Below are 57,671 nucleotides of genomic sequence, written 5' to 3'. Positions count from 1 at the left end.
CGACAACTACTGGCACACCGGCCAGCCGGGCCCGGCAGGCCCCTGCTCGGAGATCTACTACGACCGGGGCCCTGCCTACGGCGTCGAGGGCGGTCCCATCGCCGACGAAAACCGCTACGTTGAAATCTGGAACCTGGTGTTTATGCAGTACCAGATCGACAACGTCCGCTCCAAGGACGACTTCGACGTCGTCGGCGAGCTCCCCAAAAAGAACATCGATACCGGCCTCGGCATGGAGCGCCTCGCGATGATCCTGCAGGGCGTCGAGAATATGTACGAGACCGACCAGGTCCGGCCTGTGATCGACAAGGCTGCCGAGCTGTCGGGCCGGGAGTACACCTCGGCCGAAACACCTGAGGATCCGCACCACACGGACGACGTCCGCATGCGCGTTGTCGGTGACCACATCCGTTCGGCCCTTATGCTGATCGCCGACGGCGTGACCCCGTCCAACGAGGGCCGCGGCTACGTCCTGCGCCGCCTGATCCGCCGCGCCGTGCGTTCCATGCGCCTGCTCGGCGTCGAAAAGGCCTGCCTGCCGGATCTGCTCCCCGCCTCACGCGATGCCATGAAGGGCGTCTACCCCATCGTGGCGACGGACTTTGATCGCATCAGCCGGATCGCCTATGCCGAAGAGCGGGCCTTCCTGCGCACCATCGCTTCAGGTACCGCCCGCCTCGAAGACGCCGTCGCGGAGTCCAAGGCCGCCGGCACGTCGCTGTCCGGTGCAGATGCCTTCGCCCTGCACGACACCTACGGCTTCCCGATCGACCTCACCCTGGAGATGGCGGAAGAAGCCGGACTCAAGGTCGACGAGCCGGAATTCCGCCGCCTGATGCTCGAACAGCGCCAGCGTGCCCAGGCGGACGCCAAGGGCAAGAAGGGCGGCCACGCCGATCTCAGCGCCTTCCAGGAGCTGCTGGCCCAGGGCGAGACTGTCTTCACCGGATACACCGACCTGGATGGCGAGTCCCGGGTCCGGGGCATCCTCAGCCGCGGACAGAACGTGGGGCATGCTGCCACCGGCGACGAGATTGAACTCGTCCTGGCGGAGACCCCGTTCTACGCTGAGGCGGGCGGCCAGTCGGCTGACACCGGCCTCATCACCGGTGACGGATTCGTGGTCGAGGTCCTGGACGTCCAACGCCCCATCAAGGGACTGAGCGTCCACAAGGCAATCGTCCGCGAAGGCGAGATCGGCTCCGACTCACTGGTCCGCGCAGCCGTGGACCGCGAGCGGCGCCACGCCGCCGAGCAGGCCCACACCGGCACGCACATCGTCCATGCCGCCCTGCACCAGATCCTCGGCCCCGAAGCCACCCAGCGCGGTTCCTACAACAAGGCCGGCTACCTGCGCTTCGACTTCGCCTGGGGCGAAGGCCTGAGCACCGCCACGCGTTCGGAAATCGAGGAAGTCTCCAACCTCGCCATCCGCAACAACTTCCGCGTGGACACGAAGGTCATGGGCCTGGCAGAGGCCAAGGCGCTGGGCGCCATGGCGCTCTTCGGCGAAAACTACGGCAGCGAAGTCCGTGTTGTGGAGATCGACGGCGCGTGGTCCCGGGAACTCTGCGGCGGCACGCACGTAGCCAACACGTCCCTGATCGGCAGCCTGTCGCTGCTCGGCGAGCAGTCAGTCGGTTCAGGAAACCGCCGTGTGGAGGCGTTCGTGGGCATGGATGCTTTCCGCCACCTGGCCGCCGAGCGCGCCCTGGTGACTGAACTGACCGAGATGCTCAAAGTGCCTTCCGGTCAGCTCGCCGACAGAATCGCCAGCACGCTGAACAAGCTCAAGGCCACGGAGAAGGAACTCGACCGCCTGCGCAAGGAACAGATCGCCGCGGCGGCCGGAAACCTCGTGGGCACAGCCCGGGACGCAGCCGGCGTCCAGGTCATCGCACACGACGCCGGCCAGATCGGCGGCGCTGACGACATCCGCAACCTTGCCCTCGACCTGCGCAACCGCCTCGGTTCGGCAGCATCCACCGTGGCAGTGGCCGGTGTCAGCAATGACCGGCCCATGATCCTGGTGGCCACCAACGAGGCAGCCCGGGAAGCCGGCGTGAAGGCCGGGGCCCTGGTCCGGCTCGCGGCCGGAATCCTCGGCGGCGGCGGCGGCGGCAAGGACGACGTCGCCCAAGGTGGCGGCACGGACGCCGCCAAGGTCGCACCGGCGCTGGCCGCCGTTGTGGACGCCATCTCCCGGCGCTAGGGAACCCGTGACAGAATCCGCTGGCGCCGCCGTCTACCCCCAGGGCATCAAATTGGGGGTAGACGTCGGCACCGTCCGCGTGGGCGTTGCCCTCTGCGACCGGGACGAAATCCTGGCCACTCCGCACAAGACCCTGGAACGCAACGTCAAGAAGAATTCCGACGTCCGTGTCATCGCGTCCCTCGCTGGGGAACTGGGCGCCGTCCAGGTCTTCGTGGGGCTGCCACGCACTATGAAGGGCGAGGAACACGCCTCTGCCAGGATGGCCACCGACTACGCCGAACTGCTGGTCGCGGAGTTCGTTGCCCGGGGAATGGATGTTCCGGTCAACCTGGTCGACGAGCGCCTGAGCAGTGTCACGGCGCACCGTAACCTGCACGAAGCTGGCATGAGCAGCCGGAACCACCGTAAAGTGGTGGATCAGGTCGCGGCGGCAGGCATCCTCCAGCACGCCATCGACATGCAAAAAGCCAGGGGAACGGACGTTGGCAGCCGCGTGACTGCGCCGCCCCGTACTCGGCCATCCGGAGCAGGTTCGGCAGTCCAGCCCGAGCACGCGGCCCCGGAAGGCACGACCCGATCTCAGAACACGGAAGGCTACAGTGAGCCCGTCCAATAACGACGACGCCTCAGGCGCCACGAGCAACGATGGCGCCAGGCCGCTGACCCGAAAAGAGCTCCGCGCCCTGGAGAAGCACACGGGAAGCAGCGATGTGGTTCCCGAGCAGGCCTACGAAACGGGGCAGGATGCGCCCGCACCAGCCACGGCTCCTGTTCCCGAAGCTGCACCCGCTCCGGCGCCTGCCCCCGTTCCGGTCCAAGCGGCCGTACTGGTTCAGGCGCCTGAACCGGATCCGGAGCCGCAGCCGGCTGTCCCCACAGTCCCGGAAACGCCGCCTTCCATCCAGGACGCCGGTCCGGCCGCAGACCACCAGCCGGACGAAGCCCAGGTTCAGGAATACCACCCCGAAGACCAGCACTTTTATGAAGCGCACGACGCCGGGCTCCACTATCTGGACGAAGAACACCACGATGCAGGCCACCATGATGATCACCATGCCGATGACCACTACCCTGATGATCACCACCCCGACACCGGCCTGTTCGCCGGCGCAGCCGCGGTTTCCGTAGTGGCGAAGCCCTCCAAGAAGGTGCGGCGCCGGCGCCGCCTCCTGGCCCTGTTCCTGACCCTTGTGGTCTTCGTGGCAGCGATCGCCGTGGGTGCGCAGTTCCTGAAGCCCCTGCTTGGAAACGACAAAGCGGCCGACTACCCCGGTCCCGGCACGGGCGAAGTCATTGTTTCGGTCCAGCCCGGTGAAGGTACCCGCTCCGTGGCCACCAAACTGGAGAGCGGGAAAGTAGTGGCCAACGCTGACACTTTCCTGCAGGCTTTTGCTTCTTCCGGCGGGACGCTGTCGCCGGGCGACTACACGTTCAAGATGGAGATGAAGAACTCCGACGCCGTCAGCATCCTGCTTGGCACCGACAAGAGCAAGGTCATCTACTTCGCCTTGAATGCCGGTCTCAGGATCGGAGAGTCGCTGCAGGCCATCTCCCAGGGCTCCGGTGTGTCGTTGCAGCAGCTGAAGGAACTCAGCGACGCTCCCGCGCAGTTCGGCCTTCCAGCCAACGCCAAAAACCTTGAGGGCTTCCTCGCTCCGGGGGAGTACCGCTTCCCGCTCGGCACACCGGCGAAGGAGATCCTCCAGTCTCTGGTCAAGGGAACCACCGACGAACTGGTGGCACAGGGCATCTCCGATCCGGCGAAGCAGTACGAAGCCGTGATTGTGGCGAGCATTGTGCAGGCTGAGGGCGGACAGGCTGAGTACGGTGACGTTGCCGGTGCCATCTACAACCGGCTCAAGCCGAATGACCAGACCTACGGCTACCTGCAGGTGGATTCGGCCGTGACGTACGGGCTGGGCACCAAGAGCTTCAACTTCACCGATGAAGAGCGCCAGGACAAATCCAACCTGTACAACACCTACGCCAACCCGGGCCTGCCGCCGGGCCCCATCGGCTCCCCGGGCAAGACGGCCATCGACGCGGCGGCGAAGCCCAAAACCAACGACTACCTGTACTGGGTAACCATCAACCTGGACACGAAGGAGACAAAGTTCTCCAAGACGCTCGACGAACACAACGTCTACGTCAACCAGTACAACACCTGGTGCCAGGCCAACGTGGGCCGCTGCACATGAGTCTCCGGGCCGCCGTCCTGGGCCATCCGATCAGCCACTCCAAGTCCCCGGCCCTGCACCTGGCGGCCTACGGCAAACTCGGGATGGACATCGGCTACACGGCCCTGGACCTGACCGAGGAGGCTCTGCCCGCCTTTATGGAACAGGTCAGGACGCAGCAGGGCTGGCGTGGACTCTCAGTCACCATGCCCCTGAAATCAGGCATGTTTGCCGAAGTGGACGAAGTCCGCGGCGTGGCACGGACGCTGGGCGTGGTCAACACCGTCGCCTTCGAGGAAGACCTCGGCTCCGTCAGGCGCATCGGCTACAACACCGACGTCGCCGGCATCGTCAACGCTGTCCTTAACGCCGGAGTGGCGGCCAGCCCCGCTGCCGTGGTCCTGGGCGGCGGCGGTACAGCCGCAGCCGCAGTGGCCGCGCTGAAGGATCTGGGCACGCAGCACGCCCAGGTGTTCGTCCGGGATATCTCCCGGGCCGACGAAGCACGCGCCGCCGCGGCCGGAGTAGGCCTTTCCATCGTCGTCCGGCCGCTGACCGAAGCCGCCGTTCCGACCGCAAGTGCCGACGTCGTAATTTCCACGCTCCCGCCGCGCGCAGCGGACGGGCTGGCGGCGGAGATCGCCGCGTTGGGAACCGGAACACCCGGTGTCCTCCTGGACGTGGCCTATGATCCGTGGCCCAGCCAGATTGCGTCGGCGTGGCAGTCCGGCGGCGGTGCGGTGGTGCCCGGGCTCGAAATGTTGTTGTACCAGGCGGTGGAACAGGTACGCCTGTTCACCGGCCGCGGTGACGACGTTAATGCGTCTGTCATAGATGTGATGTGCGACTCAGTCGGCCTTCCCCGACGGGCGTTCTGACCGCCATACGTGGCAGGATGGAAATTATGTTGCGTTGGTTGACTGCCGGTGAATCCCATGGTCCGGCCCTGATGGGAATTATTGAAGGCGTCCCCGCCGGTGTTGAACTCACCAGCGGGCAGATCGCCGATTCATTGGCACGCCGCCGCCTTGGCTACGGCCGGGGCGCCCGGATGAAGTTCGAGCAGGACGTCGTGACCATTCTCGGCGGCGTCCGACATGGCCTGACCCAGGGCGGTCCAGTGGCCGTCCAGGTCGCCAACACCGAATGGCCCAAGTGGGAGCAGATCATGGCTGCCGATCCGGTGGATCCGGAAATCCTGGCCGACCAGGCCCGCAACGCACCGCTGACCCGGCCCCGTCCGGGCCACGCAGACTTCACCGGGATGCAGAAGTACGGGTTCACCGAGGCCCGCCCCGTCCTGGAACGCGCCAGCGCCCGGGAGACCGCCACGCGGGTTGCCATGGGCACCGTGGCGTCCCAGTTCCTCAAGGCGCTCGGCATCGAACTGGTCAGCCATACCGTCTCCATCGCCAGCGTGACCGTGCCCGAGGGCCGTCCGCTGCCCGTTCCGGCCAACGTGATTGCGCTCGACGCCGATCCTTTGCGCTGCTTTGACCGCGAGACCTCCGATGCCATGGTGGCCGAGGTTGACGCTGCCCACAAGGAAGGCGAAACCCTGGGCGGTGTGGTGGAGGTCCTCGCGTACGGACTGCCGCCTGGACTGGGCAGCTATGTCCACTGGGACCGCAGGCTTGATTCGCGCCTCGCCGCCGCCCTGATGGGCATCCAGGCCATCAAGGGCGTGGAAGTCGGCGACGGTTTCCTGACAGCTGCGCGCCGCGGCTCCGCTGCCCACGACGAAATCGTCAAGGACGCGGACGGCAAGATCATCCGGACCAGCAACCGGGCCGGCGGCATTGAAGGCGGCATGAGCATCGGCGACGTCCTGCGCGTGCGAGCGGCCATGAAGCCCATCGCCACGGTGCCCCGCGCCCTTCGCACGGTTGACGTCAGCACGGGGGAGCCTGCCAAGGCGCACCACCAGCGCTCCGACGTCTGTGCCGTGCCGGCTGCCGGCGTGGTGGCCGAGGCGATGGTCGCGCTGGTTCTGGCGGAAGCCGTCACCGAAAAGTTCGGCGGTGACTCCGTGGCGGAGACCGCCCGCAACATCAAGGGTTACCTGGACAACATTCCGGCATCCCTGGACTCGATCGGCCACTAGTGCCTGGGAGCCGTAAGGCCGGTGTGCCTGGCAACCGGCCCATTGTCCTCATCGGACCCATGGCGGTGGGAAAGTCCGCGATCGGCCACGAGCTGGCCAAGCTGCTGGACGTGCCCTTCGTCGATACGGACAACCTGATCGTGGACGCCCATGGCAGCATCGCCTCAATTTTTGCCGGCCGCGGCGAGCACGCGTTCCGGGAGATCGAGGCCCGGACCGTTGCCAGCGCGGTGGAGCATGCAGAAGGGGCGGCCAGCGTGATTTCCTTGGGTGGCGGCGCCGTGCTGGATTCCGGCACGCAACAGCTCCTGGGCCGCTGCACTGTGGTGTACCTCGAATGTGATGAGGAAACCGTGGCCAGCCGCATCGCCCGGAACTCGGCCCGGCCGCTGCTCGCCGGCGATGCCATGGCCCGATGGTCCGCTCTGTTTATTACCAGGAAACCAGTTTACGAACGGCTGGCCGACCTTGTGGTGGATGTCCGCCATGGCTCGGTCAACGAGCTGGGACACCGGCTCGAAGTTGCGCTGCGTGACTACGCGGCCGCCAAACAGGAAGTTGAAAATTGAGCGTCGATTCAACAGTCATCAAGGTCACCGGCGAATCCGCTGGGCAGAATTACGACGTCGTAGTTGGCCGCGGTCTGCTGGGGAACCTTCCGGCGTTGCTGGGGGAGCGGGTCCGGCGTGTGCTGGTCATCCACCCCCGTGCGTTGCGGCTCACCGGTGACACGGTCCGCGATGAGCTGGCTGCAGCGGGTTTCACCTCGCTGACCGCGGAAATCCCGGACGCCGAAGAAGGCAAACACATCCAGGTCGCCGCTTTCTGTTGGCAGGTCCTGGGCCAGAACGATTTCACGCGCTCGGACGCCATCGTGGCAGTGGGCGGCGGGGCCGTCACCGACCTGGCCGGTTTTGTGGCGGCTACCTGGCTCCGCGGCGTGAAGGTCATCCACATGCCCACCAGCCTGCTGGGCATGGTGGATGCTTCCGTGGGTGGCAAGACCGGCATCAACACGGCTGAGGGCAAGAACCTGGTGGGCTCCTTCCACCCCCCGGCCGGAGTGCTGGTGGACCTGGACACCCTTAACACGTTGCCCAGGAACGAAATCATTTCCGGCATGGCTGAAGTCATCAAGTGCGGCTTCATCGCCGATCCGGCCATCCTTGACCTGGTGGAAAAGGACCCGGCGGCGGCCACCGACCCCGGATCGGACGCCCTGCGCGAACTCATCGAACGCGCCATCGCGGTCAAGGCCAAAGTGGTCTCGGAAGACCTCAAGGAATCCGGGCTGCGCGAAATCCTGAACTACGGCCACACCCTGGGCCACGCCATTGAACTCGTGGAGCGTTACTCCTGGCGCCACGGTGCGGCAGTATCGGTGGGCATGATGTTCGCCGCTGAACTTGCCCGCAGCGTTGGCCGGCTCAGCGACGCCGACGCCGACCGCCACCGCAGCATCCTGGAAACACTGGGACTCCCGGTCACGTACCGGCGGGACCGCTGGCAGGGGCTGCTGGACGGCATGCGGCGGGACAAGAAATCACGCGGGGACCTCCTGCGCTTTGTGGTCCTGGACGGCATCGCCAAGCCGGGCATCCTGGATGTCCCGGACACGTCCCTGCTCTTCGCGGCCTACCAGGAAATCGCCTCCTGATGCAGGGCGACGTGGCGGGCACCAGCGACTGGCCCGAGGCTGGCTTCCCCGGAATCCGGATCAACCCGGTCTCCCTGCTGCCGGAGATCGTCAACGAGGACGCCTGCCGCGCGGCCCTGGCGGCGTCCACGGACCCGTCAGACCAGATCTTCGTCCTGATCGTGGAAGGGCACGCTGCGGAGGCGGCCGAACTCCTCGCGGAGGCCCGCTTCAAGGACCCTGAGTCCTTCCGGCTTCGCACGTTCGAGGCCGAGGTGCTGCGTGTCTCCCACCGCACCGACCGCGCCCTTGATTTGTTCAGGCAGTTACTCGCGGAGTTCCAGGGGACCGACCGTGAAGCCCTGGTCCTGCAATACCTGGGCAAGACCCAGTACGCCGCCGGACACACGTCCGCCGCGGTGGAAGCCTTTGCCCGGGCGCTGGATCTGAGGGTTGCGCAATCGGCTGATGCCGCACTGATCTACTCGTCCACCGTGGCGCTTCAGCGGGCCCGCGACGTCCTGGATCTCGCCTGCTGACACGCCTGTCACGTTCTGGGGTGGGTGGCCGGAAGGCCCGGACGCAAGCCGCCCGCGTTTTACCGGTAGAATGGTTCTTGGATTTTTGATAAACACGCGCTGGCGGGCCGTTCGGCTTGCCTGGCCGGCATAGAACGTCTGACAACTGACCAGACAGATAGAAACCAGAGGATACCAGTGGCAACCACTAACGACATCAAGAACGGAACGGTCCTGAAGCTCGAGGGCCAGCTCTGGAACATCATTGAATTCCAGCACGTCAAGCCCGGCAAAGGTGGCGCGTTTGTGCGGACCAAGATGCGGAACGTGATGTCCGGCAAAGTTGTAGACAAGACGTTCAACGCCGGCCTTAAGATCGAGACCGCCACGGTTGACCGCCGGGACTACCAGTACCTGTACCAGGACGGCGCCGACTTCGTGTTTATGGACACCTCGGACTTCGACCAGCTCACCGTCTCCGGCGCCACTGTTGGTGACGCCACCAACTTCATGCTGGAGAACCAGATGGTGAACATCGCCATCCACGAAGGCAACCCGCTCTACATCGAGCTTCCGCCCAGCGTTGTCCTCGAGATCACCTACACCGAGCCTGGCCTGCAGGGCGACCGCTCCTCGGCCGGCACCAAGCCGGCAACGCTGGAAACCGGCTACGAGATCCAGGTTCCGTTGTTCGTCGAGAACAACACCAAGGTCAAGGTCGATACTCGCGACGGCAGCTACCTCGGCCGGGTCAGCGAGTAGTGAGCGCACGCGGTAAGGCCCGTAACAGGGCACTGGATGTCCTCTTCGAGGCCGAGCAGCGCTCGGTTTCCGCCTTCGATGTACTCAGGTCCCGGCGCGAACTGACAGACCAGATCGTGAACCCGTACACCTTGGAAATCGTGGAAGGCGTCGTCTCACAGCAGACCGCCATCGACGAATTCCTTGAGACCTATTCCCAGGGCTGGACCCTGGAACGTATGCCTTCGGTGGACCGCATCATCCTGCGGATCGGCACCTGGGAATTGCTGTACAACGACGATGTTCCCGACGGTGTCGCGGTCAGTGAGGCAGTGGCACTGTCCAAGACGCTCTCAACGGATGAATCGCCGTCGTTCATTAACGGCCTCCTCGGCCGGCTGCAGCAGCTGAAGCCATCCCTCTTGGCCTGAGCTGTTACGGCGCGGGCCAAGAGCCCACGCACGGCGTCGTGACGAGCCCCGGCCAGGTCCACCTGGCTGGGGCTCTTTGCGTCCCAGGAAACGATCGCTGACCGACGCTTCCTATAGGATCTGACTATGCAAAACGCGTCCACAGGCCCCCGCGCCGGCAGCAGCACAGATGACCGGACCGGCCCCCGCAGGACCGGCCGCGCGGTCAGCCGCGAGGTGCTGGCGGACCACGTTTACGCGGAGCTCCTGGCCTCCCTTATGGATGGCAGACTGGCGCCCGGCGCCGTGGTCAGCATTGACGGGACTGCCCGCGAGCTGGACGTTTCTCCCACTCCGGTCCGCGAGGCCCTTGCACGGCTTGAGCACACCGGAATGGTCCGGAGGGTGGCGCTGAAAGGCTACCGCGTGGCTCCCGTTTTTACGCAGGAGGATTTTGCGGAGCTGATGGAGGCGCGGTTGGCAATCGAGCCCGTCAACGCCCGGCTGGCCTGTGAACGCATCAACCAGCATGGCCTGGCCGAGCTCGGGAAGGCCGTCGAGGACCTGAAATCCGCACCTCGGGGACCTTCGTTTGCCGAGTTCAAGGACTACCTCGAGGCGGACGAGCGGTTCCACCAGCTGATTGCGCGGCAAACCGGGAACCAGTTTATGGAGGCCGCATACTCAGCCCTCGGGGGACAGGTCCAACGGTTCCGGCTCTTCGGCGGCGTGGGCATTACGGATGCCGAGCACGCCATCGCGGAACACGAGGCAGTCCTGGCTGCCGTTACCACCGGCGATCCCGATAAAGCAGCCGCAGCCATGGCGGACCACATCCGCAAGGTCCGTTCCCGGGCCATTGCGGACGCCCCGGAAAGCTGATCCCGGCCCGGGCGGGCCACTCAGGGATGTGATCTTGACAACTCTTTTTGGATAGTAGATCCTATAGGAAAGAGGATTACGAAGGAGTAAAGCACCGTGGCTTACACAGCTGAGAATTGGCCCATCACCGCAGCACTGCTGCAGTTTCCGGGAACTGATGCCAAGGGCACGCAGATCAACGACGCCGACGCGTCCAGTTGGGCGGAAGTCCTGACCGAGGTCAAGGAAGCCGGCTTCGCCAACGCTGACCTGACTGACAGCTGGGTCCGTCCCGGCGATCTGAGCAAAGAGCGGCTCGCCGAGTTCAAGCAGACCGCAGAGAATGTGGGCATCGGGATCCCGGTTATTTCCGCCATCCGCCGCAGCGTGATCCACCAGACGGACTGGGACGACAACCTCGACTACAGTCACCGGACCATCGACGCCGCCGCCGAGCTCGGCTGCGAAGTCGTCTCCTTCGGACTGCACCAAGCCATTACCCCGGAGCAGCAGAAGCAGCTGTGGTTCTGGACCGTTGAGGGCTACAAGGACCCGGTGGGGGACCAGGAAGTGTGGGGCAAGGCAGTCTCCCGCATCCGTGAGCTGGGCAAGCACGCAGCAGACGCCGGCGTCCTGCTCTCCCTGGAGATGTACGAGGATACCTACCTCGGCACGGCGGACTCCTCGGTACAGCTGGTGCAGGATATCGGCCTGGCCAATGTTGGGCTCAACCCGGACCTCGGCAACCTGATCCGGCTGCACCGGCCCATCGAGGACTGGCGCGAAATGGTAGCCAAGACCATGCCGTTCTCGAACTACTGGCACATGAAGAACTACATCCGGGACGAGGACGTGGCGCGGGACAGTTACATCACTATGCCCGCCCCGATGGAGAGCGGCCTCATCAACTACCGCGAAGCCTTCAAGGTTGCACTCGCCGCCGGCTACCAGGGCATCATCTGCGCCGAGCACTACGGCGGGGACGGCCTGAGCGTTACTGCACGCAACCAGGAGTACCTCCGCCGCCATGTCCTGCCGAAGCGGGACGGCTACGCCCTGGGCCAGAGCCAGGTGTCACAGGGGCGGCAACAGCCCGCCGCGGAACTGGCAGGAGTCTAGGAAGAGCCATGACGCAGATCTTTGACAATCCCGCTGATTTCGCGGATGAGGCGCTGGACGGCTTTGTCGCTGCCAACCGCGCATACGTTGCCCGTATGGACGGCGGTGTGGTCCGCTCGACTGAGGTGCCCGCCGGCCAGGTTGCACTCGTCGTCGGCGGCGGCTCCGGCCACTACCCGGCCTTCGCTGGTCTGGTTGGGCCGGGGCTGGCAACAGCCTCCGCCTGCGGCAACATGTTCGCTTCACCGGCCGCCGGGCAGATTTACCGCGTGGCCAAAGAGGCAAATGCCGGCGGGGGAGTGCTGCTGAGCTACGGCAACTACGCGGGCGACGTCCTTCACTTCGGCCAGGCGCAGCTGCGCCTGAACGCCGAAGGCATCGAGACCCGCACGGTCACCGTCACGGACGACATCGCCAGTGCACCACTGGACCAGATCGGAAAGCGCCGCGGCATCGCCGGCGACCTCACGGTGTTCAAGATTGCCGGCGCCGCCGCCGAGGCGGGCCTGAGCCTGGACGAGGTGGAACGGCTTGCCATCAAGGCCAATGACCGCACGCGTTCCCTGGGCGTGGCCTTCGACGGCTGCACCCTGCCCGGCGCCGCCGAACCGCTCTTCCACGTGCCCGCAGGCCAGATGTCCCTGGGCCTGGGCATCCACGGGGAACCGGGCATCTCGGAACATCCCATGCCCACGGCGTCCGAACTCGCCGAACTGCTGGTCTCGCGCCTCCTCGCGGACACCCCGGATCACCGCGGAAGCCGCGTGGTGGCCATCGTCAACGGCCTCGGTACCGTCAAGTACGACGAACTTTTCCTCCTGTTCGGCAAGATCGAGAAACTCCTCGTCAACGCCGGACTGACCGTGGTGGAACCGGAATGCGGCGAGTTGGTCACGAGCCTGGACATGTCCGGGTTATCCCTCACGCTGCTCTGGCTGGATGAGGAACTCGAACACTACTGGGCCGCGCCAGCAGACTCACCGGCCTACCGCAAGGGCAACCTGGCTCCGCGTGCCCGCCGCCAGCTGACCGGACCGGAAGACGCCGTGGCCGGCGAAGTGGAAGAAACGACGGCGGCAGCAGCGGACCTGGGCCGGCTGGCAGCCGCCGTGCTGGCCCAAGTGCGGGACGTCGTCGTCGAACACGAAGAGGAACTGGGCAACCTAGACGCCATTGCCGGCGACGGCGACCACGGCATCGGCATGCGCCGCGGCGTGGAGGCCGCAGCCGACGCCGGGGCACAGGCCGCAGCGTCCGGCGCGTCGGTGGGACGCGTGCTTGAAGCAGCCGGTGAAGCCTGGAGCGAACGGGCCGGCGGCACCTCAGGCGCACTGTGGGGATCTGCGGTCATCGCGTCCGGACTTGCCCTGGGCAGCCGGGAAACCTACGCCAATGAGGACGCGATTGCCGCCGTGACCGCATTCGTGGGCGCCATTACTGAACTCGGCAAGGCCGAGCCGGGCGACAAGACCATGGTGGATGCGCTCCTGCCTTTCCGGGAGGCGTTCCTCGGGGAGTTCGACGGCGGCACCACACTGGCCCAGGCCCTCACCGTTGCCGCCTCCGCTGCCAGGGCGGCGGCTGCGAAAACGGCGGAACTGCGCCCGCTCAAGGGCCGCGCCCGTCCGCTGGCCGAAAAGAGCCTCGGGCACCCCGACCCCGGCGCGGTCTCCTTTGGACTGATCGCCGAACGGATTGCCGCATACATCCACTCTGGCCTGGCGGAGCCAAACTTCACGGAGCCAGGGCTGGTCCATTCTGAACTGGCTTACGCGGCCGGAAAAGGAGCAACAGCATGAACACGCACGCAGGTTGGCGCATCGTCATCGGCAACGATGAGGCCGGAGTCGAGTACAAGGAAGCACTGAAGGCGCTGCTCACGGCAGACAGCCGCGTTGCCGCCGTGCTGGACATCGGGGTTGGGGCCAACGATTCCACCGCCTACCCGCACGTTGCGGTCAGTGCCGCCCGCAAGGTGGCGGAAGGCGAGGCGGACCGCGCACTCCTCATCTGCGGAACGGGACTGGGCGTGGCCATCGCGGCCAACAAGGTACCCGGAATCCGGGCCGTGACGGCCCACGACAGCTATTCCGTGGAGCGCTCCGTCCTCAGCAACAACGCCCAGGTCCTCACGCTGGGCCAGCGGGTCATCGGCCTGGAGCTCGCCAAGAAGCTCGTGGGCGAGTGGCTCGAGTACCGCTTTGATGAAAGTTCAGCGTCCGCCGGCAAGGTAGACGCCATCTGCTCTTATGAGCCCGAATACACGAAGGCAGTCTGATCATGACCACAACACCCAACAGCGCACGCAAGATCGCCGTCGTCGGATCGGGCTACATGGGTGGCGGTATTGCCCAGGTCCTGGCACTGGGCGGAGCCCGGGTTGCCCTGGCCGATGTCTCCGCCGAGGTGGCGCAGAACAACTATGAGCGGCTGCTGGCCGAATCGGACCAGTTCGTCGCCGACGGCTTGTTCCCCGAGGGTTCAACCGCCATCCTCAAGCAGAATCTGTGGGCCGCCAAGGACATCGAGGAAGCCGTGGCGGATGCCGACTTCATCGAAGAAGCCGTGCCCGAAGTCATCGCCATCAAGCACCAGACGCTGGCGCGGATCAGCGCCGCTGCCCGGCCGGACGCCGTCATCGGTTCCAACACGTCAACCATCTCCATCGCGGAGCTGTCCGAGCCGGTCGCCAACCCGGAGCGGTTCCTGGGCGTGCACTTCTCGAACCCGTCCCCGTTCATCCCTGGCGTGGAAATCATCCCGCATGCCGGCACGTCGGCCGCCACCATCGGTGCCGTCCGGGAGCTGGTCCATGCCGCCAACAAGCAGACCGCGGTGGTCAAGGACGTCACCGGATTCGTCCTGAACCGCCTGCAGTACGCCCTCTTCCACGAGGCCGCGCAGCTCGTGGAGCAGGGAATCGCTACCGCCGAGGACGTGGACACCCTGGTCCGCACCACCTTCGGCTTCCGCCTGCCGTTCTTCGGTCCGTTCGCCATCGCAGACATGGCCGGCCTGGACGTCTACAACTTCTGCTACAAGTCCCTGCAGAGCGAATTCCCGGAACGTTTCGCCACGCCCAGGATCCTGAGTGACCTGGTGGAGGCAGGCAAACTCGGTACCAAGACCGGCGCGGGCTTCCTCAACGTCCCGGCCGAACGCACCCCGGAACTCATCGCCTACCGCAACAGGGCCTACGTGGCCATGCAGAAGCTCATCGACGAGCTCGGCCCGGCCCCCATCAACTAAGGAGCATTTCCATGGCCACTTTCCCCGCTGAACGCACCGCCATCATCACCGGCGCCGTCTCCGAACGCGGTATCGGCCGCGCCACGGCCGGCTACCTTGCCGCCCAGGGCTGGAACATCGGCATCATCGACCTGGACGACGCCCAGTCCCAGGCCACCGCCAAGGAAATCGCCGCGCAGTACGGCGTGAAGGCCCACGGCGTCGGCGCCAACATCGGCGACGAAGCATCCGTCCGCGCAGCCATCGACTCGATCGAAGCAGAGCTGCCGCAGGTCGTCGCGCTGGCCAACGTGGCCGGCGTCAGCTCACCTGTTCCGTATCTTGAACTGGACGCCGCTGAATGGGACCGCGTTATGAGCATCAACCTCAACGGTGTCCATTACGCCACCCGCCGCGTCGCCGAATCCATGGCGAAGAACCGGATCGGACGCATCGTGAACATCTCTTCCGTCTCCGCGCAACGCGGCGGCGGCACCTTCTCCAAGACGCCTTACTCCGCGGCCAAGGCAGGGGTCATCGGCCTGACCCGCGCCACCGCCCGCGAGCTGGGGGAGTACGACATCACGGTCAACGCCATTTCCCCCGGCCCCGTCGACACGGACATCATGGGCGGCACCCTGAGCCAGGAACGCAAAGACGAACTCACCAAGGACCTCGTGGTCAACCGCGTCGGTTCCACCCGCGACATCGCAGCAGCCATCGCCTTCCTCATCAGTGAGGACGCCGGATACATTTCCGGCCAGACGCTGAACGTGGATGGCGGACTCTACATGCACTAGGAAGGACCACATGGGCTCCTGGACCAAGGAACGCCGAATCTACCTGGCCGTGGGCGTGTTCGCCTGCCTGGTCGGCGCAATACTCATCGCCTTCTCGCTCTAATCGCTCCACCTTCCACTGATTTGCTCACCTGCTTACTCAACGAGGAGTTTGAATGACTGTCACCACTGGAACAACTGCCACCAAGGAGTTACTGGATTCACCGGTCCTCAAATCGGCGATCTCCAAAGCCTCCTTCCGGCTGATGCCGATGCTCGTCATCCTGTACGTCGTGGCGTTCCTTGACCGCACCAACGTGGGCTTCGCCGAGGCAGCACTGGAAGTGGACAGGGGCATCACCGCCGGCGCATATGCCCTGGGCGCCGGCATCTTCTTCATCGGCTACGCATTGTTCGAGATCCCCTCCAACCTGCTGCTGACCAAGTTCGGTGCCAAGATGTGGCTGGCCCGCATCGCCATTACGTGGGGCATCGTCTCCGCCTGCTTCGCTTTCGTCCAGGGCGAGACGTCTTTCATCATCCTGCGCTTCCTGCTCGGTGTGACCGAGGCCGGCCTGTTCCCGGGCGTCATCATGTTCCTGGCGGCCTGGTTCCCCAACAAGGTCCGCGTCAAGATGTTCGCCATCTTCTACCTGGCCCAGCCGTTCTCCCAGATGATGGGCGCCCCGCTGTCGGGGTGGCTCATCAACATCGGCGACCAGGTTCCCGGCGTTGCCGGCTGGCAGGTCATGTTCTTCGTTGAAGGCATGCTGGCGGTACTCGCCGGTATTGCGGCGTACTTCTTCCTCATCAATTCCCCGCAGGACGCGAAATTCCTGGACAAGGACGAGAAAAAGGCGCTTCTGGACGTTATGGCCCTCGAGGACGGGGTCAAGGAAAAGGACGGCCCCCGCGGTGTCCTCGCCGCCATGAAGAACCGCAAGGTCTGGTACTTCACCGCCATCTATTTCTGTCTCCAGATTGCCGTCTACGGCGTGACGTTCTACCTGCCGCAGCAGGTGGCACAGCTCACCGGGCAGAAGGTGGGCATCGAAGTGGGCCTGCTGGCGGCCATCCCATGGTTCTTCGGCATCTTCGCGTGCTACTTCATCGGCAAGGCGGCCAACACCATCGTCCGCCGCCGCGTTTGGGGCACGGGCCTGTTCATCTCCACCGGCCTGTGCATCTTCGGCTCCGCCTGGGCGGGCTCCAGCCACCTGCCGGCGCTGGGCATCATCTTCATCACCCTGGCGGTGTGCAGCTTCCTCTCGATCGGTCCCATCGCATGGTCCTACCCGACGGCGTTCCTCACCGGAACGGCGGCCGCTGCGGGCATCGGCCTGATCAACTCGCTGGGTAACCTGGGCGGATTCGTGGCCCCCATCCTGCGGACCACGGTCAACCAGGTCACCGCATCGGACACCGGCACCATGGGCGTGTACGCCCTGGGTGTCCTTCCGTTCGTGGCGGCGATCATGATGTACGCCACCAAGAGGTTCCGCAACAAGGCCGACGATCTGCTCGACAACAAGTGACCGGACACCATGACTGAATGCAGGAGCGCTGACCAAAGCGGCACCCCGGAGATCCTCTACATCGGCGTCAGCACGAAGATGTACATGGGATACCGGGACTGCCTGGACTGGCTCGCCCGCATACAGCATGAAGTGGACTCCCGTCCGGCCCTTGCGGCCGGGCGGGTGGTCCCGTTTGTGATCCCTTCCTTCCCGGTCCTTCCGGCCGCCAGTGGCGTCATCTCAGGATCACCGCTTCTGCTGGGGGCCCAGAACTGCGGCTGGGCGGACGGCCCGTGGACAGGTGAGGTGTCGCCGTCGCTTCTGGCCGAGCTTGGGGTAAGTCTCGTGGAGATCGGCCATGCCGAACGGCGGCGGCACTTCGGCGAGGACAACACCGTGATCGCCCGGAAAGTCAGGGCAGCCGACGACGCCGGCATCACCCCGCTGCTGTGCGTGGGCGAGGAAACACGCAATGAAAAAAGCGGGACCGGAGCCAGCGGAGCGGCTGCATTTGTCCATCAGCAGATCGACGAGGCGGTCGGCGGTGACTGGGCCCTGGCATCCCGCCTCATGATCGCCTACGAACCGGTCTGGGCCATTGGCGCAACGGAGCCCGCCGACGCAGGCTACGTCGCCGCCGTCGTGCGGTCACTCCGGACGCTGCTGGCCGCCCATTCGCACGAGGCAGGCAGCGCACTGGGGGAGCTGCCGGTCATCTATGGCGGGTCGGCCAAGCCAGGGCTGCTGCCCGCGCTCGACGGCGTCTCCGGGCTTTTCCTGGGCCGTTTCGCCCACGATGCGGCGAACTTCGGCAAAGTCCTCGATGAGGCACTGTCAATGACGGCTTTGCCGGAAGCTCTCCGGGGAACCTGGCCGGAGGAACCGAACAGCGCCCACGTCAGCCCGCGACGGCGGCGCGCAGGGACAGAATCCGCTGCAGCTGCTGCTGCTCCTCCATCTGGTGAAGCCGGACGTCGCGGCCGCTGAGGATGCGCTGCCGGATGAAGGCGAGCTGGGTGGCAGCGTGGAGGAACGCCTTCATCTGCGGGCGGCGGTGGTAGCCGGCCGCCCACTGCAGGGCGGTCCGCCGGCCGCGCGGGGTGGCCAGCAGTTCCACCTCGGCGGGGCTGAACCAGCCAGCCGCGGAGTATTCCATCAGCCGTTGGCGGGTGAGCCGGTTTTCAGCGACGCGGAGGAGGATGATGCCCACAACGGCCAGCACAAAGATGGGCACCTGGATCAGGATGTATTCCGCCAGGAACCCCGCGCCCATGCTGTTCCACCGGTTATGCAGCAGCATCGCCGGGATCAGTCCGATGACAAAGGCCAGCACCGAGGCTCCGGAGTGCCAGCGGCGGGCGGCGAAACCCATGATGAGGCCGGTGGTTCCCGTGAAGATGGCATGGGCGAAGGGTGACATCACGCCGCGGAGGAGGAAGATCTGGGCCAGATCCGTTCCCGGGTTGGCGGATTCAGCGATGGCCCGGCCAAAGTAGAGGATGTTTTCGGTGAACGCGAAGCCGCCGGCGATGGTGAAGGCGAAGACTATGCCGTCCACCGGACCGTCGAAGTGTTTGCGCGCCAGCAGCAGGATCAGCAGCAGGCCCAGGGACTTCGCGAACTCCTCCACTACGGGCGCCTGGACGGTGGCCATAAACGTCTGGAAGTCAGCCACCTCGCTGAACTGGAAGGTCAGGGCAAAGAACGGCTGGATGAGCAGCGTGACCGCGATGGACACCGCCGCGCCCCAGGTGAAGGCGAAGACCAGGAGCCGTTTGGGTTCCGGTTCCCACCGGTCGATCAGATAGACCGCAAGGAGCACCGCGGACAGCGGGATCAGTGACAGCACAAACCCTGCCAGGAACCCGCCCACGCCGGTGTTGGCCACCAAGAACGGCACCACCAGGAACAGGCTCAGGAAGACAAGCGCGGCACCTCCCACCGTGAGTGCCAGGAGGCCTGCGGGCCGCCGGGCAGCCAGGGTTGCCTGCGGAGGCCCCAGCGGCGGCAGCTGAGCCGCGTTGGTCCCGGGCGCCGGGCGGTAGTACTCCGGTTCCACCCGGCCCATCCAGCTGGGGTTGGCCTGCGTAGGGAAAGGATCCGGCGGGCCGGCCGGCCCGCCGGCCTGCCCGGAACCCGGCTGATGAGGGTGCATGGACATACTGGAAGCCTATGACGCCCCTGCCGATGTGGTAATTTTGAAACGCAAATGATCCTTTTTTAATTCCGTCCCGTGAGGCGGGGAAAGGGGAGACGAGAGTTTGACTTCTGTCACAAACGCACCGGTTCCAGCCAGGGTTGTCCTCAACCAGGCGGACATTGACCGTGCACTCACTCGAATCGCCCATGAGATCCTTGAGGCCAACAAAGGGTCAAAGGACCTGGTCCTGCTGGGCATCCCGCGCCGCGGCTACCCGCTGGCCGTCCGCCTCGCACACAAGATTGCGGCCGCGGACCCCACCGTGGACGCCACCGCCATTGTCGGGCAGCTGGACGTCACCATGTTCCGCGATGACCTTTCCCACCAGCCCACCAGGCCGCCGTACCCCACACAGCTCCCGCGCACGGGAATCGATAACAAGGTTGTGGTGCTCATCGATGATGTCCTTTACTCCGGCCGCACCATCCGTGCCGCCCTTGACGCCATCATCGACCTCGGCCGTCCGCGGATCGTCCGGCTCGCTGTGCTGATCGACCGCGGCCACCGTGAGCTGCCCATCCGGGCCGACCACGTGGGCAAGAACCTGCCCACCTCGTCCGCCGAGAAGGTCCGGGTCCGCCTTGAGGAAACCGACACGGCCGCCGACGGTTCCGTAGTCAACGAAGTGGTTATCGAGGGCGGCGCGTGAAACACCTCCTCTCCACTGAAGACCTCAGCCTGGCCAACGCCATCCGCATCCTCGACACCGCCGAGGAAATGGCTGCCGTCGGGGACCGCGAAGTCAAGAAGCTCCCGGCCCTCCGCGGCCGCACCGTGGTGAACCTCTTCTTCGAAGACTCAACCCGCACGCGGATCTCCTTCGAAGCGGCCGCCAAGAGGCTGTCGGCCGATGTCATCAACTTCGCCGCGAAGGGCTCCTCCGTCTCCAAGGGCGAATCCCTCAAGGACACGGCCCAGACGCTGGCAGCCATGGGTGCGGACGCCGTCGTGATCCGCCACTGGGCCTCGGGCGCGCCGCACCGGCTCGCCGCGACGGACTGGATCGACGCCGCCGTCATCAACGCCGGTGACGGCACCCACGAACACCCCACGCAGGCCCTCCTGGATGCCTTCACCATGCGCCGGCACTGGTCCAAGCTGGCTGGCTCCGCCTCGACCGGGGCGGACCTCAAAGGCATGCGCGTAGCCATCGCCGGGGACGTCCTGCACTCCCGCGTGGCCCGTTCCAACGTCTGGCTGCTCCGCACGCTCGGCGCCGAAGTCACCCTCGTGGCGCCACCCACCCTGCTGCCCATCGGCGTCGAACACTGGCCGTGCAAGGTCAGCTACAACATGGACGACACCCTGGCGCAGGGTGTGGACGCTGTGATGATGCTGCGCGTGCAGGGCGAGCGGATGAACGCCTCGTTCTTCCCCTCCACCCGCGAGTACTCGCGCCGCTGGGGCTTCGATGACAACCGGCTCCGGGCCCTGGACAGCCTGGGACTGAAGGACACCATCATCATGCATCCCGGTCCCATGAACCGTGGCCTGGAGATTTCTTCCGCCGCCGCCGATTCGCCCCGTTCCACCGTGCTTGCACAGGTGCGCAACGGCGTCTCGGTCCGGATGGCCACCCTTTATCTGCTGCTCTCCGGGGATACGCGCGAACCAGCCGCCACGGTGGGCGAAGCCCGCACCAACACAGCCCGCACCAATGCAGCGCGTTCAAACGCCGCCCATTCCACCAAGGAGAGCAACTGATGGCAGAGAACAACGGAACCTACCTGATCCGCGGTGCGTCGATCCTGGGCGCCGGTGCCGAGGACCTGCTCATCAGTGACGGCGTCATCGCCGCCCGGGGCGCAGCTGCTGCCGCCCACCAAGACGCGCACGGCGCCACCGTTATCGAGGCTGCCGGCCTGGTGGCACTGCCTGGCATGGTGGACGTGCACACGCACCTGCGCGAACCCGGCCGCGAAGATGCCGAAACCGTTGAAACCGGCACCCGCGCCGCCGCCTTGGGCGGCTTCACCGCGGTCCACGCCATGGCCAACAGCAACCCGGTGGCGGACACGGCCGGTGTGGTGGAACAGGTCCACAGCCTGGGCCGCGCGGCCGGGTGGGTGGATGTCCGTCCTGTCGGCGCCGTGACCGTCGGCCTGGCCGGCGAGCAGCTCGCCGAACTCGGCGCCATGGCCGATTCCCGCGCCCAGGTCCGTATGTTCTCCGACGACGGCCTCTGCGTCCACGATCCCGTGCTGATGCGCCGCGCCCTGGAGTACGTCAAAGCGTTCGACGGCGTGGTGGCCCAGCACGCGCAGGAACCCCGCCTTACCGCCGGGGCCCAGATGAACGAGGGCGCCGTCTCCGCCGTCCTGGGACTCACCGGCTGGCCGGCGGTGGCCGAGGAGAGCATCATCGCCCGAGACGTCCTGCTGGCGCAGCACGTGAACTCCCGCCTGCACGTCTGCCACGTCTCCACCGCCGGCTCCGTGGAGATCATCCGCTGGGCCAAGGAACGCGGCATCAACGTCACCGCCGAAGTCACCCCGCACCACCTCCTGCTCACCGATGACCTGGTCCGCAGCTACAACCCTGTCTACAAGGTCAACCCGCCGCTGCGGACGGATGCAGATGTGCAGGCACTGCGCGCCGGCCTGGCTGACGGCACCATCGACGTGGTGGGCACCGACCACGCCCCGCACCCGAGCGAACACAAGGAATGCGAGTGGGCGCAGGCCGCGATGGGCATGACCGGGCTGGAAACCGCGCTGTCCGTGGTCCAGCACACCATGATCGAAACCGGCCTCATGACCTGGGCCGATTTCGCCCGCGTGACCTCCACCGCGGCGGCGCAGATCGGCCGAGTGGCGGACCAGGGCCGTCCGCTGGAAACCGGCGAACCCGCCAACATCATCCTGGTGGACCCGGCGGCACGCTGGACCGTTGACCCTGCCAAGATGGCAACCATGGGCCGCAACTCCCCGTTCGCCGGCCTGGAGCTGCCGGGCAAGGTGGTGTCCACCTTCTACAAGGGCCACCCCACTGTCCTGGACGGCAAGCTCAACACGCCGTACCGCGAACCGGCTGCGGCAGGCGCCTCCTGATGGACACCAAACTACTCACCGGCCTCATCACGGCCGCGCTCATCGCCGTCGTCCTGCTGATGATCTGGGCAGGCTGGCGTAACCGCCTCAGGCGGCAGGCCGACGTCGGCCGGTTGCCCGACGTGCCAGAGGCGCCCGGGGTGCCGCTCGTCGGGGCCGACGGCCAGTACGTTGCGTCCACCACCGCCGGAGACTGGCTGGACCGCATTGCGGTACACAGGCTTGGCATCCGGACCAACGCCGTTCTCAGCGTGTACCCGCACGGCGTCCTCTTCGACAGAACCGGTGCCCCGGCGCTCTATATCCCGGCCGGCAGCCTCACCGCCGTCCGGCAGGAAAGCGGCATGGCCGGCAAGTTCGTTGAAAAGGACGGGCTCCTGGTCCTCACCTGGGACCTCGGGAGCCACGAACTCGACACGGGCTTCCGGACCCGCCGGGCCGCCGACAAGGACGCCCTCTATGACTCCCTTCAGCAATTGATCGCCGCCGCCCCCCAGGCAGATCCTCAGAGTGGAAAGTAAGACAGTGACAGAAACAGCGACAGCAAAAGCAGAGACCGCGGCACCAGCAGCCCTTTCCACCACAGTTCCCACACCGGCGGTGCTGGTCCTCGAGGACGGCCGTATGTTCCGCGGCACCAGCTACGGCGCGCAGGGCACTGCCCTGGGTGAGGCAGTGTTTGCCACCGGCATGACCGGCTACCAGGAAACCATCACCGACCCCTCCTACGCCCGCCAGCTGGTGGTGCAGACCGCGCCGCACATCGGCAACACTGGTGTGAACAGCGAGGACGCCGAATCCCGGCGCGTCTGGGTGGCCGGCTACATCGTCCGCGACGCCGCCCGCCGCCCCTCCAACTGGCGCTCCGAACGCTCCCTGGACGAGGAACTCATCGAGCAGGGGATCGTCGGCATCCAGGGCGTGGACACCCGTGCCATCACCCGCCACCTGCGCGAGCACAAGACCATGCGCGCCGGCATCTTCTCGGGTGCGTCCGCCAAGGCCACGGACAAGGAACTCCTTGACGCGGTCCTGGCCAGCGCCCCGATGGAAGGCGCCCGCCTGGCCGAGGAAGTCAGCGTCAGCGAGGCTTACGTGGTGGACCCCCAGGACCACGGCTGGGACGGCGAGGCGCGCTTCAGCATTGCCGCGATCGACCTCGGCATCAAGGCCATGACGCCCGTCCGCTTCGCCGAGCGCGGCGTCCGCGTCCATGTCCTGCCGGCAACCTCCACCCTCGAGGACGTCAAGGCCGTCAACCCGGACGGCTTTTTTATGTCCAACGGCCCGGGCGACCCCGCCACAGCCGACGCCCAGGTCAAGCTGCTGCGCTCCGTCCTGGACGAGAAACTGCCGTACTTCGGCATCTGCTTCGGCAACCAGATCCTGGGACGCGCCCTGGGCTTTGGCACCTACAAGCTCCGCTACGGCCACCGCGGCATCAACCAGCCCGTCCTGGACCGCCGGACCGGCAAAGTGGAGATCACATCGCAGAACCACGGCTTCGCCGTGGACGCACCGCTCGACGGCGCCACGCAGGCTCCCGAGGAGCGCTACGGCCGCGTCGAGGTCAGCCACATCAGCCTCAACGACGACGTCGTCGAAGGCCTCGCGTGCCTGGACATCCCCGCCTTCTCGGTGCAGTACCACCCGGAAGCCGCAGCCGGCCCGCACGACGCCGCTTACCTGTTTGACCGTTTCATCGACCTGATGGCCGTCACCAAAACCGGCGCAGAGAAGAACACCACCGATTCCAAGACTGAGGACAAGAAGTAATGCCCAAGAGAACTGACCTTAAGAGCGTCCTGGTCATCGGTTCCGGCCCGATCGTCATCGGCCAGGCCGCGGAGTTCGACTACTCCGGCACCCAGGCACTGCGTGTCCTCAAGGAGGAGGGCCTGCGGGTCATCCTGGTGAACTCGAACCCGGCCACCATCATGACGGACCCCGAGTTCGCCGATGCCACCTACATCGAGCCCATCACCCCCGAGGTGGTGGAGAAGATCATCGCCAAGGAGCGCCCGGACGCGATCCTGCCCACCCTTGGCGGGCAGACCGCGCTGAACACGGCCATCGCGCTGGACAAGAACGGTGTGCTGGCAAAGTACAACGTGGAGCTCATCGGCGCGAACATCGCGGCCATCGAGCTTGGCGAGGACCGCGAAAAGTTCAAGGGCGTGGTGGAACGCTGCGGCGCCGAATCGGCCCGCAGCCACATCATCCACACCATGGACGAGGCGTTCACCGCCGCCGAGGACCTCGGCTACCCGATGGTGGTCCGGCCCTCCTTCACCATGGGCGGCCTGGGCTCCGGCCTGGCGTACAACGAAAACGACTTGCGCCGCATCGTCGGCCAGGGCCTGCAGTACAGCCCCACCAGCGAGGTGCTGCTCGAAGAGAGCATCCTCGGCTGGAAGGAATACGAGCTTGAGATGATGCGCGACAAAAACGACAACGTCGTGGTGGTCTGCTCCATCGAGAACTTCGACCCCGTGGGCGTGCACACCGGCGACTCCATCACCGTGGCACCGGCGCTGACCCTGACGGACCGCGAATACCAGCGGCTGCGCGATATCTCCATCGCCGTCATCCGTGAGGTGGGCGTGGACACCGGCGGCTGCAACATCCAGTTCGCCATCGAGCCGGACACCGGCCGGGTAGTGGTCATCGAGATGAACCCGCGCGTGTCCCGGTCCTCCGCCCTGGCGTCCAAGGCCACGGGCTTCGCCATCGCCAAGATCGCCACCAAGCTCTCCCTCGGCTACACGCTGGACGAGATCCCGAACGACATCACGCAGAAGACCCCGGCGTCGTTTGAGCCCACCCTGGACTACGTGGTGGTCAAGGTTCCGCGCTTCGCCTTCGAGAAGTTCCCGGCCGCTGACGACACCCTCACCACCACCATGAAGTCCGTGGGCGAAGCCATGGCCATGGGCCGCAACTTCACCGAGGCCCTGCAGAAGGCCCTACGCTCCCTGGAGCAGAAGGGTTCGCAGCTGGACTTCAGCTCCGTCCCCGAATGGGAAGTCCCGGAGCTGATCGAGAAGGCCAAGCGGCCCACCACGGAACGCCTGCACCAGGTCCAGCGTGCCCTGCTCGGCGGCGCCACCGTGGAACAGCTGTTCGAAGCCACCAAGATCGACCCCTGGTACCTGGACCAGCTCCAGCTGCTCAACGAGATCTCCCACGAGATCCGCCAGGCCGGAGCCCTGACCGTGGAGATGCTCAAGCGCGCCAAGCGCCACGGCTTCTCGGACGAGCAGATCGGTTCGCTCACGCACAACTCCGAAGCCGTGGTCCGCGGTGTCCGGCAGGCCCTCGGGATCCGCCCGGTCTACAAGACTGTGGACACCTGCGCCGCCGAGTTCGCCGCCTACACCCCGTACCACTACTCGTCCTACGACGAGGAGGACGAGATTGCGCTGCACTCCAAGCCGTCCATCCTGATCCTCGGCTCCGGCCCCAACCGCATCGGCCAGGGCATCGAGTTCGACTACTCCTGCGTCCACGCCTCCATGGCACTGCGCAAGGCCGGCTACGAGACCGTTATGGTCAACTGCAACCCGGAGACCGTCTCCACGGACTACGACGTCTCCACCCGCCTGTACTTCGAGCCGCTGACCCTTGAGGACGTCCTCGAGGTCATCGCCGCCGAGGAACGTACCGGCGGCGTGATGGGTGTCTTTGTTCAGCTCGGTGGGCAGACGCCTCTGAAGCTGGCTCAGCAGCTGGCCGACGCCGGCGTCCCCATCCTGGGCACATCCCCGGAAGCGATCGACCTCGCCGAGCACCGCGGCGAATTCTCCCGCGTGCTCGACAACGCCGGGCTGATCGCCCCGAAGAACGGCACCGCGGTGTCCTTCGACGACGCCAAGAAGATCGCCGACGAGATCGGCTACCCCGTCCTGGTCCGCCCGTCCTACGTGCTCGGCGGCCGCGGCATGGAAATCGTCTACGACGAGCCGAACCTCTCCCGGTACATCGCCAACGCCACGGAAATCACCCCGGACCACCCGGTGCTGATCGACCGGTTCCTGGAGGACGCCGTCGAAATCGACGTCGACGCCCTCTTCGACGGCACCGACATGTACCTGGGCGGCATCATGGAACACATCGAGGAGGCCGGCATCCACTCCGGCGACTCCGCGTGTGTCCTGCCTCCCATCACCCTGGGCAACAACGTGATCGAGCGTGTCCGCACGGCAACCCGCGCCATCGCCGAGGGCGTGGGCGTCCGCGGCCTCATCAACATCCAGTTCGCGCTGGCCTCAGACGTTCTCTACGTGCTCGAAGCCAACCCGCGTGCCTCCCGCACCGTGCCGTTCGTCTCCAAAGCCACGGGCGTCCAGATGGCCAAGGCCGCCGCGCTGATCGGCACCGGCGTCACCATCCACCAGCTCCGGACCGCCTACAAGATGCTGCCGGAAACCGGCGACGGCTCCACACTGCCGCTCGACGCTCCGGTCTCGGTCAAGGAAGCCGTGCTGCCGTTCAGCCGCTTCCGCACCCCGGAAGGCAAGGTAGTGGACTCGCTGCTCGGCCCGGAAATGCGGTCCACCGGCGAAGTCATGGGCATCGACAAGCACTTCGACACCGCCTTCGCCAAGAGCCAGGCAGCCGCCAACAACGCCCTGCCCACTGAGGGCAAGATCTTCGTCTCCGTGGCCAACCGGGACAAGCGGGCGGTCATCATGGCCGTCAAGCGCCTCGCGGACCTCGGCTTTGAGATCGTCTCCACCGGCGGCACCGCCGACGTCCTGCGCCGCAACGGCATCCAGGCCAGCACGGTCCGCAAGGTCGCCGAGGGCAGCAGTGCCGAAGGTGAGGGCACCATCGCGGACCTCGTCATCGCCGGCGAGATCGACATGGTCTTCAACACCCCCTCCGGCGGCGAAGCCCGCAGCGACGGCTACGCCCTGCGTGCCGCCGCGACCTCCATCGGCATCCCCTGCATCACCACGGTGGCCGAGTTCAACGCGGCGGTGCAGGCCATCGAGGCGATGCGCACCTACGAATGGTCGGTGACCAGCCTGCAGGAGCACGCCGCCGCCCTGGTGGCATCCCAGAAGGCAGTTGCGGAGAACGCGGCGGCCGAGTCTGCGGTTTCGCAGAATGCCTGAGGCCGCCTCCACACCATCAGGCCCCGCCCGGGAGTCATTCGGCTCCCGGCTCGGGGCGGCCATGGCGGCCCGCGGGCCGCTGTGCGTGGGCATTGACCCGCACCCGGCTCTCCTGAAGGACTGGGGACTGGCCGACGACGCCGCCGGGCTGAGGCGGTTTTCGCTGACGGTCCTGGAGGCTGTCGGTTCGCTCGCTGCCGCGGTGAAGCCGCAGGTGGCGCTCTACGAGCGCCACGGTTCGGCCGGGATGGCCGTCCTCGAGGAGCTCCTGGCCGCGGCACGGGACGAGTCGGTGCTCACCATCGCCGACGCCAAGCGCGGGGACATCGGCTCCACGATGGCTGCCTACGCGGACGCCTGGCTGCGGGACGGCTCGTCCCTGGCAGCCGACTCCGTGACCCTCAGCCCGTACCTGGGGTTTGAGTCGCTCCGCCCGGCGCTTGACCTGGCTGCGGACAACGGCCGGGGCGTATTTGTCCTGGCGCTGACCTCCAATCCGGAGGGGGCTTCCGTGCAGCATGTGGGCGGAGCCGACTCCGTGGCCCGGCGGATCGTCGAGGCGGCAGCGGCAGAGAACAGCCGTTATGCCGGCAGCCTGGGGTCCGTTGGACTCGTCGTCGGCGCCACCGTGGGGTCAGCGTTAACTGACCTGCACCTGGACCTGCCGGCAGTCCGCGGGCCCATCCTGGCTCCCGGGCTGGGCGCCCAGGGTGCCACACCGGCAGACCTGCGCCTGACCTTCGGTGCCGCGTACCCGCAGGTCCTGGGGACGTCCAGCCGGGATATCCTGGCTGCCGGTCCAGGGACCCAGCGTCTTCGTGATGCTGCGTTGCGCACGCTTGAGGGCCTCCGCGGCGAATAGCGGCCCGAAGCTGGCATCCATTGATTCACCGCCCACCAAGGGGTAGGTTTCAGGACAAGTCCAATGGCGGTCGCCTTGGACTCAGCCGACGAATCCGGGGGTGTCCTCCATGAGCCTGCGACCCTTATCTCCTTCGGAACGCGCGGCGGCCCTGCACAAGGCGGCCGCCGCGCGGGCTGCCAGGGCGGCCGCGAAAGAGCGCCTCAAAAACGGCAAGACGTCAGCAGCGGATCTTATTGGCGCCGCCGCCGCGGATGACGCCCTGGCCCGGATGCGGGTGGTGGAACTGTTGGAGGCGCTGCCGGGCATTGGAAAAGTCAGGGCTGCAGCCATTATGGAGCAGTTGGGCATAGCGGCCTCCCGCCGGCTCCGCGGGCTGGGCATTCACCAGCGCCAGGCGCTGGTAGATTTTATAGACGAGAAATAGGGCGTTCCTAGGGGCGCCCGAACCCAAACTCCGCCGCAAAGGAATACGTGAGCAAGAAACCGGGACTGACAGTCCTCGCTGGTCCGACGGCTGTTGGCAAAGGCACCGTGTCCACCTACATCCGGGATAACTACCCCGAAGTCTGGCTTTCCGTATCGGCCACCACCCGCGCTCCGCGGCCCGGTGAGCAGGATGGCGTCCACTACTTCTTCAAGTCCAAGGAAGAGTTCGAGTCGCTCGTTGCAGCCGGCGAGTTCCTCGAGTGGGCCGTAGTCCACGGCCAGAACACCTACGGCACGCTGCGGAGTTCCGTGGACGAGGCCATCGCCGCCGGCAGGTCCGTCCTGCTGGAGATCGATCTGCAGGGTGCACGCCAGGTCAAGCAGGCCGTTCCTGACGCCCAGTTTGTGTTCCTGGCGCCGCCCAGCTGGGACGAAATGGTCCGCCGACTGGTGGGTCGCGGCACGGAAACTGAGCAGGAGCAGCAGCAGCGGCTGGAAACAGCTAAACTGGAACTTGCCGCTGAACCGGAGTTTAACCACACCGTCATCAATGATGACGTTCGCCGGGCAGCGGACGAGCTTGTTTCACTCATGGGGCTGACCCCGCACCCGCACTAGTAGCCGGTAGCAGCCAGCCCGTTAGAATTTGGAGAATTCGTGTCCACGAACCTTGAAGGCATCATCAACCCGCCGATCGACTCACTGCTTAAGGCAGCTGATTCCAAGTACGGCCTGGTGATCTTCGGTGCCAAGCGTGCACGTCAGATCAACGCTTACTACGCCCAGCTGCACGAGGGCCTGTTCGAGTACGTCGGCCCCCTGGTCGACACGAAGCTGAACGAGAAGTCGCTGTCCATCGCCCTGCGCGAAATCAACGAAGGCAAGCTCGTTTCCACGCCGATCGAAGCCGCAGAGTAACTTCAGACTGCCCTGTTGACGGAGGTCACGTGCGCATAGTCCTCGGAGTCGGGGGAGGGATTGCGGCCTACAAGGTCGCATCGCTCCTCCGGCTTTTTACTGAAGCCGGCCACAATGTCACGGTGATTCCCACTGAGGCAGCCACCCGCTTTGTGGGTGTCGCCACGTGGGAGGCACTGTCCGGGAACCCGGTCAGCAACAGCGTCTTCGACGACGTGCACCAGGTCAACCACGTCAGGCTCGGCCATGAGGCCGACCTCATTGTGGTGGCGCCCGCGACGGCCGATCTTTTGGCTCGCGCGGCCACCGGACAAGCCAATGACCTCCTCACCAACACGCTGCTCATGGCCAGCGGCCCCGTACTCTTTGCCCCCGCCATGCACACGGAGATGTGGCAGCACGCCGCCACCCGCGCCAACGTTGAAACGCTGCGGAGCAGGGGAGTGGCCGTCCTGGAACCGGCCAGCGGCAGGCTCACCGGCGCCGACTCCGGTCCCGGCCGCCTGCCTGAGCCCGAAGCCATCTTCGACGCCGCCATGGCACTCGCCCAGGGCCAGTCCGATTACCAGCTTCCGCTGGCCGGCCGGACCGTCACCGTCAGCGCAGGCGGAACCCGGGAACCGCTGGACCCTGTCCGTTTCCTGGGCAACCGGTCCTCCGGTAAGCAGGGCGTGGCGCTGGCCGTCGCTGCCCGCAACGCGGGCGCCACGGTCCGGCTGGTCGCGGCCCATATGGAGGTTCCGGCGCCGGCAGGGGTCGACGTTGTGACCGTTGAGACCGCGCTGGAGTTGCGCGAGGCCATGCTGGCAGCCGCGGCGGATTCCGACGTCGTGATCATGGCTGCGGCCGTGGCGGACTTCCGCCCCGCGGAGATCTCCGGCACCAAGATCAAAAAACGTGATGACACCGCGGACCCCGTCATTTCCCTGGTCCGGAACCCGGACATCCTCCAGGAACTGGTCGAGGTCCGGGACCACGCTCCCGAAAACCAGGCCAGCCGCCGGAGCCAGCTGATTGTGGGCTTCGCAGCAGAGACCGGTGACGGCCAGGGCGACGTCCTGACCTACGCGGAGGCAAAGCTCAAGCGCAAGGGCTGCGACCTCCTGGTGGTCAATCATGTGGGATCGGACAAGGTTTTTGGCCAGGACAGCAACTCGGTAGTCATCCTTGCCCGCGCCGGCGCCGAACCACAACTGGCCGCCGGAACCAAAACAGAGGTTTCGGCCGCCGTCATCACGCGGGTCGGCTATGAGCTGAACCACGTTTCGCCACGCGCCTGACCGAAAGCCACGCACCGTTTCCTTAGCACGGGGACACACGCCGCCGGACGTCCGATTCCCAACCAGTAAGGTAGTTGAGTGACTTTACCGCTGCACATTCCCCACACCCACGGGGCCACGCCCTCCGCCCTCCGGCTCTTCACGTCCGAGTCGGTCACTGAAGGCCACCCGGACAAGATCTGCGACCAGATCAGTGACGCCATCCTGGATGCACTGCTCGCCGCGGATCCCGAGTCCCGCGTCGCCGTGGAAACCATGGCCACCACCGGCCTGGTCCATGTTGCCGGTGAGGTCACCACCGACGCCTACGTCGAAATCCCGCAGATCGTCCGCGAAACCATCCTCGGCATCGGCTACGATTCCTCGGCCAACGGCTTTGACGGTGCCCGCTGCGGTGTGTCCGTCTCCATCGGACAGCAGTCCAACGACATCGCCGGCGGTGTCTTCAACTCCCTCGAAGCCCGCGAAGGCCGCCAGGAGGACGACTACGACCTCCAGGGTGCCGGCGACCAGGGCCTGATGTTCGGGTACGCGAGCGACGAAACCCCGTCCTACATGCCGGTGCCGATCTGGATCGCGCACCGCCTGTCCGAACGCCTCACCGAGGTACGCAAGTCCGGCGAACTGTCCTACCTCCGCCCCGACGGCAAGACCCAGGTCACCATCGGCTACGACAAGGACGTCCCGGTCTCCGTCGAAACCGTCGTCATCTCCAGCCAGCACGCCGCAGGCACCAGCCTGGACCGGCTGCGCGCGGACCTCGCCGCCTTTGTCATTAAGCCCGTCTTGGCTGCAGCCAACCTGGACATTTCCCGGGCTGCCAACATCCTGAACCCGGCCGGCGAGTTTGTCATCGGCGGGCCCGTCGGTGACGCTGGCCTGACCGGACGCAAGATCATTGTGGACACCTACGGCGGCATGGCCCGCCACGGCGGCGGCGCCTTCTCGGGCAAGGACCCCTCCAAGGTGGACCGTTCCGCTGCCTACGCCATGCGCTGGGTTGCCAAGAACGTCGTGGCGGCCGGACTGGCAAAGCGCGCCGAGATCCAGATTGCCTACGCCATCGGCCAGGCCCGCCCCGTGGGCACGTACGTCGAGACCTTCGGCACCGAGACGGTGGACCCGGCCAGGATCAGCGCCGCCATCGCGGAGATCTTCGACCTCCGCCCGCGTGCCATCATCGATGCCCTGGACCTCAAGCGTCCCATCTACGCGAAGACCGCCGCGCACGGACACTTCGGCCGTGACGATCCCGACTTCACCTGGGAGCGCCTGGACCGGGTGGAGGACCTGAAGGCCTTCTTCAACGCGTAGGCCAGTCCGCCATGGCCTCTGATGAGTCTGTCCCTCCCGGCGCCGTCCAGTTGTCGCTGCTGCAGGGCTTCCCGGCGAAGGCCAGGCCGTCCGGGCCCCCACTGGCCGCGCACCTTCCGGTGGCCAGGGTCCTCGTGGAGACACCGCTGCCGCATCTGGACCGGCCTTTCGACTACAGCGTGCCGGCCGAACTGGACGGGGCCGCACAGGCCGGCGTCCGGGTAAAGGTCAGCTTCAACGGCCAGGACCTGTCCGGGTTCATCATTGAACGGACTGAAGAATCCGACGCCGGCCACACCCTGGTGCCCCTGCAGAAGGTGGTCTCTCCCGTCGTCGTCCTAACGCCGGCTGTCCGGGATCTGGTGTCCGCCGTCGCGGCCCGGTATGCGGGGACCGTCAGTGACGTCCTTCGTGTCGCGGTGCCTCCGCGCATGGCGAGGCTCGAGAAGGACTTCCTCTCGCCCCCCGAAGCAGAGCCTGCGGCACCGGATCTGCTCGCCGACTCCGGGGCCTTGACCGGCCCGGACGTCCCCGCCGGAACTGAAGCAGACTGGACCGGGTACCGCAACGGCCCGGCATTTGTCCGCCACCTGAGGGACGGCGGATCCCCACGGGCGGTCTTCAACCCGCTCCACGGATTCGGCCCGACAGCCTGGCCGCACCTGATGGCAACGGCCGTGGCAGCAGTCCGTGCCTCCGGCCGCGGCGCCGTGGTGGTGGTGCCGGACTACCGGGACCTGGACCAGCTGGAAAAGGCGCTCCTGGCGGTGCTGCCCGCCGACGATATCGCCCGCCTGACATCCGACGACGGGCCCACCCCCCGCTACCGGAACTTCCTACGCCTCCTGGCCGGGTCCGCGCGCGTAGCCATCGGCACGCGCTCAGCAGCGTTTGCCCCGGTCCGGGATCTGGGCCTTGTTGCCTGCTGGGACGACGGCGATGACCTCCACATCGAACAGCGTGCCCCGTACGCCCATGCCCGCGACGTGCTGCTGCTGCGCGCGGACCAGGAAGGCACAGCCTGCCTCATGGCCGGTCATTCCAGGAGCACGGAGCTCCAGCGGCTGGTGGAGGCCGGCTGGGCCATGCCCGTTGAGGCCGATCGGGCGTTCGCACGACAGACCGTGCCCCGGGTACTGAACACGGCGGACAGCTTCGAACAGGAACGCGACCCCCTGGCCCTGGTTGCGCGGCTTCCCGGTGCCGCGTGGCGGGCTGCCAAGGACGGGCTGGAACGTGGGCCCGTCCTGGTGCAGGTGGCCCGCGCCGGCTACGCGCCGTCGCTCGTCTGTGAGACGTGCCGCGAACCCGCCCGCTGCCAGGCCTGCCAGGGTCCCCTTGCACTGGCCGGAGCCACCGGCAGCTCTGCGGTCCCGCAATGCCGCTGGTGTTCCACACCGGCGCCGGAGTGGCAGTGTGCCCATTGCGCGGGGCACAAGCTCCGTAAGGGCGCCACCGGCGTCCTGCGCACAGCCGAAGAGCTGGGCAGGGCATTTCCCGGAAAAACCGTCATTACGTCCTCGGGCGGCAACATCAAGGCCGGCGTTGGCAGCGCCAAGGCCTTGGTGGTGGCCACCGTCGGGGCCGAGCCCGTGGCGGAGGGCGGTTACGCAGCGGCGCTGCTCCTCGACGGTGACTCCCTGCTCCGCCGGGAGAACCTCCGTGCCGGGGAAGACACGGTGCGCCGGTGGTTCAACGCCGCGGCTTTGGTGCGTCCGGCGTCCGACGGCGGACTGGTGGTCATCACCGCGACGGAAAGTGTTGCTGTTGGCGCGTTGCTGCGGTGGGACCCGGCCGGGTACGCCAGGCGCGAGCTGGAACTCCGGATGGAACTCCAGCTGCCGCCGGCGGTCAGGATTGCCTCGGTCACCGGCCCCCGGGCCGCCGTCGTACATTTTTCCGGGACCGTGGAGAAGGAGCTGGCCGCCGCCGGCGTGACGCTGCGGACCGCAGGACCGGCTCCGCTGGTCCTCACCGGTCCAGCGGCCGCGGGGGGAGCCGGGAGTGCTCAGGGGGCCGGGGAGGACGCCCGGACCCTGCTGTTCTTCGCGTACGGGCAGGCAGCCACCGTCACCCGGGTGTTACGTGCAACAAAGGCTGCGGCCGCCGCCAAGAGGGTCACGGAACCGGTCCAGGTCAGGCTGGACGGCGTGGACGTCCTCTAGCGGCTTCCTTTGGCGGCATCTGTCAGCGGCTGCGCCGCGCCATGATGTCGTGGGCCACGTCCACCAGCTGCTGCGCGGATTCGTCCCAGCTGAACTCCTGCGCACGCGCCACGGAACGCCGGGACACCTGTTGCCAGTGGGCGTCGTCCCGCAGTTTCTGCACGGCCGCGGCGAACTCTGCCGGGGATGCGGGATCAACGTAGGTTGCCGCGTCGCCGCCCACCTCGCGGAAAATCGGGATGTCGCTGGCGATGACCGGCGTGCCGAGGGCCATGGCCTCCACCAGCGGAAGACCGTAGCCTTCGGCGCGGGAGAGGCTCACCAGTGCAGTGGCGCGCTTGAGCAGGACGGCGTATTCGTCATCGGTGACCCCGTTGTGGAAGACCACGGTGGCACCCGGCGGCACCATGATCTCCAGCTCGGCCCGGCGCTCGGCGGTGATCCTGCTCAGCAGGTGCAGGGTGAAATCTGGCAGCTCGGACATGCCGGCCACCATTGTTTCAACGTTTTTGTAGGGCATGAACGAGCCCATGTACACCAGCGAATGGTCCGCCCCGGCAGCAGGATCACGCGGTTCCTGGGCGGGCTGCGGGGCGTTGCTGATGATCCGCACGGGCTTTTTGGTGAGCCGGTACTTGGCCATCAGCGCCTCTGTGGTCCGGCTGATGGTGGCCACGGTGTCCGCCCGGTTGAGGAGGACGCGCTGCGGCCAGAACGCCTTGTGGTAGAGCCGCCAGAGCACACGGACGGGTGCCGGCAGGAATCCCGGGGGAGCGGGGTGCTCGTAGTAGATGAGGTCGTGCAGGGTCAGGACCAGGCCGTACTTGCGCCCCCAGCTGCCCATGGTCTGCATGGGGCACACCACAACATCGGCGCCGAGCGGGTTGATACTGCGGGCCACGAACAGCTCCAGCGGGGACAGCGGACTGTTGATCAATGTGTACGGAACATCCGGGAGCAGCGCCAGTTGGCGCGTGTCGCTGATAAGCATGGAAACGTCGGCCACCTTTGCCGTGGCGGCGATGAGGCTGGCCCCGTAACGGCTGATGCCGTCGTGATGATCGGTCCGGGTGAATCGTGCATCGATGACAATCTTCACGCGGGGTGGTCCTTAAGGAAGCTGCGGATGAAGCCGGCGGCGGGGCCGGGCGTTTCGTAGTGGATCAGGTGGCCGACGCCGGGAATGACTTTGAGGTCGCCGTCGGGGAGGAGCGCGGCGAGACGGTGCTGGTCCGGCAGGGTGGCAATCTCGTCTTTTTCGCCGGCGACCAGGAGCACCGGCAGGTTCAGCTTCCCGGCAACCTCGGCCACATGGCCGCTGACCGAGGCCGTGAACGATTCGAGGAGGCTTTCCCGGTTCGCGAAAGCGCTGAAGTAGGCATGGTGCTGGCCGTGGATGAAGCGGCGCAGGTCTGTGTCGGCCGTCTTGGCCATGGCCTCGCTCATGACCCTGACAATCAGCGGACTGCGCAGCAGTGCCAGTCCCAGCGGGCGGGGGAGCCGGGCCGCCAGCCGGTAGTAGAGGACGGCCAACTTGGTCATGATGCCCTTGGGGCCTTCCAGGGCAGGCGCGGCGATGGGATTGATCAGGATCAGCGGTGTGACGGTACCCGGGTGGGTGGCGACAAAATGGGCGGCGACGATTGAGCCGAAGGAGTGCCCCAACAGCACGGTGTCCGGGCCGAGGCCGAGCGCCGCCATAAAGTCGGTGACAAAGGTGCCGTACTGCTCCACCGAATGTTTCCCGGACACAAACGCGGCGGACCTGCCGAACCCCGGCAGGTCCGGCATGATGATGCGCATTTCCGGCAACTGGTCTGCAACCCGGAGCAGACCGTGGTGATCGCCGCGGAAACCATGGATGACCAGGATGGTGCGGGTGTCCGGTGTGGCCTGGATCGGTTCGTAAGTCCAGTACGCCACGGCGCTGCCGTTAATCACGATGTCGGCGGCCCGGGTGCGGGCGGCCAGCCCGGCGCTGAAGAAGGAGGGCGCAGGGGATGGCTGTTGATCGGCGGTTTTCATGACCCTCGGTCCTAGTTGACGTTGTCGGGGTGGGACCCGGTGCGCTGACCGCGGTCAAGCTCGGCAAGGGCTGCCATGTCGCGGTCTGAAAGTTCAAAGCCGAAGACGTCCAGGTTTTCCCGGATCCGGGATTCGGAGCTTGCCTTCGGAATGGCGATGTTCCCCAGCTGGATGTGCCACCGAAGAATGATCTGGGCTGCTGTCCTGCCGTGTTCGGCGGCCAGGGCCAGGACCACGGGATCCAGCAGAACGTGTCCGCGCGCCAGGGGACTCCAGGCTTCCGTCCGGATGCCCAGGGCGTGGTGCTTGTCCCTCAGCTCCGCCTGCTGGAGCCACGGGTGCAGTTCAATCTGGTTCACGGCGGGCACCACTTCGGCGCTCTCGAGCAGCCGGTCCAGGTGCGCGGGCTGGAAGTTGCAGACACCGATGGCGCGGACTTTGCCTTCGCGGTACAACGTTTCGAGGGCGCGGTATGTGTCGGTGAACAGATCCCGCTTGGCGCAGGGCCAGTGGATCAGGTACATGTCCACGTACTCAAGGCCGAGGTTGACCATGGAGGCATCGAAGGCACGGAGGGTTGAGTCGTACCCCTGGTCGTCGTTCCAGACCTTCGTGGTGATAAATACGTCCTCGCGCCGCAGGCCGGGCGAGGACTCACCGGAGCCGCCGCTTCTGCCTTCGGCATCCATGGCGGGGCCGAGCCCCCGCGCCACGCCGGTTTCGTTGCCGTACATCGCTGCCGTGTCGAAGTGGCGGTATCCGGTGCCGAGGGCCGTGGCCACCAGTCCGGATGCTTCCGCTGCCGGAACTTTGTACAGCCCGAATCCCAACTGGTCGATCAGCACACCGTTGTTGAGGCTGAGCCGGGGTGAGGTTTTCATAGCATTGACTTTACCCATTGGGCCAGGCGACACCGCCAAAGCCCACCAGGCGGCGCGCGGTGGCTTCATCCACGATCAGGTCGGTGGCAAGGCCAGCGGAGAGGGCGCCCCGCAGGCCGTTGATCTTGGATGCCCCGGAAATCACGCAGATCCGCCGCCGGACCTGGCGCAGCTGGGCGAGCGCCGGACCCGTGGAGCGTTCGTTCAGGACGATGCCGTCAGAGGATCCGTCACGCCGGAAAAAGACCGTGGCAACGTCACCCACCACATCTGAATGGGCCAGCATCTTGAGATCGTTCTCGTCCAGGTATCCACCCGCGTAGACGTGGCTCGGGTAGTCGGCGTGCACGGATCCAACGCCGAAGATCGCGATGCTCATCCGGGCCTGCAGGTCCAGGATGCGCTGCACACTGCGCTCATTCCACATGGCGGTTTTGGTGGCCGCATGGTCAAAAAACGCGGGAACAGGGAACTGCTCCACGCGTGCGCCGTAGGCACTTCCGAAGCGGCGCATGATGTCACTCGCGTAGGTGATACCGGTGGTGTGCATGTTGCCGGCGCCGTTCAGCTGGACCACAACGGTATCGTGCGTGATCTTGCGCGTGAGGTGCCTGCTGACCGCACTGATCGTTGAACCCCACGCGACGCCGATAATCGCATTGGAGTCCACCAATGGGCCGATGGTGCGGGCTGCCTGAATGGCCACGCGGTCCAGGGTTTCGGCCTCGTTCAACGACTCCAGCACCGGAACAACGTGCACGTCCACGTTGTACTCGCGCCGGATCATGCTTTCGAGTTCGGGGCCCGTATCAAGCGGGTTGCGGATCTGGATCTGGACCAGTCCGGTGTCCCTGGCCGCCGACAGAAGCCTCGAAACAGTGGACCGGGATGTCCGCAATTCCCGGGCGATCGCGTCCATCGTCAGGTCCTGGAGGTAATACATCTGTGCAGCCCGCAGCGCATCTGAGTGCCGGGAAGGTGTCATTCTGATTCCATTCTGCACGTTTGTGCATAGTGCTTGACTCCATTTTCCATTAGTCCAAACAATAGTTGAAGAACGACGGTGCGTCCGGCGGATGCCGGCACGCCAATAACCCAAGGAGCAGTGTTGGGACTCAAAGATTCATTCCGCCACAGCGGAGCCACGCCCGCCCACAGCACCGAGCCGCGCGCATCGGTGCAGGGTCTGCGAAACCGTCCGCACGCCAAGGTATTGGTCATCGGCGGTGGCATCAACGGCGTGGGAACCTTCCGGGACCTCGCCCTGCAGGGAGTGGACGTGGCCCTGGTGGAGCGTGGCGATTACTGCCAGGGTGCCAGCGGTGCGTCCTCCCATATGATTCATGGCGGCATCCGTTACCTGGAAAACGGGGAATTCCGTCTCGTCCGCGAATCCGTGGTGGAACGCAACCGCCTCCTGCGGATCGCACCGCACTACGTGAAGCCCCTCCAGACCACCATCCCGATCTTCAGCACCTTTTCCGGCGTCCTGTCCGCACCGTTGCGGTTCCTCACGCACAAACAGCAGGGCAAGCCCAAGGAGCGCGGCGCCTTCCTGATCAAACTGGGGCTGAGCATGTACGACTCGTTCTCCCGGGACGGCGGCTCCGTGCCGCGCCACCAGTTCCGCGGACGAAAGCGTGCCCTCGCCGAGCTGCCGCAGCTGCACCCGGGCATCAAATACGCAGCCACCTACTTCGACGCGTCGGTCCACAACCCCGAGCGCCTTACGCTCGATGTGCTCCAGGACGGCGAGAAAGCCGGGCAAGCCAGCGGCGGACCGGAAAGCTCAACAGCACGGGCGAGCAACTACCTTGCACTCCATTCGCTCGGCGGGGCTGCCACGCAGTCCGGCACAACAGAGTCAGGCACCACGGTCCAGCTCCGCGACGAACTGACTGGCGAGCTGTTTGATTTCACCGCGGACGTCATTGTGAACACCACCGGCGCCTGGGTGGACCTGACCAACGAAGCCATGGGGGCGGCGTCGGCCTTTATGGGCGGCACGAAGGGATCGCACATAGTTCTGGACCACCCGGGCCTGCTGGAGGCCTGCAAAGGCCGGGAGATCTTCTTTGAGCACACAGACGGCCGGATCGTCCTCATCTATCCCATGGGCGACCGGGTCCTGGTGGGAACCACTGATGTCCTTGCCGACATGTCGAAGGACGCTGTGTGCACGGAGGAGGAGATCGAGTACTTCTTTGACCTGATCGGACACGTCTTCCCGGACATCACCGTGCAGCGTGACCAGATCGTCTACACGTTCTCGGGTGTCCGCCCGCTGCCACGCCACGACGCCACGCAGCCGGGCTTTGTGTCCCGTGACTACCGGATTGAACGGCGCACGCCGGCTGCCGGGGCACCCGGCGCAGGAACCGCCGTCGTACTCAGCCTGGTGGGCGGCAAGTGGACCACTTTCCGGGCCCTGGCCGAGCACATGGCAAATGATGTGCTCGCCGAGCTGGGGATGGAACGGAAGGTCTCGACGGCGAAACTCGCCATCGGAGGCGGCGCCGGCTTCCCCGAGGATGACGCCGGAATCCAGAAATGGATCAAGGCTCATATGGGTGCCGGCCGGGATGCGGACCGCTCCGCCGTCCTGCTGACCCGCTACGGCACGAGGGCTGGCGACGTGATCCGGTACCTTGATGCCGGCCCGGACAGGTTGCTCCGTTCCACCCGTGAACTCAGCGTCCGTGAGCTGGAGTTCATGGCCCGGAATGAGCAGATCGGGCACCTCATCGATGTTCTGGTCCGGCGCACGTCGCTTGCCTTCAGGGGGCTGGTGACCGGTGAACTCCTCGTCGAGGTGGCCGATGTCCTTTCCGCACCGCTCGGCTGGGACGCGGCAGCCAAGGCTGACGAGATCCAACGTGCACGGGAGGTGCTGGAGCGCTTCCACGGCGTACAGATCCACAGCCTGGTGGCCTAGGCAGGCCAGGCTGCAGCCGGGGCGTTATCGCGCTCCGGTTCAACGGTTCCTTCAACCCGCGAAGGACCGCACAATAGAAAATAGAGGAGTCAATGATGTCTCTTGGAATTGTTTTTCTTTCCGAAGTCTTCGGAACGGCGATGCTCACCCTGCTGGGTTGCGGCGTCGTGGCCAACGTTGCCCTGAAGGGCACAAAGGGCAACAGCGGCGGGTTCCTGATGGTGACCTGGGGGTGGGGGATCGCCGTATTCGCGGGTGTTTTTGTTGCCGCCAAATCCGGCGCCCACCTCAATCCCGCCGTCACGCTGGGCCTACTCGCCAAGCAGAGCAAGGAGTATGCCCCCGGCGTCCCGGTAGATGTGGCCTCAACTTTCACCTACTTTGGCGGTGAACTGCTCGGCGCTTTCCTGGGTGCTGTCCTTTGCTGGGTCGCATACAAGCAGCACTTCGATGCCGAACCCGTGGAAGCCAACAAGCTGGCGACGTTTTCCACCGGTCCGGCCATTCGCTCCACGCCCTGGAACCTGCTCACGGAGATCATCGGCACGTTTGTCCTGGTATTCGTCATCCTGACGTTCGGAGGGACGCCCTCGGGCCTTGGGCCGCTGGCGGTGGCCCTGCTCGTGGTGGGCATCGGTGTATCCCTGGGTGGACCCACGGGTTATGCCATTAATCCGGCCCGTGACCTCGGGCCCCGCATCGCCCACGCAATCCTGCCCATCAAGGGCAAGGGTTCCAGTGACTGGGCCTACTCGTGGATCCCCGTCGTAGGGCCGTTGGTCGGCGGTAGCCTTGCCGGCCTGGTGGCGTTCTGGGTTCCCGCGATCATGCCTGCCATCGCCGGCTAGTAACCATTTCAAACTCATACAAAAATACAGACAAGGACGTCACCATGAACCAATACGTCATCGCCATTGACCAGGGCACCACCAGCTCCCGCGCCATCATCTTTGACCACAGCGGCGCTATCGTGTCCTCGGGCCAGATGGAGCACGAGCAGATCTTCCCGCAGGCGGGCTGGGTGGAGCACAACCCTGCCGAGATCTGGAACAACACCCGCGAGGTGATCGCGTCCGCCCTCTCCAAGGCGAACCTGACCCGGCACGATATCGCCGCCGTCGGAATTACCAATCAGCGTGAGACAGCGGTTGTCTGGGACAAGACCACCGGCGAGGCCGTCTATAACGCGATTGTCTGGCAGGACACACGGACCCAGGACATCGTGGATGAGCTGTCCAAGGATGGCGGCCCGGAGCGGTTCAAGCAGAAGGTGGGCCTGCCGCTGGCCACGTATTTCTCAGGGACAAAGATCAAGTGGATCCTGGACAACGTCGACGGCGCCCGGGCCAAAGCGGAAGCCGGCGACCTCGTCTTCGGCAACACCGACGCCTGGGTCCTCTGGAACCTGACGGGCGGGGTGGACGGCGGCGTGCACGTCACGGACGTCACCAACGCCTCCCGCACGTTGTTCATGGACCTGGAGACGCTGACCTGGGACGAGGAGATCCTGGGCATCTTCGGCGTGCCGCTGAGCATGATGCCGGCCATCAAGTCCTCCTCCGAGGTCTACGGCACCGTGCACACCTCGCAGCTGCTGCGCGAAGTTCCCGTGTCAGGCATCCTGGGTGATCAGCAGGCCGCCACGTTCGGGCAGGCGGCGTTCGAGGCCGGTGAAGCCAAGAACACGTACGGCACCGGCTGCTTCCTGATCTTCAACACCGGCGAGGAGATTGTTCACTCGAAGAACGGCCTGCTCACCACGGTCGGGTACAAGCTCGGCGATGCCCCAACGCACTACGCGCTGGAAGGCTCCATCGCGGTCACCGGTTCCCTGATTCAGTGGCTCCGGGACAATTTGGGCATGATCAGCAGCGCGCCGGAGGTGGAAACGCTGGCGGCGGCCGTTGAGGACAACGGCGGCGTCTATATTGTTCCGGCCTTCTCGGGGCTCTTCGCCCCGTACTGGCGTTCGGATGCCCGCGGCGCCATCGTGGGCCTGACCCGGTTCGTCAACAAGAACCACATCGCCCGGGCGGCGCTGGAGGCCACAGCCTTCCAGACCCGCGAGGTGCTGGACGCGGTCAACGCGGATTCCGGCGTTCCGCTCACTGAACTGAAGGTCGACGGCGGCATGGTGGCTAACGACGCGCTGATGCAGTTCCAGGCGGACATCCTGGGCGTTCCGGTGATCCGGCCGAAGGTAGTGGAAACCACCGCACTGGGCGCCGCTTACGCAGCCGGCCTCGCCGTCGGCTTCTGGAAGGACCTCGGCGAACTCTCGTCCAACTGGTCCGAGGACAAGAGGTGGGAACCGAAACTGGACCAGGCCGAGCAGGACCGGCAGCTGCGCCTGTGGAGGAAGGCCGTGACGAAGTCCATGGATTGGGTCGACGAGGACGTGCGCTAAGCACTCCGAACCGGTCTCCGGACAGCAACGAACAGGGAGGGTGGCCGAGGAGTGCCACCCTCCCTGGTCTTGTGCGGGTCAGCGTCCGTCGAGTTGGGCCCGCGGCGTCTTGGCGTAGACGCTTCTGCTGACCGAGTATGCCCGCTCATCCAGTTCCAGCGCTTGGGTGTTGACGGCCGCGAACTGCGCGGCGCCCAGCTTCTTCACTTTCACCAGGTCCATGAATTCCTGGTCGGGACCGCCGACGGCGGTGACTTTCACCAGCCCTGTTCCGGCTGAGTAGAACTTCCGCTGATGGCCTGCCTCAGGCGGTTCCAGCGGGTTGTATTCATCGATCACCAGTACATCGTCGTAGCAGCCAGTCGGGACGCAGACGTGCTGGTTTTTCTGGAACACTGTCCCGCAGTCAAGGAAGTCAACCTTGGGTGCATAGGCCTGGACATAGTCCGGCGTGCCGGTCCGGGGCCTGGCCTGCATGGCAATCCCTGCCTGGGCCTTGGCAAGCCCGCTGATGAAAGTGCTGGGCGCACCAACGAACTCGCCGTTTTCGTATTCCTCCGGATATTCGCCGAAGAGCCAGACCGTTCCCTTTCCAGTCTGCGCAAAGAAGGCCAGCTCGGATTCCACCAGTTCGCCGTCCGAGTAGTCGCGGTCCCACAGGACACGGGTCTTGACGCCGTCAATTACCTTGGTCAGCCCGGTGACAGTGTGAACGACGGTGCGCGCGTGGACCCCGTCAGCCGAGGTCACCGTGCCCGTTGTCGTGAACTGCATGCCGGGCTTGAGCGGGAACCACTTGTTATCGATCCGCGGCGTTGCCTGGAAATCCGAACGGTCAAAGTTGATCGCGGACCCGGGCCCGCAGAGTTCCGGGGCCGGCGGCGCGGCACCCGCTGTGGGTGCCGACACCACCGTCAGCGATCCGAAGGCCAGCAGCAATGCGAACCCGTATGCCGTAAAACGATGGGCTCGAAAAGCCATCTCACGTGCCTTTCATACTCGTGGGGATCTGCTAGACCGCAGGCGCGGGTTCCAGCTCGTGTGCCCCGTGCCGGCGGCCGCGGCCACCTTTGGCGAAACGCAGGTACAGCGACGGGACGATGAACAGGTTGACCAGCGTTGACGTGACCAGCCCGCCTAGGATCACCACGGCCATGGGATGTTCGATCTCGTGGCCCGGGATGTTCCCCATTACCACGAGCGGAACCAAGGCCAGGGCAGTGGCCAGCGTGGTCATAAGGATCGGCGACAACCGCTCTGCAGCCCCCCGGAGCACCAGCGCGGGTCCGAAGGCCATGCCCTCGAACTGCTCCAGGTGCTGGCAGTGGTTGATGAGCAGGATGCCATTGCGTGCCGCGAGCCCCATGAGCGTCAGGAAGCCAACCAGCGAACCGAGGGACAGGATTCCGCCGCTGAGGTGGGCGGCGATCACCCCGCCCACGAGCGCCACCGGCAACGTCAGGATGGCCAGGGTGGCCAGCCGCCAACTCTTGAAAGCAGCCTGCAGGAGAAGGAAGACGACGATGACCGCGCCAATGGAGTAGAGCAGCAACCGTTGGGATGCGGCCTGGCGTTCGGCGTACTCGCCGAGGACGGCCGTGCTGTAGCCCACCGGGAACTGAACGGATTCCATTTCGGAATTGAGCTTCTCCACGACCTTCGCCAGATCACCTTCCTTGACGTTGGCACTGACGTCGATGCGCCTCGATCCCTCCGAACGCTCAATGACATTGGGCGTGGGCTGGACCGAAATCTTTGCGACATCAGCCATCCGGATCTTTTGCCCGCTCGGCGTATCGATGGGAAGGTTCTCAATGCTCGTGACACTCGTCCGGGCCTCCGGCGGGCTCCACACCTGGACGTCGTAGGCCTTCCCGTCCCGGTAGATGTCGCCGACCTCTTCGCCGGCAACGAAGGTCGCCGCGGCACGCCGCACATCGCCCGGCTTCAGCCCGTAGCGGGACGCCGCGTCCAGGTTCACTTCCACATCGATCTGCGGAATGCTGGCCTGGAGGGCAACCTTCGCCCCGACGGCTCCCTCAATGCCGCCCAGAATCGTCTTGATCTTTTCTGCCTCCTGGCGCAGTGTCACCAGGTCGTCCCCGTACACACGGACGACGACGGCGTAACCGGTTCCGGTGAGTACCTCGCGAATGCGTTCCTTGAGGTATGTCTGCACGTCCCGCGTGATTCCGGGGTACCCGTCCACTACCGCCGAGACTGCTGCCAGGGTTTGGTCATAGTCCACCCCGGGGTCGATGCTGATCCAGTTTTCGCCGAAGTAGACGCCCACCACCTCATCGGCGTTGAATGCCTGTCCGGTGTGGGCCCCGCAATTGTTCACGCCGGGGATCGTCATGAGTTCGTTGCAGGCCAGCTCGCTGACGCGGACTTCCTCGGCGTTTGACGTGCCCGGCTGCGTAAGCCAGTGCATCAGGAAATCACGCTCCTTGAATTCCGGGAGCAACGATTGGCCCAGCAGCGGCGCCGCCACGATACCGACGACGCCGACGGCGGCCAGTGTCAGGTAGCCGGGGACAGGACGGCGGACAATAGGCCGCAGCGCCTTGGCGTACCAGCGCTTCAGGACCCTGACCACGGGCGGATCCCGGTCCTCCAGCTTGGCATTTCGCAGGACGATGTACGCCAGTGCCGGCGTGACGGTCAACGCCACGACCATGGACGCGATCACCGCGAGCGTGTAGGAGGTGGCCAGCGGCCGGAAAAACGCCCCTGTCAGCCCGTCCAGGAAGAAGATCGGAACCGTGGCGGCGACGATGATCAGCGTGGCGTACACAATCGGTCCGCGGACCTCAAGCGAGGCGTTGACTACCACCCTGGCGGTGCTTCCGGTGGCGCCACTGGCCCGGTGGTGCCGGAGCCGTCTGACGATGTTCTCGACGTCGATGATGGCATCGTCCACCACCACCCCGACGGCAATCACCAACCCCGCAAGCACCATGGTATTGATCGTGCCGCCGGTCCAATACAACATAAGGGCCGCCGCCACCAGTGACAACGGGATGGCCAGGACGCTGACCAATGCCGTCCGCCACTGGAAGAGGAAGACACTCAACACCAGGATGACCAGCAGGCATCCGAGCAGCAGGGCTACGCCCAGGTTGTCGAGGGATTCCTCGATGAAGGTTGCCGGCCGGAAGATGGCCGTGTCCACAGCGATTCCGGTCAGGCCGGGTTCGAGCTGCTTCATCGCCTCTTCCACCCCCCGCGTCACTTCGAGGGTGTTGCCCCAAGGGAGTTTCTCCACGATCAGCATCAGACCCGGTCCGCCGTTAATCACGGCGTCACCGATCAGCTGCTGGTGGTCCTCCACCACATTTGCCACGTCGCCCAGCCGAAGCGGGGCCTGCCCCTCCCGATCCTCGAGCGCCACCTTCGCGAGGTCCGCAGGTGTGGTGATGGGCTGTACATGCCTGATCCCGATTGACTGGCTGGGTGTGTCCAGGGAACCGCCGGTGCCGATCATGGCACCGGAGGAATACTGGAGCAGGCCGGCGTCGAGGGCGTTGGCGGTGGTACTCATAACCGTATCCAGGCTGACGTTGTTTGCGGCCAGCCTGGCCGGGTCAGCCTGGACCTGAAGCATCTGGAGGCGTTCGCCCCAGATTGCGACGTTTGCCACGCCCGGAACACGGAGCAGATGGGCCCTGATGTTCCAGTAGGAAATCATTGACATCTCGATCAGGGACCGGGTGTCGGAGGACAGCCCGATCTTCATGACCCGGCTGGTCGAGGACAGGGGCTGCAGCATGATCGGCGGCGCCGCCCAGGTGGGCAGCGTCGGAATGGCCGCCGCCATCCGCTCGGACACGAGTTGCCGGGCAGTGAGCAGATCCGTGCCGTTCTCGAACTCCATCACGATCGAGGACAGTTGCGGTACAGACTTGGACCGCATGTGGTGGAGGCCGTCGATGCCGTTGAAAGCCTCTTCCAAGGGAACCGAAACCAGTTCTTCCACCTCGGCGGCGGTAAGTCCCAGGCAGGCTGTCTGGACCTCCACTTTCGGCGGCGCAAATTCAGGGAACACGTCCACCGAGGCACTGCTGAGCTGGGAGCCGCCCACGATCATCAGGGCAGCCGCCATCGCAATGACGATCGATCTGAACCTTAGGCTTGCCGCGACTATCCGGCGCATGTCATTTGCCCGTAACGAACTCTGCGCCGAACAATTCAGCCGCGGCTACGGTTACCACTGCGGTCCCCACAGTGGGGCCGGCGCTGGCCGTGACGGCGCCTGCTTCCACTTTGGTGACGGTGACGGCCTGGCGCTCGTACACCCGTGGCGCGGGGTTGATGTAGACCCACGTCTTCCCCTGCGGGTCGTACAGCAGCGCTGCGTAAGGGAACAGGAGGCCTGCGCCCCCCGGAGCCGCTTTGACCGTGTCGGTTTGCAGTTCCAGCCGTTCAATGGCCCGCTGGCTCAGCGTGATGCGTGCAATGCCGGTGCTGGCATTCTTTTCCACCGTGGCAGGCGCTTCAGATGCGGTTTCTGCCATGGCTGAGGGTTGAGCACAGGCGGGCAGTGAAAACAGCAGTGCTGCGCAGACAGCGGCCGCCACTGGGAGGCGCCGCAGGGGCCTTTTGCTGGTCATGATACTTCCACCTTTTCCGGCGTAACGGGGTTGACTGGTTCTTCCGATTCGTAGACCTCTGACCACTCTTCCGGCACGGTGCGGGGACCGAACCAGAGTGTGAGCAGCGGGAGTACAAAGAGCCCCACGAGCGTTGTGGTCACGAGGCCGCCGGCGATAGTCAGCAGCATCGGCACCATCAACGTCTGGCCTACCGTGCCGCCGAGCAAGGCGGGCGGTATCAGCACCAGGAGCGTGATGAGGGCGGATTTCAGGATCGGCGCAATCCGGTCCCGGGCCGCCGTCATGACCACGTCGGAGTGTGACAGCTGGCGAGATTCGCGCCATAGTTCATCGACACGGGCGGACAGCAGAGCCGCGTTGCGTGCAGCGATGGCCAGGACAGCCGCAAACGCCGTCAGCGACAGCCAGGACAGCGACGCTGACCCGAGCCATCCGGCGATCGCCGCTCCGGCCAGCGCGGCGGGAAGCGCCAAGAAGACGGCCAGGGCCAGCTTCCAGCTTCGCACTGCGGTCTGGAGCAGGAGCAGCACAGCCAAGGCTGCCGCGACTCCGAGCCCATGCACCAGGGTGTCTGCGGCCTGCAGCTGGCCGTATTTCGTCGGGACCTCGGCGTGGTACTCGAGCGGGAACTGGATCTGTTGGATTGCCGCCTCGATATCGCGCTGGATGTCTGCCAGGGGGCGCCCACTGACGTCCGCCACTACGTCGATCCGCCGCGAGGTGGCATCGTGCTGGATGACAACTTCGTTGGGAACCATCCTGACGTCGGCGATCTGGCCCAGTTGGACGTGGCCGCCATTAGGAGCGTCAAGGAGCAGCTCACGGATGCTGGTCAGGTCATCCCGGACCCCAACCGCGCCGCGGACAACCACTTCGAACACCTTCTGCTCTTCAAAGAGGTTGCCGACGATGATGCCCTGCATGAGCGTCGCCGCGGCGCGCCTGGCGTCACCAGGCTTGATGCCGAACTTTTCGGCAGCTTCGAGATTGACCTGGACCTCTACGATCGGGGTCATGGGCGTGGCAGAGACGGCCGGGTTCCTCACACCGTCAATCTTCTGAAGGGCCTGGCGGACCTCTTCTGCCTTTTCGCGCAGCACCGGCATTTCCGTTCCGTAAACCCGGACCGCGAAGCCCGGTTCCATGCTGGAGCGCATGTCGCCGATGGTCTGTTGCGAGTAGTTCAGCACGTTGTGCGCGATGCCGGGGTAACCCTGCACCACGTCCCGTACCGCCTGCTCCGTCGCGCCGAAGTCCGCGTCCGGTGCGATCGACACCCACAGCTCCGCCGAGCTATTGCCTACCACCTGGTCCGCGGAGATGGCGCGGCCTACATGCCCGCCGACTCCGGAAACGCCCGGGAGGGCCTTCAGCTCATCGGAGGCCAGGCCAGCGATCCGCCGGACTTCGTCAGTGGACGTACCGTCCATGGTGTCCCACTGAACCAACAGGGTCCGGTCGGGCATGGTGGGAACGAGCGGCCTGCTACCCGCCAACTGCGAACCGGCAGCGACGCCAAGGATCCCCACGACCACGACGGCCACAATGGCCAAAGGTTTCCGGGAGTTGACCCCGCCCAGTGTGCGGTCGTAGTACGCCTTCCCACGTCCGACGGCGGGGAGCTCAGTGTCGGCGGCCGTATTTGACGGAAGCAGGAAATACGCCAACACCGGCGTGACGGACAGGCCCACGATCAGGGCGGCGGCCAGCGTCAGCGCCAGCGACCAGAAAAGCGGCGAAAAGAACGATCCGCCGACTCCGGCCACGAAGAGCGTCGGAATGAGGACAACCACCATGATCAGCGATGCGTGGAACAGCGGTGTGCGGATGCCCCGGAGGATGTAGCTGCTGCGCGACCCCGAGGTAGCCTCGGCGTCCGTCGCCTCGCGTGCGGCGCGCTGCCGTCGGTGGGCCTGAACGTCTTCCACGATGTCGCCTACGATCACGGACGTGCCGAGCAGCACGCCCATCAGGACAGTGATGTTAAGCGTTGCGTTTTGGGCGAACAGCACCACCGCCGCCGTCATGACCGTGGCGCCGATGGCCACGAGCGCGATCACGGCGACCCGCCAGGACCGGAACAGCAGCCAGAACAGCGCTACCGCGATCAGCAGGCTGATCAGGAGTGCCAGGCTGAGGCTGTTGACGGAGTCCTGAACACCGGTCGCAGGCCGGAAGACCGAAGTATCGATCTCGACGCCCGTGAGGCCGGGCGCCATGTCCTGGAGGGCCGCCTCAACATTCCGGGTGACCTCGATTGCGCTGGTGCCAGGGAACTTTTCGACCACCAGCATCAGGCCGGCGTCCGCCCCGACAACCGCATCGCCGATCAGCGGCTGGTGGTCTTCCTTGACCTGGGCAATGTCGCCCAGGAGCAACGGCGGGTCCGTATCCTCCACGCTCACCTTGGCCAGGTCGGCTGGGGTGCGGATGGGGAGGACGTGCTGGATGCCAAGTCGCTGGCTGGGCGACTCAACGAAACCGCCGGTCCCTGGCGTTGATGCTTCGAGGAAGCTCAACGGCGAAACCCAGACGGCGTTACCCGTGGTCTTAATTAGCTGCTCAAGGGTGATGCCTTTGTCGCGCAGTTGCGTCGGAGTGACCTCAACCTGCAGCTGCTGTTCGCGCTGGCCCCAGATGGACACGTTCGCCACGCCCGGGATGCCGATCAGCCGCGGCTTGATCTTCCACCGGGCCAGGACCGACATGTCAATGCCGGAGAGCTCCTTGGAGTTCAGCCTGACCATCAGCACCCTGCTGGTGGAGGACATAGGCTGCATGATGAGTGGGGGCGCAGAGACGTTAGGCAGCGCGTGTGCCTGCGTCATCCGTTCCGCGACCAACTGGCGGGCCCGCAGAAGGTCCGTGCCGGGCTCGAAGACCAGTTCGATGGACGACAGCCCCGGGACGGACTTCGAGCGGATCTCGTCCAGCCAGGCCACCCCGTTGAGGAGGTCTGCTTCCATCGGTGCGGTAATAAGCTGCTCAACTTCAACCGCGGAGAGCCCTAGGGCCTCAGTTTGGATCTCTACCTGTGCGGGGGCGAACTCCGGCATGGTGTCCACGGCCATATGTGGAACGTTCACTACGCCAAAAGTTATGAGGCCCGCCGCGAGGGCGAGAACCAAGATTCGGAACTGCATGCTGAACCGGGTAACCCAGCCAAACATGGTCAGTCCCTCGCTAGTTCTTCGCAGGGGTGATGGACGGAATTTTCAGCCCATCACATCGTTGTGCTGGACATTGACGCCAAGAATACATGTCAGGCTCCTCGACCTGAGACCGTCTAGTTTCCCCACAGACTTGACAATACTGTGGACCGATTGCGCCGCTTTGGCAAGGGTGGAATCTACCCCCCTTGAGCCACCCTGGTACAGGGTTCTCTTTGGCGAAGAGATCGGGGCTACCTAATGGGCCAGGCGACACTGTCCACTCGACGGTGCCGGCACTGGCCACGAGGATCTCGCCGGTCTGGAACTGGAGAAATCCTCGGGGCCGTCGCCCACCCCGCACGCGCCCCTGCGCCAGGCCCGGACTGGCGCGTTCCCCTAGTCTGGGCCTGCCCACCTGCAGTGGGTAGGCTAAAGTAGTCCTATGCGTGCGATCCTTCTGCTTAGCTAGCCGCCCGGTGTCCGGAAACAACCGGATTGCCGTGCGGCTGCCCCTCCATGGAGAGGGGCTTTTGTGTGTCCGGGCATGTTTCCGGGCTGGCAGCAGAGGGGATCAGACCGTTGTGGCAGCACCGATGCCACAACAGAACAGAAGAGGGCAGCAGTGAGCGTTCAGCCGGAGACAGAGACCGGAACAGCAGCAGTGGCGGCGGAAACACCCGAAGAGGGTGCCTACAGCTTCGCGGCGATGGAGGCCAAGTGGCCGCAGGTGTGGGAAGACCTTAAGGTTTTCACGCCTGTGGATGATGGTTCCCGCGAGCGCCGCTACGTGCTGGACATGTTCCCGTACCCCTCGGGTGACCTGCACATGGGCCACGCCGAGGCTTTTGCCATGGGCGATGTTGTGGCCCGGTACCTGCGGCAAAAGGGCTTCGACGTCCTGCACCCGATCGGCTGGGACTCCTTCGGCCTGCCGGCGGAAAACGCCGCCATCAAGCGCAATGCCCACCCGAGCGAGTGGACCTACGCCAACATCGACACCCAGGCGGCGTCGTTCAAGCGTTACGCGATCTCCGCGGACTGGTCCCGGCGGGTGCACACCTCGGACCCCGAGTACTACCGCTGGACCCAGTGGCTGTTCAAGCGCTTCTACGAGCGGGGCCTGGCATACCGCAAGGACTCCCCGGTCAACTGGTGCCCCAAGGACCAGACCGTCCTGGCCAATGAACAGGTAGTCAACGGTGCCTGCGAACGCTGCGGCACCCCCGTCACCAAGAAGTCCCTCAACCAGTGGTACTTCAAGATCACCGAGTACGCTGACCGGCTGCTCGATGACATGGACGAGCTGCGCGGCCACTGGCCCGAGCGGGTTCTGGCGATGCAGAAGAACTGGATCGGCCGCTCCGAAGGTGCCCACGTCAACTTTGTGATCGAGGCCGTCGGCGGCAAGCCCGCCAAGGACGTCACCGTCTTCACCACCCGCCCGGACACGCTGTACGGAGCCACGTTCTTTGTTGTCGCAGCCGACGCGCCGATCGCCGTCGAACTCGTCACCGAGGAGCACGCCGCCGCCTTGGACGCCTACCGCGAACAGGTCAAGGCACTCACCGAGATCGAACGCCAGTCCACCGAACGCGAAAAGACCGGTGTCTTTACCGGCCGCTACGCCGTCAACCCGCTGAACGGCGAAAAACTTCCGGTCTGGGCCGCTGACTACGTCCTGGCCGACTACGGCACCGGCGCCATCATGGCCGTCCCCGCCCACGACCAGCGCGACCTCGACTTCGCCAAGACGTTCGACCTGCCCGTCCGCGCGGTGCTGGATACCGGTGAAGAGGATCCCAGCGTTTCCGGCAAAGCCACCTCGGGTGAGGGCACCCTGATCAACTCAGGCGTCCTCGATGGGTTGCCGAAGGCCGAGGCCATCCCGGCTGCCATCGACATTCTGGAAAAGCAGGGTACCGGCGAGAAGTTCGTGAACTTCCGCCTGCGGGACTGGCTGCTGAGCCGCCAGCGTTTCTGGGGCACGCCCATCCCAATCATCCACTGCCCTGCCTGCGGCGAGGTTCCGGTTCCCGACGAGCAGCTGCCTGTCAGGCTGCCGGCGGACCTGCGCGGCGAGGACCTGTCCCCGAAGGGTACGTCCCCCCTGGCCGCTGCCGAGGCCTGGGTCAACGTTGACTGCCCCAACTGCCACGGGCCGGCAAAGCGCGATACCGACACCATGGACACCTTCGTGGATTCGTCCTGGTACTTCCTGCGGTTTGTTTCCCCGCAGTACACCGAGGGGCCATTCGACCCGGCAAAGATCAACGAGTGGATGCCGGTCGGCCAGTACGTGGGCGGCGTGGAGCACGCCATCCTGCACCTGCTGTATGCCCGGTTCTTTACCAAGGTCATCCACGACCTGGGCATGATCGACGCCGACGAACCCTTCAGTGCGCTGCTGAACCAGGGCCAGGTCCTCAACGGGGGCAAAGCCATGAGTAAGTCGCTGGGCAACGGCGTTGACCTCAGTGAGCAGCTGGACAAGTACGGCGTGGACGCCGTTCGCCTGACCATGATCTTCGCGTCCCCGCCGGAGGACGACGTCGACTGGGCGGACGTTTCCCCTTCGGGCTCCGCAAAGTTCCTGGCCCGTGCCTGGCGCCTGGCGCAGGACGTCAGCAGCGAGCCTGGCGCCGATGTGACCGCCGGCGACCGTGCCTTGCGCTCCGTCACGCACCGGACCATCGCGGACGCCGCCGCGCTGCTGGACACCAACAAGTTCAACGTGGTGGTGGCCAAGCTCATGGAGCTGGTCAACGCAACACGCAAAACCATAGACGCAGCCGCCGGTGCCGGCGGGGCGGATCCTGCCGTCCGGGAGGCGGCGGAAGCCGTCGCCGTCATCCTGAGCCTCTTCGCGCCGTACACCGCGGAGGACATGTGGAACGTCCTGGGTCACCCGGCGTCCGTGGCGAACGCCGGCTGGCCGCTGCACGACGAAGCGCTGCTGGTCCAGGAGACCGTCACCGCCGTGGTCCAGGTCCAAGGCAAGGTCCGTGACCGCCTCGAAGTCTCGCCGGGGATCGGCGAAGACGAACTGCGGGAACTGGCGCTGGCCAGCGAAAACGTCCAGCGCGCGCTCGACGGCCGCGGCATCCGCACGGTGATCGTGCGAGCGCCTAAACTGGTCAACATCGTCCCGGTCTAGTCCGGGGCACCGGCCGCCGGGCCCAACCGGCGGCCGGCCCTAAACCAGGAGGCACCCTTGCCCGACCGTGACGCCGCTGCGTGGCTCTGGCTCCGGGAGCGTTTGGCTGCCCTCCGACCCGCGGCGCGCCAGGGCACGCCACTGCCGGCAGCCCCGGCGGCGCCCGCAGTCGTCGTCCGTACCGCGGTGGTGACCGATTCTGCCTCAGCTCTGCCGGCCGACTGGGTGCATGCCTGTGCAGGGGACGGACGCCTGGCTGTCATCCCGATGCCTGTTATGGTGGGCGCGGAAATCTACGGTGAGGGCGAAGACGACATCACCGAAACCATTGCGCTGGCACTCGCCAGTGGAACGTCGGTGAAGACGTCCCGCCCGTCACCCGGACAGTTTGAACAGGTCTTCCTGGCGGCCGAACGCCTGGGCTACGAAAGCGTGGTCTCCATCCACATTTCCGGTGGCTTGTCCGGGACCGCGGATGCGGCCCGGCTGGCGGCCAGCCGCGTGACCATCCCCGTGGTAATCCTCGACTCCGGCACAGTGGGCATGGCCCTGGGCATGGGTGTGCAGGCCGCGGTGGCAGCAGCCGCCGAAGGGCGTGATGCCACCGCAGTAGCCGCCGCGGCGGCGGAGCAGTTCGCGCGAACCAAGGTCTATTTCTACGTGCCCAGCCTGGAACAGCTCCGCCGGGGCGGGCGGATCGGCGCGGCCGCGTCGCTGCTGGGGACCATGTTCGCCATCAAACCTATCCTTGCCGTCGACGACGGAAAGATCGTGCCGCTGGAAAAGGTCAGGTCGGCTGCAAAAGCTGTCGCCCGGCTCGAGGAGCTGGCCGCAGCGGACGCCGCGTCGCGCCCTCGCGGCCAGGCCCGCCTCGCCGTCCACCACTTCGGGAATCCGGTTGAGGCAGAAGCTTTGGCAGCAAGGCTGTCCGCGGACCTGCCAAGCTGTCCGCCAGCCCAAATCAGCTCTTTGCCCGCCGTCCTGGCAGCCCACGCGGGACTTGGCGTGCTCGCGGTGATCGTGGGGGAGAGCGGCCCAACTGTGCGGAACTCGGAGCCGGAGCCCCCCGCAGTTTCCACATAGCGGTTTCCACATAAGCCCTGCCGGGCCTGTGATTGGTGGGATTCTTTCCTGCCGGGGGTGCGTTCGGATCGTGTGGTTCCCGGGCATCATTTTCGTAAGACGGCGTCCGGGGCCTGCGGTGTGGTGATCGGGTCTGCGTGCCGGTGCACGAGTGCCCAGGTGTCGCCTTCCAGGCGATAAATGCTCGTTACCCGTAGATCAAAAGGCGATAATTTGTCGCCTCCTCCGACCTTGGCCTGCCAGTGTTCTATGTCCAGGAAGCAGGCGAGATCGGTAGTGACGTGCCTGGTGAGGGCATCAAAAGCCGTGACGCGTCCATTTTTGAATCGTGCCGCCGCTGAGTCGAGGGCCTCTGATACTCGCTCCCAGCCCACCACCGGAGGGCCCCAGGGATTAGCCAGGGAGACATCTCGGCTGTGCGAGAAAATGGCCTTGGCGGGTTCCGGATTGCCTTTAGCAAACTGATTTACCGCTTGATGAAACTGGTCGATGACCTCGTCAAGCTGCATTGGTCCTGCCTTCTGACTCATAGGGGCGTCTAAGTTAAGCGAATCCTAGCGGCTCCATGCCCAGCCCGTCACCGGCCTCCTGAATCTTCCAAACGGGCGGTGGCTGCAGCCCTTGAGCCGGAGCTCCCCGCAGTTTCCGCATAGCGGTTTCCACATAGGGCAGGCCCGGCCTGACACCGGCGGCGTTGTATCCCTAGCGTTGGGAGCATGTCACGCCGGGACGCTGGAGAAGCACGCCAGAGGGCCCGGCATGCCCGGGACCGGCTGCGGTCCACGCTGGGAGTCGGCCCGGGGCTTCTGCTGACCGACGGCGAAAAGGTCTTTGAGTACGCCGGCGGTACTCACCTATCCGGTGATGACGCCGCTTCGGGGGCTGCTGATGAGTCCGCTGCCGGTACAGGCAGGACGGGACCGGCGCTGAGATGGCGGGTGGGCCTGCGGGTCGCCCTGCTCATTGCCGCACTCGCGGTGCTGGGCGGCGCCTGGTTCTGGTCACAGGTTGTTGCCGGTCAGCCCGAAGTCATGCCACTGAGTGACATCTCTGCCCAGGGCGGCTTGAGCGCGGGGGAAGGAACCCAAGGCCAGGAGCCCCACGGGGCCGGGCCGCCCGAACTGCCCGCGGAAAGTCCACCGGCCGGCACGGTCATTATCCATGTGGCTGGGGCCATCGCTGTGCCGGGGATTGTTCAGTTGCCCGCTGGCAGCCGGGTTCACGAAGCAGTCGCCGCGGCAGGCGGCGGCACACCCTCCGCCGACCTGAACCGCCTCAACCTTGCTGCCGTGCTTACGGACGGACAGAAGCTCTACGTTCCCCAGGCCGGCGAAGAAATCCCCGCCGGTTCGTCCGGCCCACCCGGGGGACCGGGGGAGGAGACTGACGGCGGTGGGACCGCGTCAGCAGGAAAGGTCAACCTCAACACAGCAGGCGTCGAAGAACTGGACGCCCTGCCGAAGGTTGGGCCCGTGCTGGCGCAGCGGATCGTGGACTGGCGCAAGGAACACGGCCCGTTCACATCGATCGAGGAGCTCGACGCCGTGGACGGCGTGGGTCCCAAGATGCTCGAGACACTCCTTCCCCTGGTAGGCGTCTGAGATGGCCAGGCGCAGCCCGTGGAGCCGCTTTGTTGACTCAGCCGTGCAGGGCCAGGGAGCTCCCGCAGCCCTCCCGGCACCCGTGGATACGCCCGCCATGACTACGCCCGCCGGGGTCCAGGCCGCGGGGCTGAAGGTCCGCAGGCTGGGTGAACGCGTCGGGACGAAACTCCGGGGCCAGGAGCCATCGAGTGCACCAACGGACGCGCCGCGCCGGCGCACCGACGTCAGGCTGGCACTGCCCGCCCTCCTCGTCTGGAGTGCCGCCGTCGCCGGCGTCTGGCTTAGCCCTGTGGCGCTGGTGGGGCTCTGTTGCGGCTTGGTGCTAGTGGCCACGTGCCTGTTGATCCGGGCCTCGCGCGGCCGGGCGCTGGTGGCAGGCCGGCGGAGCTTTCTTATGACCACCGCGGTTGCCTTGCTGCTGGCCGCGACCGCCGCTGCCCATTCGGCCGTCTCCTCGTCGCAACGCCACGACGGGCCGCTTGCCGAAGCTGTAGCCGCCGGCAACTCTGTGGTGGCCATCCTGGAAGTCACCGGATCCCCGCGGGCCATGACGGTCCCGGGAACTTCGGGGCCGCCTGAACGGTGGTCGGTAACGGCGCAGACGGAGCAGGTCACCGTCAGCAGCCGGGTCATCCGCACCCGTGCCCCGGTGGTGGTCATGGGCGGCAAGGGGTGGGGAGACCTGGTGCCCGGCCAGGTGGTCCGGACCGCCGGCAAGCTGAAGACACCGGACGCAGGCCAGCAGGAAACCGCTGTCCTGTCAGCCTCCCTGCCACCCCGTGCCGGCTCCGGGACCGGCAGCAGCGCCGGAGTCGATGATGCCTACGCCCCGGGCTGGCAGCTGGTCGCGAAGGACCTCCGCGTCCGGTATGTCTCCGCTGCGTCCTTCCTTGCCGCCGATCCGGCCGGTCTCCTCCCGGGCATGGTCACCGGAGATACCAGCGCCCTGGACGAAGGGCTCAATGCGGCGATGAAAACGGTGGGCATGACCCACCTGACCGCGGTCAGCGGAGCCAACTGCAGCCTGGTCCTGGGTGCACTGCTGATCGCTGCACGCAGCCTCCGCCTGCCCCGGCTGCCCGCGGCAGGACTGGCGCTGACCGGCCTGGCAATGTTTGTGGTGCTCGTGGGCCCGGACGCCAGCGTCCTGCGCGCCGCGCTGATGGGTTCA

General features: G+C 65.8%; 48 protein-coding genes (1 of these 48 running past the window's edge). 38 read left to right on the top strand and 10 right to left on the bottom strand.

The annotated features are described in order from the left end of the window. From alaS to ACX80V_RS16080, 18 genes are all read left to right on the top strand, one after another. A protein-coding gene (alaS, locus tag ACX80V_RS16165) for an alanine--tRNA ligase (protein ID WP_485844003.1) crosses the window boundary here: on the top strand, positions 1 to 2,212 show its 3' portion. It extends 467 nt beyond the left edge of the window; 2,212 of the gene's 2,679 nt are visible here — the last part of the coding sequence; the start codon falls outside the window, past its left edge; it ends in the stop codon at positions 2,210 to 2,212. 7 nt (positions 2,213 to 2,219) lie between these two features. After that, positions 2,220 to 2,831: a Holliday junction resolvase RuvX gene (gene ruvX, locus ACX80V_RS16160; protein ID WP_485844002.1), complete on the top strand. Its 612-nt coding sequence runs from the start codon at positions 2,220 to 2,222 to the stop codon at positions 2,829 to 2,831. Next, positions 2,815 to 4,413 carry an endolytic transglycosylase MltG gene (gene mltG / locus ACX80V_RS16155; protein ID WP_485844001.1) on the top strand — a complete coding sequence of 533 codons (1,599 nt, stop codon included), beginning with the start codon at positions 2,815 to 2,817 and terminating at the stop codon, positions 4,411 to 4,413. Before ruvX ends, mltG begins: the two co-directional genes overlap by 17 nt. Next, complete coding sequence (locus ACX80V_RS16150) at positions 4,410 to 5,270, top strand: shikimate dehydrogenase (RefSeq protein WP_485844000.1); 861 nt, start codon at positions 4,410 to 4,412, stop codon at positions 5,268 to 5,270. Before mltG ends, ACX80V_RS16150 begins: the two co-directional genes overlap by 4 nt. 26 nt (positions 5,271 to 5,296) lie before the next feature. Beyond that, positions 5,297 to 6,496: a chorismate synthase gene (gene aroC, locus ACX80V_RS16145; protein WP_058932358.1), complete on the top strand. Its 1,200-nt coding sequence runs from the start codon at positions 5,297 to 5,299 to the stop codon at positions 6,494 to 6,496. 23 nt (positions 6,497 to 6,519) lie between these two features. Beyond that, positions 6,520 to 7,065: a shikimate kinase gene (locus tag ACX80V_RS16140; RefSeq protein WP_485843999.1), complete on the top strand. Its 546-nt coding sequence runs from the start codon at positions 6,520 to 6,522 to the stop codon at positions 7,063 to 7,065. Then, positions 7,062 to 8,153, top strand: a complete 1,092-nt coding sequence (gene aroB, locus ACX80V_RS16135; RefSeq protein WP_485843998.1) for a 3-dehydroquinate synthase — start codon at positions 7,062 to 7,064, stop codon at positions 8,151 to 8,153. Before ACX80V_RS16140 ends, aroB begins: the two co-directional genes overlap by 4 nt. Beyond that, positions 8,153 to 8,671, top strand: coding sequence for a tetratricopeptide repeat protein (locus ACX80V_RS16130; RefSeq protein WP_058932361.1), 519 nt, complete (start codon positions 8,153 to 8,155; stop codon positions 8,669 to 8,671). The genes aroB and ACX80V_RS16130 overlap by 1 nt, the downstream gene beginning before the upstream one ends. A 177-nt stretch (positions 8,672 to 8,848) precedes the next feature. Next, positions 8,849 to 9,412 (top strand): elongation factor P, encoded by a 564-nt coding sequence (efp, locus tag ACX80V_RS16125; protein WP_056340266.1) that lies wholly within the window; start codon positions 8,849 to 8,851, stop codon positions 9,410 to 9,412. Continuing rightward, complete coding sequence (nusB, locus tag ACX80V_RS16120) at positions 9,412 to 9,822, top strand: transcription antitermination factor NusB (RefSeq protein ID WP_056340263.1); 411 nt, start codon at positions 9,412 to 9,414, stop codon at positions 9,820 to 9,822. The genes efp and nusB overlap by 1 nt, the downstream gene beginning before the upstream one ends. Positions 9,823 to 9,948: 126 nt before the next feature. Beyond that, positions 9,949 to 10,683 carry a GntR family transcriptional regulator gene (locus ACX80V_RS16115; RefSeq protein ID WP_083510505.1) on the top strand — a complete coding sequence of 245 codons (735 nt, stop codon included), beginning with the start codon at positions 9,949 to 9,951 and terminating at the stop codon, positions 10,681 to 10,683. A 96-nt stretch (positions 10,684 to 10,779) separates the two neighbouring features. Next, the gene (locus tag ACX80V_RS16110) at positions 10,780 to 11,781 is read left to right on the top strand and encodes a sugar phosphate isomerase/epimerase family protein (protein WP_485843997.1); all 1,002 of its coding nucleotides are present in this window, start codon (positions 10,780 to 10,782) and stop codon (positions 11,779 to 11,781) included. 8 nt (positions 11,782 to 11,789) lie between these two features. After that, positions 11,790 to 13,580, top strand: coding sequence for a dihydroxyacetone kinase family protein (locus tag ACX80V_RS16105; RefSeq protein ID WP_485843996.1), 1,791 nt, complete (start codon positions 11,790 to 11,792; stop codon positions 13,578 to 13,580). Further along, positions 13,577 to 14,059 carry a ribose-5-phosphate isomerase gene (locus ACX80V_RS16100; protein WP_485843995.1) on the top strand — a complete coding sequence of 161 codons (483 nt, stop codon included), beginning with the start codon at positions 13,577 to 13,579 and terminating at the stop codon, positions 14,057 to 14,059. The genes ACX80V_RS16105 and ACX80V_RS16100 overlap by 4 nt, the downstream gene beginning before the upstream one ends. A 2-nt stretch (positions 14,060 to 14,061) precedes the next feature. Next, entirely contained in the window at positions 14,062 to 15,030 is a 969-nt protein-coding gene (locus ACX80V_RS16095) for a 3-hydroxyacyl-CoA dehydrogenase family protein (RefSeq protein ID WP_485843994.1), read from the top strand. 11 nt (positions 15,031 to 15,041) lie between these two features. Continuing rightward, a complete protein-coding gene (locus ACX80V_RS16090; protein WP_058932366.1) occupies positions 15,042 to 15,809 on the top strand; it encodes an SDR family NAD(P)-dependent oxidoreductase in 768 nt (255 codons plus the stop codon). A 155-nt stretch (positions 15,810 to 15,964) separates the two neighbouring features. Continuing rightward, positions 15,965 to 17,323, top strand: a complete 1,359-nt coding sequence (locus ACX80V_RS16085; RefSeq protein WP_485843993.1) for an MFS transporter — start codon at positions 15,965 to 15,967, stop codon at positions 17,321 to 17,323. A 9-nt stretch (positions 17,324 to 17,332) separates the two neighbouring features. Further along, positions 17,333 to 18,292, top strand: a complete 960-nt coding sequence (locus ACX80V_RS16080) for a triose-phosphate isomerase family protein (protein WP_485843992.1) — start codon at positions 17,333 to 17,335, stop codon at positions 18,290 to 18,292. On the opposite strand, the gene ACX80V_RS16075 is transcribed toward ACX80V_RS16080, so the two are convergent. Next, positions 18,204 to 19,466, bottom strand: coding sequence for a PrsW family intramembrane metalloprotease (locus ACX80V_RS16075; RefSeq protein ID WP_485843991.1), 1,263 nt, complete (start codon positions 19,464 to 19,466; stop codon positions 18,204 to 18,206). The genes ACX80V_RS16080 and ACX80V_RS16075 overlap by 89 nt on opposite strands. 100 nt (positions 19,467 to 19,566) lie before the next feature. Here ACX80V_RS16075 and pyrR point away from each other — a divergent pair, with 100 nt between their 5' ends. The 13 genes from pyrR to ACX80V_RS16010 all read left to right on the top strand — a co-directional run bounded on the left by pyrR (position 19,567) and on the right by ACX80V_RS16010 (position 34,643). Beyond that, complete coding sequence (pyrR, locus tag ACX80V_RS16070) at positions 19,567 to 20,154, top strand: bifunctional pyr operon transcriptional regulator/uracil phosphoribosyltransferase PyrR (protein WP_056340241.1); 588 nt, start codon at positions 19,567 to 19,569, stop codon at positions 20,152 to 20,154. Then, complete coding sequence (locus tag ACX80V_RS16065; protein ID WP_485843990.1) at positions 20,151 to 21,209, top strand: aspartate carbamoyltransferase catalytic subunit; 1,059 nt, start codon at positions 20,151 to 20,153, stop codon at positions 21,207 to 21,209. The genes pyrR and ACX80V_RS16065 overlap by 4 nt, the downstream gene beginning before the upstream one ends. Continuing rightward, positions 21,209 to 22,555: a dihydroorotase gene (locus tag ACX80V_RS16060; RefSeq protein WP_485843989.1), complete on the top strand. Its 1,347-nt coding sequence runs from the start codon at positions 21,209 to 21,211 to the stop codon at positions 22,553 to 22,555. Before ACX80V_RS16065 ends, ACX80V_RS16060 begins: the two co-directional genes overlap by 1 nt. Beyond that, the gene (locus ACX80V_RS16055) at positions 22,555 to 23,076 is read left to right on the top strand and encodes a PH-like domain-containing protein (protein ID WP_485843988.1); all 522 of its coding nucleotides are present in this window, start codon (positions 22,555 to 22,557) and stop codon (positions 23,074 to 23,076) included. The genes ACX80V_RS16060 and ACX80V_RS16055 overlap by 1 nt, the downstream gene beginning before the upstream one ends. Before the next feature lie 4 nt (positions 23,077 to 23,080). Beyond that, positions 23,081 to 24,331 carry a glutamine-hydrolyzing carbamoyl-phosphate synthase small subunit gene (carA, locus tag ACX80V_RS16050; protein WP_485843987.1) on the top strand — a complete coding sequence of 417 codons (1,251 nt, stop codon included), beginning with the start codon at positions 23,081 to 23,083 and terminating at the stop codon, positions 24,329 to 24,331. Further along, on the top strand, positions 24,331 to 27,675 hold the full coding sequence (gene carB / locus ACX80V_RS16045) for a carbamoyl-phosphate synthase large subunit (RefSeq protein WP_058932374.1): 3,345 nt from the start codon (positions 24,331 to 24,333) through the stop codon (positions 27,673 to 27,675). The genes carA and carB overlap by 1 nt, the downstream gene beginning before the upstream one ends. Continuing rightward, positions 27,668 to 28,537, top strand: a complete 870-nt coding sequence (gene pyrF / locus ACX80V_RS16040; protein ID WP_485843986.1) for an orotidine-5'-phosphate decarboxylase — start codon at positions 27,668 to 27,670, stop codon at positions 28,535 to 28,537. The genes carB and pyrF overlap by 8 nt, the downstream gene beginning before the upstream one ends. A 109-nt stretch (positions 28,538 to 28,646) precedes the next feature. Beyond that, complete coding sequence (gene mihF / locus ACX80V_RS16035; RefSeq protein WP_167349849.1) at positions 28,647 to 28,964, top strand: integration host factor, actinobacterial type; 318 nt, start codon at positions 28,647 to 28,649, stop codon at positions 28,962 to 28,964. Positions 28,965 to 29,011: 47 nt separating this feature from the next. Continuing rightward, positions 29,012 to 29,584 (top strand): guanylate kinase, encoded by a 573-nt coding sequence (gmk, locus tag ACX80V_RS16030; protein WP_058932377.1) that lies wholly within the window; start codon positions 29,012 to 29,014, stop codon positions 29,582 to 29,584. Between the two features lie 39 nt (positions 29,585 to 29,623). Then, the gene (rpoZ, locus tag ACX80V_RS16025) at positions 29,624 to 29,884 is read left to right on the top strand and encodes a DNA-directed RNA polymerase subunit omega (RefSeq protein ID WP_056340218.1); all 261 of its coding nucleotides are present in this window, start codon (positions 29,624 to 29,626) and stop codon (positions 29,882 to 29,884) included. A gap of 29 nt (positions 29,885 to 29,913) precedes the next feature. Further along, the gene (coaBC, locus tag ACX80V_RS16020; RefSeq protein WP_485843985.1) at positions 29,914 to 31,164 is read left to right on the top strand and encodes a bifunctional phosphopantothenoylcysteine decarboxylase/phosphopantothenate--cysteine ligase CoaBC; all 1,251 of its coding nucleotides are present in this window, start codon (positions 29,914 to 29,916) and stop codon (positions 31,162 to 31,164) included. Positions 31,165 to 31,242: 78 nt separating this feature from the next. Next, complete coding sequence (gene metK, locus ACX80V_RS16015) at positions 31,243 to 32,478, top strand: methionine adenosyltransferase (protein WP_141140716.1); 1,236 nt, start codon at positions 31,243 to 31,245, stop codon at positions 32,476 to 32,478. A gap of 11 nt (positions 32,479 to 32,489) precedes the next feature. After that, the gene (locus ACX80V_RS16010; RefSeq protein ID WP_485843984.1) at positions 32,490 to 34,643 is read left to right on the top strand and encodes a primosomal protein N'; all 2,154 of its coding nucleotides are present in this window, start codon (positions 32,490 to 32,492) and stop codon (positions 34,641 to 34,643) included. A 22-nt stretch (positions 34,644 to 34,665) separates the two neighbouring features. Here ACX80V_RS16010 and ACX80V_RS16005 read toward each other — a convergent pair whose 3' ends face one another. From ACX80V_RS16005 to ACX80V_RS15990, 4 genes are read right to left on the bottom strand one after another with little or no spacing between them, the layout of a single operon-like run. Then, the gene (locus ACX80V_RS16005; protein ID WP_485843983.1) at positions 34,666 to 35,742 is read right to left on the bottom strand and encodes a glycosyltransferase family 4 protein; all 1,077 of its coding nucleotides are present in this window, start codon (positions 35,740 to 35,742) and stop codon (positions 34,666 to 34,668) included. Then, a complete protein-coding gene (locus tag ACX80V_RS16000) occupies positions 35,739 to 36,668 on the bottom strand; it encodes an alpha/beta fold hydrolase (RefSeq protein WP_485843982.1) in 930 nt (309 codons plus the stop codon). The genes ACX80V_RS16005 and ACX80V_RS16000 overlap by 4 nt, the downstream gene beginning before the upstream one ends. 11 nt (positions 36,669 to 36,679) lie before the next feature. Then, a complete protein-coding gene (locus ACX80V_RS15995; protein WP_485843981.1) occupies positions 36,680 to 37,549 on the bottom strand; it encodes an aldo/keto reductase in 870 nt (289 codons plus the stop codon). Between the two features lie 10 nt (positions 37,550 to 37,559). Then, positions 37,560 to 38,534: a sugar-binding transcriptional regulator gene (locus tag ACX80V_RS15990; RefSeq protein WP_485843980.1), complete on the bottom strand. Its 975-nt coding sequence runs from the start codon at positions 38,532 to 38,534 to the stop codon at positions 37,560 to 37,562. A gap of 123 nt (positions 38,535 to 38,657) precedes the next feature. On the opposite strand from ACX80V_RS15990, the gene ACX80V_RS15985 reads away from it, so the two are divergent. From ACX80V_RS15985 to glpK, 3 genes are all read left to right on the top strand, one after another. Continuing rightward, entirely contained in the window at positions 38,658 to 40,484 is a 1,827-nt protein-coding gene (locus ACX80V_RS15985; protein ID WP_485843979.1) for a glycerol-3-phosphate dehydrogenase/oxidase, read from the top strand. Between the two features lie 95 nt (positions 40,485 to 40,579). After that, complete coding sequence (locus tag ACX80V_RS15980) at positions 40,580 to 41,332, top strand: MIP/aquaporin family protein (protein WP_248764147.1); 753 nt, start codon at positions 40,580 to 40,582, stop codon at positions 41,330 to 41,332. Positions 41,333 to 41,376: 44 nt separating this feature from the next. After that, positions 41,377 to 42,891 (top strand): glycerol kinase GlpK, encoded by a 1,515-nt coding sequence (gene glpK / locus ACX80V_RS15975; protein ID WP_485843978.1) that lies wholly within the window; start codon positions 41,377 to 41,379, stop codon positions 42,889 to 42,891. 78 nt (positions 42,892 to 42,969) lie between these two features. Here glpK and ACX80V_RS15970 read toward each other — a convergent pair whose 3' ends face one another. The 4 genes from ACX80V_RS15970 to ACX80V_RS15955 form a co-directional block, all read right to left on the bottom strand. Further along, positions 42,970 to 43,872, bottom strand: a complete 903-nt coding sequence (locus ACX80V_RS15970; RefSeq protein WP_485843977.1) for a hypothetical protein — start codon at positions 43,870 to 43,872, stop codon at positions 42,970 to 42,972. A 31-nt stretch (positions 43,873 to 43,903) separates the two neighbouring features. Next, positions 43,904 to 47,047 carry an efflux RND transporter permease subunit gene (locus tag ACX80V_RS15965; RefSeq protein ID WP_485843976.1) on the bottom strand — a complete coding sequence of 1,048 codons (3,144 nt, stop codon included), beginning with the start codon at positions 47,045 to 47,047 and terminating at the stop codon, positions 43,904 to 43,906. 1 nt (position 47,048) lies between these two features. Next, positions 47,049 to 47,408, bottom strand: coding sequence for a hypothetical protein (locus tag ACX80V_RS15960; RefSeq protein ID WP_485843975.1), 360 nt, complete (start codon positions 47,406 to 47,408; stop codon positions 47,049 to 47,051). 92 nt (positions 47,409 to 47,500) lie between these two features. After that, on the bottom strand, positions 47,501 to 50,650 hold the full coding sequence (locus ACX80V_RS15955; RefSeq protein ID WP_485843974.1) for an efflux RND transporter permease subunit: 3,150 nt from the start codon (positions 50,648 to 50,650) through the stop codon (positions 47,501 to 47,503). A 631-nt stretch (positions 50,651 to 51,281) separates the two neighbouring features. Here ACX80V_RS15955 and leuS point away from each other — a divergent pair. Next, positions 51,282 to 53,813 (top strand): leucine--tRNA ligase, encoded by a 2,532-nt coding sequence (gene leuS / locus ACX80V_RS15950; RefSeq protein ID WP_485843973.1) that lies wholly within the window; start codon positions 51,282 to 51,284, stop codon positions 53,811 to 53,813. Positions 53,814 to 53,870: 57 nt separating this feature from the next. Further along, a complete protein-coding gene (locus ACX80V_RS15945) occupies positions 53,871 to 54,896 on the top strand; it encodes a DegV family protein (RefSeq protein ID WP_485843972.1) in 1,026 nt (341 codons plus the stop codon). Positions 54,897 to 54,982: 86 nt separating this feature from the next. Here the strand turns inward: ACX80V_RS15945 and ACX80V_RS15940 are convergent, their stop codons facing one another. Continuing rightward, positions 54,983 to 55,405 (bottom strand): YybH family protein, encoded by a 423-nt coding sequence (locus tag ACX80V_RS15940; protein ID WP_485843971.1) that lies wholly within the window; start codon positions 55,403 to 55,405, stop codon positions 54,983 to 54,985. A 207-nt stretch (positions 55,406 to 55,612) separates the two neighbouring features. Between ACX80V_RS15940 and ACX80V_RS15935 the strand changes: the two genes are divergently transcribed. Together ACX80V_RS15935 and ACX80V_RS15930 are read left to right on the top strand one after the other, a co-directional pair. After that, positions 55,613 to 56,497, top strand: a complete 885-nt coding sequence (locus ACX80V_RS15935) for a ComEA family DNA-binding protein (protein WP_485843970.1) — start codon at positions 55,613 to 55,615, stop codon at positions 56,495 to 56,497. Between the two features lies 1 nt (position 56,498). After that, on the top strand, positions 56,499 to 57,671 hold a 1,173-nt coding region (locus ACX80V_RS15930; RefSeq protein ID WP_485843969.1), incomplete at its 3' end, for a ComEC/Rec2 family competence protein.

The organism is Pseudarthrobacter arbutini (assembly GCF_054510915.1).
Note: the sequence above shows the minus strand (reverse complement) of the source record. Positions and strands in the feature narration are given on the sequence as shown.

What these genes read in the sequence shown, in the direction of transcription:
- ACX80V_RS16150 (WP_485844000.1), top strand. Translation starts at nt 4,410, where the DNA reads ATGAGTCTCCGGGCCGCCGTCCTGGGCCATCCGATCAGCCACTCCAAG.
- aroC (WP_058932358.1), top strand. Translation starts at nt 5,297, where the DNA reads ATGTTGCGTTGGTTGACTGCCGGTGAATCCCATGGTCCGGCCCTGATG.
- ACX80V_RS16130 (WP_058932361.1), top strand. Translation starts at nt 8,153, where the DNA reads ATGCAGGGCGACGTGGCGGGCACCAGCGACTGGCCCGAGGCTGGCTTC.
- ACX80V_RS16115 (WP_083510505.1), top strand. Translation starts at nt 9,949, where the DNA reads ATGCAAAACGCGTCCACAGGCCCCCGCGCCGGCAGCAGCACAGATGAC.
- ACX80V_RS16105 (WP_485843996.1), top strand. Translation starts at nt 11,790, where the DNA reads ATGACGCAGATCTTTGACAATCCCGCTGATTTCGCGGATGAGGCGCTG.
- ACX80V_RS16100 (WP_485843995.1), top strand. Translation starts at nt 13,577, where the DNA reads ATGAACACGCACGCAGGTTGGCGCATCGTCATCGGCAACGATGAGGCC.
- ACX80V_RS16095 (WP_485843994.1), top strand. Translation starts at nt 14,062, where the DNA reads ATGACCACAACACCCAACAGCGCACGCAAGATCGCCGTCGTCGGATCG.
- ACX80V_RS16090 (WP_058932366.1), top strand. Translation starts at nt 15,042, where the DNA reads ATGGCCACTTTCCCCGCTGAACGCACCGCCATCATCACCGGCGCCGTC.
- ACX80V_RS16085 (WP_485843993.1), top strand. Translation starts at nt 15,965, where the DNA reads ATGACTGTCACCACTGGAACAACTGCCACCAAGGAGTTACTGGATTCA.
- ACX80V_RS16080 (WP_485843992.1), top strand. Translation starts at nt 17,333, where the DNA reads ATGACTGAATGCAGGAGCGCTGACCAAAGCGGCACCCCGGAGATCCTC.
- ACX80V_RS16075 (WP_485843991.1), bottom strand. Translation starts at nt 19,466, where the DNA reads ATGTCCATGCACCCTCATCAGCCGGGTTCCGGGCAGGCCGGCGGGCCG.
- ACX80V_RS16060 (WP_485843989.1), top strand. Translation starts at nt 21,209, where the DNA reads ATGGCAGAGAACAACGGAACCTACCTGATCCGCGGTGCGTCGATCCTG.
- ACX80V_RS16055 (WP_485843988.1), top strand. Translation starts at nt 22,555, where the DNA reads ATGGACACCAAACTACTCACCGGCCTCATCACGGCCGCGCTCATCGCC.
- carB (WP_058932374.1), top strand. Translation starts at nt 24,331, where the DNA reads ATGCCCAAGAGAACTGACCTTAAGAGCGTCCTGGTCATCGGTTCCGGC.
- pyrF (WP_485843986.1), top strand. Translation starts at nt 27,668, where the DNA reads ATGCCTGAGGCCGCCTCCACACCATCAGGCCCCGCCCGGGAGTCATTC.
- mihF (WP_167349849.1), top strand. Translation starts at nt 28,647, where the DNA reads ATGAGCCTGCGACCCTTATCTCCTTCGGAACGCGCGGCGGCCCTGCAC.
- ACX80V_RS16010 (WP_485843984.1), top strand. Translation starts at nt 32,490, where the DNA reads ATGGCCTCTGATGAGTCTGTCCCTCCCGGCGCCGTCCAGTTGTCGCTG.
- ACX80V_RS16000 (WP_485843982.1), bottom strand. Translation starts at nt 36,668, where the DNA reads ATGAAAACCGCCGATCAACAGCCATCCCCTGCGCCCTCCTTCTTCAGC.
- ACX80V_RS15995 (WP_485843981.1), bottom strand. Translation starts at nt 37,549, where the DNA reads ATGAAAACCTCACCCCGGCTCAGCCTCAACAACGGTGTGCTGATCGAC.
- ACX80V_RS15990 (WP_485843980.1), bottom strand. Translation starts at nt 38,534, where the DNA reads ATGACACCTTCCCGGCACTCAGATGCGCTGCGGGCTGCACAGATGTAT.
- ACX80V_RS15980 (WP_248764147.1), top strand. Translation starts at nt 40,580, where the DNA reads ATGTCTCTTGGAATTGTTTTTCTTTCCGAAGTCTTCGGAACGGCGATG.
- glpK (WP_485843978.1), top strand. Translation starts at nt 41,377, where the DNA reads ATGAACCAATACGTCATCGCCATTGACCAGGGCACCACCAGCTCCCGC.
- ACX80V_RS15970 (WP_485843977.1), bottom strand. Translation starts at nt 43,872, where the DNA reads ATGGCTTTTCGAGCCCATCGTTTTACGGCATACGGGTTCGCATTGCTG.
- ACX80V_RS15965 (WP_485843976.1), bottom strand. Translation starts at nt 47,047, where the DNA reads ATGCGCCGGATAGTCGCGGCAAGCCTAAGGTTCAGATCGATCGTCATT.
- ACX80V_RS15960 (WP_485843975.1), bottom strand. Translation starts at nt 47,408, where the DNA reads ATGGCAGAAACCGCATCTGAAGCGCCTGCCACGGTGGAAAAGAATGCC.
- ACX80V_RS15955 (WP_485843974.1), bottom strand. Translation starts at nt 50,650, where the DNA reads ATGCAGTTCCGAATCTTGGTTCTCGCCCTCGCGGCGGGCCTCATAACT.
- ACX80V_RS15940 (WP_485843971.1), bottom strand. Translation starts at nt 55,405, where the DNA reads ATGCAGCTTGACGAGGTCATCGACCAGTTTCATCAAGCGGTAAATCAG.
- ACX80V_RS15935 (WP_485843970.1), top strand. Translation starts at nt 55,613, where the DNA reads ATGTCACGCCGGGACGCTGGAGAAGCACGCCAGAGGGCCCGGCATGCC.